Below are 57,116 nucleotides of genomic sequence, written 5' to 3' on the forward strand. Positions count from 1 at the left end.
GTGTTGCGCGCCGTCCTCTTGTTTGGGGGGTTTTGTGTACGCCCACTAGGCCCCACGCAACGGCACCTGAACAGCGGGACCGCCAGGGCCGCGAACTCGAGCGCGCCAGCGCTCCAACAACCCTGAACAAAACTTCATCCTGCCCACGATGGTGTGCGAACCTCTCCGTCGCAGTTCTGCGATCGGCTACGTTGTCGATTGCTTCACCCGAGGCTCTGCGCGTTATACAGGAGAGTTGAGTCAATGGCGACCATCGAACATCTGCGGACCGACCCGGACTTGCCTCCGGTCGGTGTCGTCGATCGCACGCCGATCACCCCAGCCAAGAAGGCCGTGTTCGCGGGGATCGCCGTGCTCGGCGCCGTCGCGTGGACGATCATCGCGTTCGTTCGCGGCGAGTCCGTGAACGCGGTGTGGATCGTGATCGCGGCGGTCTGCACCTACATCATCGCCTACCGCTTCTACGCGCGGTTCATCGAGTGGAAGATCACCAAGCCGCGCGACGACGTGGCCACACCCGCCGAAATCTATGACAACGGCAAGGATTTCATGCCGATGGACCGGCGGGTGCTCTACGGGCACCACTTCGCCGCCATCGCGGGCGCCGGTCCGTTGGTCGGGCCGGTGCTGGCCGCGCAGATGGGTTATCTGCCCGGCACCATCTGGATCATCGTCGGCGTGGTGTTCGCCGGCGCGGTGCAGGACTACCTGGTGTTGTGGGCCTCGACCCGTCGACGCGGCCGCAGCCTCGGCCAGATGGCGCGCGACGAGCTCGGCGTCGTCGGTGGTGTCGCGGCGATCGTGGCGATCCTGGTGATCATGACGATCTTGCTCGCGGTGCTGGCGTTGGTCGTGGTGAATGCGCTCGGCGAGAGCCCGTGGGGCGTGTTCTCCATCGCGATGACCGTCCCGATCGCGCTGTTCATGGGTGTTTACCTACGGTATCTGCGTCCGGGCGCGGTCGGTGAGGTGTCCGCGATCGGCATCGTGTTGCTGCTGGCCGCCATCATCGGCGGCGGTTGGGTGTCCGAAACCGAGTGGGGCGCGGACTGGTTCACGCTCTCGCGCACCACCATCGCGTGGTGCCTGATCGCCTACGGCTTCATCGCCTCGGTGCTGCCGGTGTGGCTGCTACTGGCCCCGCGTGACTACCTGTCGACGTTCATGAAGGTCGGCACGATCGTGCTGCTCGCGGTCGGCATCCTGATCACCATGCCGGTACTGAAGGCTCCCGCTGTCTCGGAATTCGCGCACACCGGTGCCGGTCCCGCCTTCGCGGGCAGCCTGTTCCCGTTCCTCTTCATCACCATCGCCTGCGGTGCGCTCTCGGGTTTCCACGCGCTGGTCTCCTCGGGCACCACGCCGAAACTGCTGGCCAAGGAATCCAATGCCCGCATGATCGGCTACGGCGGCATGCTGATGGAGTCGTTCGTCGCGGTGATGGCGATCATCACCGCCTCGATCATCGACCAGCACCTGTACTTCGGCATGAACGCTTCGGCGGGCCTCACCGGTGGTACGCCGGAAGGCGCCGCGAACTTCACGAACTCGCTCGGCCTGTCCGGTCCGCCCGCGACGCCGGAACTGTTCGCCGACGCGGCCTCGGATGTGGGCGAGAATTCCATCGTCTCGCGGACCGGTGGCGCCCCGACGCTGGCGGTCGGCATCTCGGAGGTGTTCTCCAACTTCCTCGGCGGCTCGTCGATGAAGGCGTTCTGGTACCACTTCGCGATCATGTTCGAGGCGCTGTTCATCCTCACCACCATCGACGCGGGCACCCGCGTCGCCCGCTTCCTGGTCTCCGACGCGCTGGGCAACTTCGGCGGCGGGTTCAAGAAGTTCCGTGATCCGTCGTGGCGGATCGGCGCCTGGCTGTGCTCGCTGATCGTGGTCGCGGGCTGGGGCGGCGTGCTGCTGATGGGCGTCAACGATCCGTTCGGCGGCATCAACGCGCTGTATCCGCTGTTCGGCATCGCCAACCAGCTGCTCGCCGCGATCGCGCTGACCGTGGTACTCACCATCATCGTCAAGCGTGGGCAGTGGAAGTGGGCGTGGATTCCCGGCATTCCGCTGGCCTGGGACCTGGTGGTCACGATGACCGCGTCGTGGCAGAAGATCTTCTCCGACGATCCCAAGCTCGGTTACTGGACCCAGCACAGCCTGTGCCAGGCCGCCAAGGACGCGGGCAAGGCCTGCCTGACGGCGAAGACACCCGAGCAGGTCGACATCGCGATCCGCAACACCTTCATCCAGGGCACACTGTCGATCGTGTTCGCGGTGCTGGTGCTGATCGTCACCGTCGTCGGTGTGCTGGTGTGTGTGAAGGCGATCCGCACGGGCACGGTGACCAGCACCGAATCCGAGGAGCAGCCGTCGAAGATCTTCTCCCCCAGCGGTTTCCTCGCGACTTCCGCGGAGAAGGACGTGCAGAAGGAATGGGACGTGTTGATCGCTGAGGGCAAGGTGAGTGCGCCCGGATCGGTGCACGCCTCTTGAGCGTGCGTGTGGTGCGGGACGCGGTCGGCCGGTTCAGATCGGCCGTCCGCGCCCCGGTGACCGTGGTCGGCCCGCTCGGCGCCGCCGCACCCGTCGACTCGGCGCGACCGCGAGCGATCTTCGGTCGGGTCCTGGCCGCGATGCGCGGTGTTGCCCGCTGGTACAGCGCGATCAACGGCGGCCAGGACTACCAGCGCTACGTCGAGCACGTGCGCCGCAATCATCCGGGCGAGCCGGTGCCCTCCGTGCGCGAGTACTGGCGCGAACGCTATGCCGAAGCCGAGCGGAATCCGACCAATCGCTGCTGCTGATCCGGGTGCGCACCACTCAGGGATCGATGGCTGATTTCCGCTAGCACCCCGCCGTGGCCGGTGCCATTGTGGAACTCGTGACGATCACCGCTTTGGACTTCGAAGGCTGCTACCGGGCGGTCTCCACCCGCGACTCCCGCTTCGACGGGCAGTTCTTCACCGCGGTGCGCACGACCGGCATCTACTGCCGGCCGTCGTGCCCGGCGATCACGCCCAAGCGGGCCAATGTGTCGTTCCTGCCCACCGCGGCGGCCGCGCAGCAGGCCGGTTATCGCGCCTGCCGACGCTGCCTGCCCGACGCCGCGCCCGGTTCACCGCTGTGGAATGTGCGCGCCGACCTGGCCGCGCGCGCCATGCGGTTGATCGGCGACGGGGTGATCGAGCGCGGTGGGGTGACCGGGCTGGCCGCCACCCTGGGCTACTCGCAGCGTCAGCTCACCCGGGTGCTCACCACCGAACTCGGAGCCGGGCCGCTCGCGCTGGCCAGGGCGCATCGCGCGCATACCGCGCGACTGCTCATCCAGACCACCGAGATGCCGATGTCGGATATCGCCTTCGCTGCCGGGTTCGCCAGCATTCGGCAGTTCAACGAGACCGTGCGCGAGGTGTTCGCGGTGAGTCCGACGACGATGCGAACCGAGTTGCGCCGATCGCCGCGCGCCGATGTCGTCGTGCCCGGCACACCCGGTCTGCTCACCTTGCGGCTGCCGTATCGGGAGCCCCTCGATACCGGCTGGCTGACCTGGTTCCTCTCGGCGCACGCGGTGCCGGGGATGCAACTGTGGGAGGACGGCGTCTACACGCGCAGCCTACGAACTCCGCACGGCCACGCCACGATTCGGCTGTCGTTCCAGCCGGGGCACGTGCGGGCCGAGTTGGCGTTGCGGGATATGCGTGATCTCGCTCCGACCGTCGCACGAGTGCGCCACCTGCTCGATCTGGACGCCGATCCATTGGGGATCGATGTCGCGTTGGGCATCGGCGAATCCGCTATTCCTACTACAGATTCGGGCGCCGCTCAGATGAGCGCGGGCCACGGATTCACGCCGGGAATCCGGGTGCCGGGGTGCCTCGACGGACCGGAGTTGTTGCTGTGCACCATGATCGGGCAGCAGATCTCGGTGCGGGCGGCGGGCACGCATGTCGCACGGCTGGTCGATGCGCTCGGCGAACGCATCGACGGACCGGTGACGCGGCTGTTTCCGACCGCCGCGGCGGTGGCCGAGCACGGCGCCGAGGTATTGACAGGGCCCGCGCGCAGGGTGGCGGCCATCGTGTCGGCGGCGCGGGCGATCGCCGACGGCGAACTGGTGCTGCATTCCGGCCGCACTGCCGCCGACCTGCGGCGTGACCTGCTCGCACTCGACGGGGTCGGGCCGTGGACCGCCGACTACGTCACCATGCGATCCCTGGCCGATCCCGACATTCTGCTCGACACCGACCTCGTGGTTCGCCAGGGTGCGGCGCGCGCGGAAATCGACCTCGCCGACACCGCTCGCTGGGCGCCGTGGCGCTCCTATCTGTCCATGCACTTGTGGAAGACCGCGCTCGAACATCGTGGCGCGCTCGTCCGTGAACCTTCTCTCCAGGAAGCGAAAACCCATGACTGACACTGCTCTTCGTCGCGCCGATGTCGCGACCGTCACCACACCGATCGGCCCGTTCACCACCGTCGTCGATACCGACGGTGCCGTGCTGGCCTCGGGCTGGACCGGCGACGCGGCCACCCTGACCGGACTGATCCACGCCACCTTGCGCCCCACCGAACTGCGGCAACGGGATTCGCTCGGTGCGGTCACCCAGGCCGTCCTGGCCTATCACGCGGGCGACCTGACCGCGATCGACGTGATTCCCGTTCGTCAACGCTCGGGCGAATTTCTGATCCATGCGTGGGAAGTCCTGCGCAAGGTGCCCGCGGGCGAGCCGGTGACCTACACCGAGTTCGCCGGACTTTCCGGACGCCCCGCGGCCACACGGGCGGCGGCCAACGCCTGCGCGCGCAATTCCGCCGCACTGTTCGTGCCGTGCCATCGCGTGCTGCGGATCGGTGGAGCGCTCGGCGGATTCCGCTGGGGGCTGGAAGCCAAGGCCTGGTTGCTCGCCCACGAGGGGTGAGCATTTCGTCAGAGCGCACCGCCTTATAGCTGGCCACCGTATCCGTTATTTGATCAGGACATCTGTCACCGAGACGCGCGGTATGCGGCAATTGAGTGCGTTTGCTTGTTGGTGGCCGACAGCCGTAATACTGGTCGGATGAGGTGGATTCGCGACTTCTACGCAGATGAGGGCATTTGGCTCCTGATCGAACTTGGTGACGATGGCTGGCCGAACCGGCACGTCGATCTGCGAGGTGCTGACGGTGAGCCGGTCACGGCCGCGTCGCTGGCGGAGGTGACATATGCACGAAACCACGGGGGACTCGCTGCGGTTCAGGTGTACGAGCGCAAATACGGTGTGCTCGCGGAGGGTAGCGCAGCAGATTGGGATGTCGAGGCCAGTGCCCTCGAGCAAATAACGGCCGAGGAATTCGAAATGGCCTGGATGATGGCTCGTCAAGCGATCGAGCACCGATTTCCTGCAGATAGCTGAGCGGATCCCCTGGCGACAACCCGCTCGGTCATCGGCAGATGCGGACGTTCGTGACCACGCTCCCGGCAGCATGAGCGGGTGGTGGCGGATCAAGCATCGGCATAGGCTGCCTGACAATGGCTCGGGAACCACCCGCGCATCCCGGGGAGGTGATCGAAATGCGCGATAGGGAGCGCATCGTGGGCGAGCTGCAAGCGCGGGCTCAGCGGGGAGAAACGCCCGCTGAAGTGGGCGCCTGGTTGGTGCAGGAGCTTGGGGCGGTCCAGGAGATACAGCTCGTCAGCTACATGTTTCAGGCCTTCGAGATCTCCCTGAAGGCGCTGAAAGGTGCGTATGACTGGGTGGGCCTCGGCCATGGCGGCGCGATGACCGATGATGAACTGAACCAGCTGATAGGTCCCCTGGTAGTCCGTTCTGGCGACCGCGAGTTGGTCCAGCATCCGGATGGTTCCAGGACTGCGTGACAGACCTCGAAACAGCCCCGTAAGCGGCATGAGAGTGCGTCGGGTCGCTAGCATCACGAGCGTGGGCGACCGGGACCGGCCGAGCGAGCGGGTTGTTGAGCAGCGACTGCGAAACCGCGCGATAGAGGCACTGCAGACACTCGCCGAGGGGGACGAGGGTGTTCGTACATGGGGGTACGGGGAATACATCAACGAGTTCTTCGACGCCATTGACGACGACAGTGCGTGGCTATGGCGCGAATGGTCGACGTTCACACCGGCAGAGGTGACCGCGCTCGACAAGGTGCAGCGAGCACTCCTTGATGCCTGTGCTGCGACACCTCGGATCTCGTCCGATGAGGAGTTCGTCGATTCGGGGTGGCCTAGGCGTATAAAGCCGGTCGCGGCTGCGGCGCTCGAACTGATGCAGTCGAGAGGTCGTTTTCGAGAGGATAGCGAGGAAGATGCGCCTTCGCGTACGAACTGAAACCCACACCACCGATCGCGCGGGAATCGGCATGAGCGGACGTTCCAAAGCGGGCAATTCGCGGCGGAGTCACCGAACTGTGCGGTCGGTGACAGCAGTGATGAAAATCTGGTGACAGGATCAGCGCGCCGCGTCTCGGGCGTCACGAGTGGTGACAGATGCGGTGGTCGGCCACACGCCTACCACCCGGCGCGGGCGCTCACGGTCCTCTGCCGACAAGGCCTGGAAGCCTGGCGCTCAGCTGGCATGACGATCAAATGTCACCCGTCAAGTAATCAGTCCAGCTAACTCAGATTGGATCTTTTATTCAGGTCCAGTAGACCGGATTCTGTTACCCATGCTCACTCGTCGCTTGATCGCGCTGTACCTCGGTCTGTGGTTGTACGGCACCTCGATGGCGGTGATGATCCGAGCCGGGCTCGGGCTCGACCCGTGGGATGTGTTCCATCAGGGGGTCGCCGAGCATGTGCCGTTGAGTTTCGGCATGGTGACCGCGCTGACCGGGGTTGCCGTGCTGCTCGCCTGGATTCCGCTACGGCAGCGGCCGGGCCTCGGGACCGTCAGCAACGTGGTGGTGATCGCGATCGCGGTCGATGCCGGACTGTGGTTGATCCCGGCCGTGGACGGACTGTGGTGGCGAGTACTGGCCATGATCACCGCGGTGGTGGTGAACGCCGCGGCCACGGTGCTCTACATCGGCGCGGGCATGGGCCCGGGGCCACGCGATGGACTGATGACTGGACTGGTTGCCCGGACCGGTTGGCCGGTCTGGACTGTTCGCACGAGCATCGAGGTCTCGGTGCTGGCCACCGGCTGGTTCCTCGGCGGCAGCGTGGGCATCGGCACGCTGGTCTACGCGTTCGGCATCGGCCCGCTGGTCCAGCTGATGATCCCGCTCGTCGACGGCCGACTGCCCGGCTTCACCTCCATGTCGCGGCCGGTACCCCTGCTGGAGAAGGATCAGGCGGCAGTACCGGCCGACTAGGCGACGGTGGTCTCCAGGTGGGAGCCGGTGCGGCCGCGCAGGACATGGAGGCGACTGGGGATGCGTTGGCGCATCTCGTCGACGTGGCTGACGACGCCGACCACTCGACCGCCTGCGCGGAGTTCGTCGAGAACGCCCATGACGGCGTCGAGGGTGTCGGCGTCGAGGCTGCCGAAACCTTCGTCGATGAACAGCGTGTCCAGGACGAGGCCGCCGGATTCGGCGGCGACAACATCGGCGAGGCCGAGCGCCAAAGCCAGTGAGGCCATGAAGGTTTCGCCACCGGAGAGGGTTTTCGCCGAACGGATGGCGCCGGTGTAGTCGTCGCGGACGTCGAGCCCGAGGCCGCCGCGTCTGCCCCGGGGGCCCGCCTTGTCCGAGTGGACGAATTCGTAACGGCTGCCCGACATTCGACGCAGGCGCAGCGATCCCGCGACCGCGACTTCTTCGAGCCGAGCGGCAAGAACATACGAGCGCAACGACATTCGCCTGTTGTTCTCGCCACGACCGGCGACCACTTCCGCCAGCGCCGCCAGCTCGTCGAAATCACGCTGCTTGGGCGCGATTCGCTCGACTTCTGCCCACAGCTGCGTTCCCAGCTGTTCGAGCTGGGCAACCCGCTCGGTGGCCGCCGACTGGGCCGCCACCGCCGCGGTGAGCGCGCTCTGAGCTTCGGTGAAGCGCCGCTCGAGCGCGTGGAGGTCGCCCGGGGTCTGCTCGGCGACGGCACGGATCTGCGGTTCGGCGAGCACCGCCTCGGCATGGGCGCGAGCCCGGTCCGCGGCGGTGAGTTCGGCTTCGATGGCGGCCTGCTGTTGGGCGGTCCGCGCGACGGCGTTCACGACCTGGGCGTAGGCGGTCAGGAGGGCGATGTCGTCGCGAGGCGGTCCAGGCTCGACCACCGAGATCTCGGGGGGCTCCTCGTCGACGGGGTCTTCCTCGATGAAGTCGAACAGGCTGGGCATGTCGGGTTCGGCACGGACCGCGCGCACGGGCTCCGGATTCGCCTTCACACCATTGCCGAGCCCAGCGTCGGCGGCAACCTCGACGTCGGGATCGGCATCGCACGAAACACCATGGGCCGCAGTTCGACTGGAGTCGGTAGGCGGTGCCTCGTACCCCTCTGGGACGAGACCAGCTGTGCGGGAGAGGCTTTCCACACGGGTCGCGATGGTGCGGACGGCGTCGCGTGCGGTGGTCTCCTCGGCGCGGGCGGTGCGCAGGGCGGTGGCGGTGGCGATGAGGGATTCGAGGCGGGTGGCGCGAGCGTCGACGGTGCCGTCGGCGCCCGCGGCGGTGCGCAGGCGGGCGGTGAGTTCGTCGAGCCGGGTGCGGGTGGCGCAGATGTTGGCGGTGACGGTGCCGAGCCGTGCGTCGAGGTCGCGAGATCGGTCGTGCAGGGCAGTTTCCTCGGTGCGCAGGGCCTCGAGTCTGGTGGTCAGGGCGGGAGCGCGATCGGCGGCTTCGGCGGTGTCGTCGAAGCGGTGGGTGGCGGTGCGGACGGCGTCGGCGAGCGTGACGGGGTCGGCGTCGCCACCGCGCGCGATCAGTGCCTCGATCTCGCGCTCGATGACACCGATGCGTTCGGCGATGCGATCCCGGGCGGCCTCCGCGGCCTGTTCGGCCGCATGGGCGGCGTCCTCGGCGTCTTTGGAGACCGCGTCATCGGTGGGCTGCGCGGGCTCGGGGTGCTCGGCGGAGCCGCAAACTTTGCACGGCGCGCCCTCGACGAGGGCGCCCGCGAGTTCGGCGGCCATACCCGCGAGGCGGCGGGTGCGCAGGTCGAGGACGCGCTCCTTGGCTTCGAGGTGCGTGCGCCAGGCACTGTCGTGCTCACCCCGAGCCTTGTCCAGAGCCGGTCGGCGCCGGGTGATTTCGACGGCGGCCGCGGCCGAGTCCTGCCACTTGGTCAGCTCGTTGCGCACCCCGGGCAGCGCGGCGGCCGCGTCGGTGGCCTCGCGCAGCTGTTGCTGAGCGGAACCGATCGCCGTCGGCAGTTCGACCCGCCGCCGGGCCAACTCGGCCGCGCGCTGGGTGAGCCGGGCGGCTTCGCTCTCGTGCGCGGCGAGATCGCCGGCGAGCCCACGGGCGGTCACCGCATCCGCGCGCACCTCACCGAGGACACCGAGCAGCGCGTTCCACTGGCTGATCGCCGCGTCGAGATCACCGTCGACATCCACCGGACCCGCGCCCGAAGACGTACCACGCTCCGGCGCGGCGACGCCGTCTCGGCCGCCGTCATTCGGGCCCGTCGGATCGTTCGTCACGACAGCCAGCAGGTCTACGCCCGCGATGTCGGCGGCCGCGGGGTCGTTCAGCCGGCCGACCAATTCAGCGGCGGCGCTTCGGGTGGCGCCTTCCGCGCGACGCACACCGCGCACAGCGGAGCGGGCTTCGTCGATGGCTTGCACGACCGGCGCGGCGCGGCGGGCCGTGGCGAGTTCGTGTTCGAGTTCGGCACGGCGAGACGCGGAGCCGGTGTAGTCGGCCAGTTCGCTGCGCGCTGCCGCCATCCGCGTGTGCAGCTCGACGACACGGCGTTGCTCCTCGGCTTCGGTGCGGGCTTCGGCCGACTCCTTCTGGCGCAGTTCGGCATTCGCGGTGGCCTCGGCGAGGGCGGCGCGGGCGGTCGCCAGCAGCTCCTGGGACCAGGTCACCGAGTCGAGGACGCCGACCGATTCCGCGCCGCCGTAGCCGCCTGCCATGCCGACCTTGGTGATCAGGCGGTCTATGCCCTGCTTGCGGGAGTCCAGGTCGGCGGCGGCGGCGCGGCGGCGATCGGACAGCCACTGCTCGGCGGTACCGAAACGTTGGGTGTCGAAGAGCTTTTCGAGCAGTTTCTCGCGGTCCTCGTTCTCGGCTCGCAGGAACTTGGCGAAATCGCCCTGCGGGAGCAGCACCACCTGGAAGAACTGGTCGGCGCTCATGCCGAGCAAGCGCAGGACCTCGTCACCGATGTCGGTCAGGCGCGAGAGGTTCTCGCCGCTGCCGTCGAGCCAGGTGAGAGTGGCTTGGGGTTGCAGGAGCCTGGTTCCGGTGCCGTTCTTCTTCGGGCGCTCGAATTCGGGCGACCGGGTCAGGCGCACGAGGCGACCGCCGAGGGTGGCCTCCAGCACGACGCTCGGCGGTGTCTGCGGATCGGCGTGGTCGGAGTGCAGGCGCTTGCTCTCGCCGCGCGCACCGGGCACCTTGCCGTAGAGGGCGAAGGCGATGGCGTCGAGGATGGTCGTCTTGCCCGCACCGGTGTGCCCGTGGAGCAGGAACAGCCCGTCGGCGCCGAGCGCGTCGAAATCGACGACGGTGGTCTCGGCGAACGGGCCGAACGCGGTGAGTTCGAGTCGGTGCAGTCTCACGCGACGCCACCGGCGAGCGTCACCGTCACGGCCCCTGCGCGGCGGTTCACGCGGTCAGCTCCGAGGCAACCGGCTCCTGGCCGGATTCGACAAGGACCGAGTCGTTTTCGCGCACCGCGGCGGCGAGCGCACGCTCCACCCACGCCATCTCCGCCTTGCTCGGGGTGCCACGCACGTCGGTCAGGAAGCTCGCCGCGACCTCCGTGTCGCGACGACCGTGTACCCGCTCGCGGTAGTGCAGCTCCGGATTGCCCTGCGGGCGTTCCCATTCCACGTGCACCGCGTGGGGGAACCGCTCGCGCAGCTTGCGCATCGGGTCCACCGGACGGGTGGTGTCGGTGAGTGTGGCCGACACGTAATGCTTTTCGGCCGCGGCGTATTCGACATCGGTGAGCAGGGCTTCGATGGTGCCGGTGAGCCTGCTGAGCCCGCGGACCAGCGGCAGATCGTGGCGATGCACCGCGGCGAGCCCCCGCGCATCGAGGTCGACGATCCAGACCGCCTTGCGATGGGAACTCTCACCGAACGAATACGGCAGCGGAGATCCGCTGTAGCGCACCGACTCAGCGAGGGTCTGCGGCGAATGCAGATGGCCGAGAGCCACATAGTCGATGCCGTCGAAAGCCGACATCGACACCGTTTCCACGCCACCCACCGAGATGGACCGCTCCGAGCCCGTCGCCTCCCCGCCGACCACGAACGCGTGCGCCAGCACGACCGTGCGGGTGGCGCCCCTGGCCGCGATGTCGGCACGGATCCGCGCCATCGCGGCATCGAGGATCTCCGCGTGCGAATGCGCCTGCGGCACGCCCAGTTCGGTGCGGGTGATCTCCGGTTCCAGATACGGGATGCCGTAGAACGCCACCTCACCGTCGCCGTCGGGGACCACGATCGGCCGGTCCGCGTCGGCGACCCTCGTGCACAGGTGCAGGCCACCGGCCGCGGCGAAGCTGGCGCCCGCACCGAGCCGGGCCGGCGAATCGTGATTGCCCGAGGTGGCGACGATCGTCGCGCCCGCCGCCCGGATCGCCTCGAATCCGCGATTGCAGACCCCGATGGCGTCGGCGTTGGGGATCGAGCGGTCGTAGATGTCGCCGGGCACCACCACCACGTCGACGGATTCGGTCGCGACCAGGTCCGCGACGGCCGTCAGCACCCGCGCCTGATCGGCCAGCAGGTCGACACCGTGAAAGGTGCGCCCGATGTGCCAGTCGGAGGTGTGCAGGATCCGCATGTCGCGAACCGTAGGGCACGCCCCCGACAGAATTCAATCGACGCACCACACGCGTGTAATTCACCGGCGTGGCGAACAGCGCGGTACATACACCGCCGCCGCCGGGGAAACCGCGAACTCGTCGGTGGCACGGCCGCCGCCATGCCCGATTTGCCGGGGAATTGCGAACTTGTCGGTGCCCTCGGGCAGTATCGCCTCCCATGACCGCTTCGATGCTCGTCGCGCTCGTCTTGGTATTCGCCGCAGGCTTCGGTCTCGGCTGGTTGGGCCATGCCGCCCGTGGTGGGCAACGCGCCGCCACCGCGGAGGCCCGGCTCGCCGCGGCCGGGGACAATCAACGGTTGCTGCAGCAGTCGCTGCACTCGGCCAATGAGGATGCCGCGCGCAGACATTCGGCCGCGATCGGCGCGATGGTCGATCCGCTCCGCGACGCGGTCGGAGCGTTGGAACAGCAGATCCGGCAGGTCGAGCACCATCGGATCGACGCGTATTCGGGGTTGCGCGAACAGGTCGCCGGTATGCAACGCACCTCCCATCGGCTCTCCGATCAGACCGGCCAGTTGGTGGCCGCGCTGCGCGCCCCACAGGTGCGTGGGCGGTGGGGCGAGATCCAGCTGGAACGAGTCGTCGAACTCGCCGGGATGACCCGGCACTGTGATTTCGACACGCAGGTGAGTCGGCCCGGTGGCGACGATCGCGGCGTGGTCCGTCCCGACATGGTGGTGCGCCTGGCCGGTGGCCGACACATCGTCGTCGACGCGAAGGTCCCGTTCTCGGCCTATCTGGACGCGGCGACCACCGACGATCCCAGCGCACGCGCCCAATTACTGGCCCGCCACGCCAAGCACCTGCGCGCCCACGTCGACCAACTGGCCGACAAGGCGTACTGGGCGGCCTTCGATCCGGCACCGGAATTCGTCGTGCTGTTCGTACCGGGCGATCCGTTCCTCGACGCCGCGCTCACCACCGACGCCGACCTGCTGGAGTACGCGTTCGGCCGGAACGTGATTCTGGCAACCCCCACTACCTTGATCGCGCTACTCCGCACGGTGGCGTTCAGTTGGCGACAGGAAGCGCTCTCGCGGGATATGGCAACGGTGCAGCAACTGGGCAAGGAGCTCTACACCCGGGTGGGCAAGGTCGCCGAACATCTGGACAATCTGGGCGTGAATCTCGGTAAGGCCGTAGCCGCTTTCAACGCGACGGTGGGCTCGGTGGAGTCGCGGGTGATGGTCACCGCGCGCCGGATGCACGATCTCGGCATCGCCGATCAGGAGCTCCCGGCAATCCGCCTCACCGAGACCCGACCACGCGTCGTCGCGTTCGCCGACGCCGAGGATCGCGTCTGAGATCCCCGTGCCGTAGCGCCCACAGGGCCGATGTGCAGTTAGTGTCATAGTGTGGCTGCTTCCCAACGTGCGCGACCCCGGGTGCCCGCGCCGCAACGTTCGATCGTGCCCTCGGTACCCGGCATCCCCGCCTGGGCCGCGATTCTGCTCGCCTCGGGTGCGACGGGTCTCGGGTTCCTGATCGACGCACTCGGCGGAGAGACCTACCCGACCGGCACATTCTCGACCCTGTACGTACTCGGCTGCGTGCTCGCCGTCTGTGCCGTGCGCTTGCGCGGTCTGTTCGCCACGATGGTGATGCCGCCACTGTTGTTGTTCGTCGCGGTGCCGGTGGCCTGCCAGCTGCTGGGTGGGCGTGCCACCACCTCCATCAAAGACCTCCTGATGAACCTGATCATCCCGCTGGTGGAGCGTTTCCCCACGATGGCGCTGGCGACCGTGCTGGTGCTGGCGATCGGCGGTGCCAGAATCGCGCTCGCCAAGCGGATGCCCAACACGGCTCGTCCCACGCCGGAACGCAAGACCGAGCGCAAGCCGGCCAAGCGCCGTCGCCCCGAACCCACCCCCGACCTCGCCACCGCCGCCCGCAAGCGGCCGCGCCGTGGCACCGCGGTGATGGACGAGCCCGACACCGAGGTCGATATGGCGAGCCCGGCTCGCCGACCGGCCCGGCCGAGCGACCCGAAACGCGCGCCCGCCGCCAGGCCTCGTGAACCCCGCGCCGCCCGCACCCCCGCCGCGCCCCGCGAGTCCGACCCGCGCGCCCGGGCCGCCGCACCCCGCGACCCTGAACCGGCTCGCGTACCGCGCCGCCGCGGCGAGGCACCCCCGCACCCGCAGCCGAACGTGCGCTACCGCGACCGTGCCGACTCCGCCCGTACCGAACGCCGCCGCCCGGACGCCCCGTGACCTCAGGCCTGCTTGGCTTGATCCTTGCGCGCGGCGCGAAGTTCGCGGGGTAGCGAGAAGACCAGCGTCTCGTTGGCCGTGGTCACCGGCTGCACCTCGCCGAAGCCGTGCTCGGCCAGCAGATCGAGTACTCCGGTCACCAGGATCTCCGGCACCGAGGCGCCGGAGGTGATGCCGATGGTCTGCACGCCGTCGAGCCAGGCCGGATCGACCTCGCGGGCGTAGTCGACCAGATACGACGCCTTCGCACCCGCGCCGAGGGCCACCTCGACCAGTCGCACCGAGTTCGACGAGTTGCGCGAACCGACCACGATCACCAGATCGCATTCGGGCGCCATCGCCTTCACCGCGGTCTGGCGGTTGGAGGTGGCGTAGCAGATGTCGTCGCTGGGCGGATCCTGCAGTGTCGGAAAACGCTGGCGCAGCCGCTCGACGGTCTCCATGGTCTCGTCGACCGAGAGCGTGGTCTGCGACAGCCAGATCACCTTCGACGGGTCGCGCACCGTCACCTTGTCCACCGAGTCGGGGCCGTCGACCAGTTGCACGTGTTGGGGCGCCTCGCCGGCGGTGCCTTCGACTTCCTCATGGCCTTCGTGGCCGATCAGCAGGATGTCGTAGTCGTCGCGGGCGAAACGCTTGGCTTCCTGGTGCACCTTGGTGACCAGCGGACAGGTGGCGTCGATGGTGCGCAGGTTCCGTTCGGCGGCGGTCTCGTGCACGATCGGCGCGACGCCGTGCGCGGAGAACACGACCAGCGCGCCCTCGGGCACCTCATCGGTCTCGTCGACGAAGATCACGCCCCGCTCACGTAGCGTTTCCACCACGTGCCGGTTGTGCACGATCTCCTTGCGGACATAGATCGGGGCGCCGTGCTTCTCGAGAGCCTTCTCCACGGTCTCGACGGCACGGTCGACGCCTGCGCAGTAGCCGCGCGGCTCGGCCAGCAGCACGCGCTTGCCACCGGCAGTGGGCGCGCCGGCGGAGCGCGTGATACCGACGTTCAAGGGGATTGCCGAGGTCATATCCCACAGCTTACGTGCGTGCGACGGGCCCGATCAGGTCGGATCAAGGGGCGAAAGTCACATAACAGGGGCCTGGACCTTTGCATCACACCCGGTTTGCGGCAGGCTGGGGGCATGTTTCGACCTCCGTTCCTGGCCAGGGTGGCCGCCGGCGCCGCCGTATACGCCTTAGAAGAGACCCGGCGACTCCCCGTCGCCGCGGTCAATCTACCGATCACCGCGCTCAGTCGCGTGCTGCAGACCACCATGCATGTGCAGCAGTTCGTCACCAGCCTCGCGCTCAAGGGCGATGGCGTGTTCGAGCGGCTGGGTTCGGCTCCTGCCGAGCAGCCCGAGTGGGCCACCTTCGACGAGGACATCGAGCCCCCGGCGACCGTCAACGGCCACACCAGCCGCTTCGATCTGTTCGAGGACGCCGACCCCGCGCAGACCAACGGCAAGGTCGTGCCCGCGTCGCTGCTGCTGCTCGAGACCGAGGAAGAGGTCATCGAGCCGGCCGAGGAGCCCGCCGCGGAGGAGGTCGTCGCCCCCGAGGTCGCGATCCGCTACGACTACCCCGCGATGACGCTGGCCCAGCTGCGTGCCCGGCTGCGGATGCTCTCCGTCGAGGAGCTGGCCCAGCTGCTGGACTTCGAACAGCAGACCCGCGCCCGCGCCCCCTTCGTCACGATGCTCACCAACCGCATCGCCACCGTCCAAGCGCAATAAGAAACTCTCGCCGAGGCGGCCGTGACCCCTCGAGGGGTGCGGCCGCCTTCTCGTGTGGCAGCGCATCGCGTAGAACTGACCTATGACTCAGGACGGCGTCGCGCAAGCAGGCGCTCCGGCGAATTCGGCGGAGCAGCCGTATCCGGTGCGTTCGGTCGCGGTGAAGGTCGCCCAGTGGATCGAGCGGCTCGGCAGCATCTGGGTGGAGGGGCAGCTCACCCAGATCAATTCGCGTCCCGGCACCCGCACCGCGTTTCTGGTACTTCGCGATGCCTCGGTCGACATGTCGCTGTCGCTGACCTGCGATCCCGACCTGCTGCGCAGGCTGCCGGTGCCGTTGACCGAGGGCAGCCGGGTGGTCGTCTACGGCAAACTGCACTTCTTCACCGGCCGCGGCACGGTCTCGTTGCGGGTCACCGAGATTCGCGCGGTCGGTATCGGTGAGCTGTTGGCGCGGATCGAACGATTGAAAGCCCTGTTGACGGCCGAGGGGCTCTTCGATGCCCGGCTCAAGCGGGGGTTGCCGTTCCTGCCCGCGACCGTGGGGTTGATCACCGGACGGGCGAGCGCGGCCGAACGCGACGTCTTGTCGGTGGCCCAGAATCGTTGGCCCGCAGTGCGTTTCGTGATCCGCAATACCGCGGTGCAAGGTCCTACCGCGGTGCCGCAGATGCTCGAAGCCCTGGCCGAACTGGATCGCGACCCCGAAGTCGAAGTGATCGTGCTCGCCCGTGGCGGTGGCAGCGTCGAGGATCTGCTGGCCTTTTCCGACGAGGCCCTGTGTCGGGCCGTCGCCGCCGCCCGCACCCCGATCGTCAGCGCCATCGGCCACGAACCCGACAACCCCCTGCTCGACCTGGTGGCCGACGTGCGCGCGGCCACCCCCACCGACGCCGCCAAACGCATCGTCCCCGACGCCGCCGCCGAACTGGCCGGGGTCCGCGAGATGCGCGCCCGCTCGGCGGCGGCGCTGCGCGGCTGGGTCCAGCGCGAAACGCACACCCTCACCCAATTGCGCTCGCGCCCAGTCCTGGCCGACCCCCTGCGCGAACTGACCCACCGCCACGACGAGCTGGAACGCCTACGCACCGCCGCGCGACGCAATGTCGAACAACTTCTGCGCGGCGAGTCGACGACCACCCTGCACCTGCGCGAGAAACTCACCGCGGTGGGTCCGGCCGCCACCCTGGCCCGTGGCTACGCTGTCGTGCAGCGCGTCGCCGGTCCCGAGCGACACGTCGTGCGTTCGATCGACGACTCCCCCGCGGGCAGCCAGCTGCGCATCAGGGTCGCCGACGGCGCCGTCACCGCCGCGGCGCTGGGCACCCAGCGACTGACGCCAGAGACCACCGACGAGAAGAGGAAGTGACCGTGGCCGACGCCGGTTCCGAGAACACCGACACCCTGGCCGAGATCGCGACCTTCGGCTACGAACGCGCCCGCGACGAGCTCATCAACGTGGTGAAGATGCTCGAACAGGGCGGCCTCGACCTGGACGACTCGCTGGTGCTGTGGGAGCGCGGCGAAGCCTTGGCCACCCGCTGCGAACAACATCTCGCCGGCGCCCGGCGTCGCGTGGAGGACGCCCTGTCGCGCGCGGATCTGGACGCTACCGACTGAGCAGTCGTCCGACTTCGCCGTTGCTCACTTCGACAGCGGTTGAGCGGATGTGATCGCCTGGGCCAAAGTGGTGAAGGCAGCCTCGTTGCCCGCGCCGGTGATCAGGACGCGCACCCCGCCCAGGTCCGTGATCCACCCCGTTTCCTCGGTCGGCTCGGTGTAGACGACCCACTTCTGCCCGGCCACGTCTTGCATTCCGGTCGGGTAGCGCGAGCCGAGAACATGCCGCGACAACGCCTCCTCGGAGGCGTCGGTCTGCGAATACCGCATGTAGGTGCCCTGCGGGGTGATGTAGCCGACCGTGCTCACCACGCCGCCGCCGGCGGTGGCGATGGTGTCGCGGCTACCCGAGTTCGATACCCAGTCGTGCGGCAACGCCGGATTGCGGATCGGGAACGACAGCGATTTCGCGTCGGAGGTCAGCGCGGCGTCGGCGTCGAAATGCGGGATCTGGCCCTGCGTGGGGCCGTTCGTCGCCACCGTGCACTGGCTCGCCACCCCCGCCAGTACCACCGCGGCCAGCACCAACGGGATCAACGACCAGAACAGATCGCGGTAGTCGTTGAAAATGCGGTGCTTGGTCTGTGCCACGGCTACCAGTATCCACTCGAGTGCCGACCAGGCCACCGAGGGGTCATCGCGGAGGTCGTGCACGAGCGTGCCGTTTCGAAATGCGACAATGCCCCCGTATCACCAACGCCAAGGAGGCACTCCGCAATGACGGCATCACCGCCCGCCCCCAGCCGCCGCGAGGCACCCGATCGCAACCTCGCACTGGAGCTGGTCCGCGTCACCGAGGCAGGCGCGATGGCGAGTGGCCGTTGGGTCGGCCGTGGCGACAAGGAAGGTGGCGACGGCGCGGCCGTCGACGCCATGCGTCAACTCGTGAGCTCGGTGTCGATGAAGGGCATCGTCGTCATCGGCGAAGGCGAGAAGGACGAAGCGCCGATGCTCTACAACGGTGAGCTCGTCGGCGACGGCACCGGCCCCGAGGTCGACTTCGCGGTCGACCCGGTCGACGGCACCACCCTGATGTCGAAGGGCTCCCCCGGCGCCATCTCCGTGCTCGCGGTCGCCGAGCGCGGCGCCATGTTCGACCCGTCCGCGGTGTTCTACATGCACAAGATCGCCGTCGGCCCCGACGCCGCGGGCTCGATCGACATCACCGCCCCGATCGGCGAGAACATCCGCCGCGTGGCCAAGGCCAAACACCTGTCGGTGTCCGATCTGACCGTCTGCATCCTGGACCGTCCCCGTCACGAGGACACCATCCAGCAGGCGCGCGACGCGGGCGCCCGCATCCGCCTCATCTCCGACGGTGACGTCGCGGGCGCCATCGCCGCCGCGCGTCCCGAGTCCGGCGTCGACATCCTGGTCGGCATCGGCGGCACCCCCGAGGGCATCATCGCCGCCGCCGCGCTGCGCTGCCTCGGCGGCGAGCTGCAGGGCATGCTCGCCCCGAAGGACGACGAGGAGCGCCAGAAGGCGATCGACGCGGGCCACGATCTGGACCGCGTGCTCTCGACCACCGACCTGGTCTCCGGCGACAACGTCTTCTTCTGCGCCACCGGCGTCACCGACGGCGACCTGCTGCGCGGCGTGCGCTACTACGCGGGCGGCGCGTCGACCCAGTCGATCGTGATGCGTTCCAAGTCGGGCACCGTTCGCATGATCGATGCCTACCACCGCCTGACGAAGCTGCGCGAGTACTCCTCGGTCGACTTCGACGGCGACGACAGCGCGACACCGCCCCTGCCGTGATCCGGGGCTGGGCGCCGCGTGGTCGTACCACGGCGGCGCCCAGCACCGCACCGGTCGTCGGCACCGGTGGTGTCGCGAGTATTCCTGTCGCGGATGTGGGATTTCGCGCTGGAGTGTGGCCACCATTCGCGGTGTTCTGGTCCTAGGGTCGAACTATGGCTGACGACGACGGGCAGTACCGGATCGAACACGACACCATGGGGGAGGTTCGCGTCCCGGTCGACGCCCTGTGGCGGGCGCAGACGCAACGGGCCGTCGAGAACTTCCCGATCAGCGGACGGGGGCTGGAGCGAGCCCAGATCCGCGCGCTCGGGCTGTTGAAGGCCGCTTGCGCGCAGGTGAACAAGGACCTGGGCCTGCTCGATCCGACCAAGGCCGACGCGATCATCGCCGCGGCGGGCGAGATCGCGAACGGCGAGCACGACGACCAGTTCCCGATCGATGTGTTCCAGACCGGTTCGGGTACCAGTTCGAACATGAACGCCAACGAGGTGATCGCCTCGATCGCCGCGCGCAACGGTGTGACCGTGCACCCCAACGACGACGTGAACATGTCGCAGTCCTCCAACGACACCTTCCCGACCGCGACGCACCTGGCCGCCACCGAGGCTGTGATCACCGAACTCGTTCCCGCGCTGGAACATCTGCGCCTGGCCCTGCTGGACAAGTCGCAGCAGTGGCGCACCGTGGTGAAATCGGGACGCACTCACCTCATGGACGCGGTACCGGTGACACTCGGCCAGGAGTTCGGCGGCTACACCCGCCAGATCGCCGCGGGCATCGAGCGCGCGATGGCCACCCTGCCGCGCCTGGGCGAGCTGCCGATCGGCGGCACCGCGGTCGGCACCGGCCTCAACGCCCCCACCGGATTCGGCACGAAAGTCGTCGCGGAACTGCGGCGCACCACCGGAATCGACGCCCTCCGCGAAGCCGAGGATCACTTCGAAGCCCAGGCCGCGCGCGACGGACTGGTCGAGGCCTCCGGCGCGCTGCGCACCATCGCGGTGAGCCTGACCAAGATCGCCAACGATATCCGCTGGATGGGTTCGGGCCCGCTGACCGGACTCGGCGAATTGCAGCTGCCGGACCTGCAGCCGGGGAGTTCGATCATGCCCGGCAAGGTGAATCCCGTTCTGCCCGAGGCGGTTACGCAGGTGGCGGTGCAGGTGGTCGGCAACGACGCGGCGATCGCGTTCGGCGGGGCCAGCGGGGCGTTCGAGCTCAATGTCTACATTCCGGTGATGGCCCGCAACCTGCTGGAGTCGATTCGCCTGCTGGCCAACGTCTCTCGACTGTTCGCCGACAGGTGCGTGAGCGGACTGGTCGCCAACGAGGAACATCTGCGCACCCTCGCCGAATCGTCGCCGTCGATCGTCACCCCGCTCAACTCCGCCATCGGCTACGAGGAAGCGGCCGCGGTCGCCAAACAGGCGCTGCGCGAGAAGAAGACGATCCGCCAGACCGTCATCGACCGTGGGCTCGTGCCGGACAAGCTCTCGATGGAAGAGCTCGATCGCAAGCTCGACGTGCTCGCGATGGCCGACGTCGACCGCTGAGACCCGGCCCGGCCGGGCACGCCAGATGCCGAACGGCCGCCACCCCGCAGAGGTGGCGGCCGTTCGCGGCCGACGATCAGGCCAGGTGCGCGAGTTCCGCGCGAGCCTTGTCGCCCGCTTCGCTGAAATCGTTGCGGGAGAAGATGTTCCAGCGACGCAGCAGCGGCTTGAACACCAGTTCGGCCTCGTTCGCGCGGTCGTAGATGCCCGCCTCGGCCAGGGCCTCGTCACTGGATCCGCCACCGGGCAGATCCACGTGCGGCACCCGGAAGTCGGCGACCCGATCGGCGATCGCGCGCACCCCCTGGTCGGGGACCAGGTCGAGGGCGGCGGCGACGAGCGCGGCGAAGAACTCGGCCTGCAACTCGTCGTCGGCGGCCAGCTTCTCGGCCATCGCGGTGACGATCGGGTTCTCACCCAGCGCGGCGGTGTTGCGATGCCGAATCGCGGCAGCGGCCTCCTCGAACGCGCAGGTGGCCAGCACGTCGATCAGGTGCATGGGGGGGCGATTGAACCCGTCGGTCATGTGCTGCATGCGGGCCCGCTCGAGCGCGACCGGATCCACCGCACGCGTGAGCATGAGGTAGTTGCGGATCATGATCTCGTGGCGGTTCTCCTCCGCCGTCCACCGGCCGACCCAGCGCCACCAGGGGCCGGTGCGCAGGTGCTTGCCGAGCTCACGGTGGTAGGACGGCAGATTGTCGGCGACCAGGACGCTCACGGTCAGCGCGAGCCTGGCGGTGTCGCTGAGCTCGGACTGTTCCGGGGTCCAGTCGGTGCCGCCGAGGAAGGCGAAATTGCGCCCGTCCGACCACGGAACCTGCTCGTGCGGCTGCCAGCCGTCGGCCACCTCGATATGGCGACGCAGGTTCGTTTCCACCTCGTCCGCGAGCGAATCCAGCAGCTCGCGGTCGGTCAAAGTTTTCTGCACCCCGACAACCTAGTCCCAAATGAGCGCGGGCGCGAAGCGTTGCTCGGTCTCGTGCGCAAGCGCGGGGACCTACGGGGGTGAACCCGGGTCCCCGCGCTGGTGCGAAACGCGACTGCTACTTCGGCGTCACCGTGGTCTCGCCGTCGACCCAGGTGATGGTGCCACCGGTGAAGTCGCTCTGCTTGCCTCCGGGGATGTCCTTCTCGTCGCTGGTCGGGTAGCCCAGCGTGCCGTTGGCGCCGCCGTTCTCCTCCCACGCCTCGCGAATATCGCCCCACACGATGTGGGCGCCGGAATCCTTGCTCCAGTAGATGGTGCCACCGGTGAAGTCCTGGTACTCGCCGCCGTCGGGGCCGGATTCCTGGGCTTCCTCCGGTGCGCCGAGCGGGCTGCCCGCGGCGCCGACCGCCATGTACTTCTTGTACACCTCGCCGGAGATGGTGATGTCACCGTTCGGGGTGGAGACGGTGGTCGACTCTCCGGCCGCCTCGCCTGTCGCCGAGCCCGACGTGGTCTCGGACCCGGAGGTCGTTTCCGAACCGGGCGTGGTGGTCATCCCGCCCATCCCCGGCTCAGTGGTGGCGCTGTCCCCCGGGGCTCCGACGGCGGAGGTCACCGAGGCAACGGTGTCCTTGGCCTTGTCCGTGTCGTCGTCGCTGCAGCCGGCGGCGAGCAGCAGACCAGCCGCGGCCAGGACCGCGGCGCTTCCGGCAGCAGTACGTCGAGCGAAGTGGTTCATATCCATCCTCTCGCGAGTGGCTCCCCCGAGGGGCACGCCCTCGGATTGGAGCCTGGCCGACATCCGCAACGGCCCGGCGGAACAGTGTTCGCCGAGCCGTTGCTGGATTGGTGTCGGAGCGGATATTACCCACTGTTTGCGGTAATCAAACGGATTCGCACCGCGACGCGGCCCGATTGCCGAGGATTACGCGTTCGGCCCGTATTCCTCGAGCATCTCGGTCACCAGCGCCGCGATCGGCGAGCGCTCGCTGCGAGTGAGCGTGATGTGCGCGAAAAGTGGGTGGCCCTTGAGCTTTTCGATCACCGCCGCCACACCGTCGTGCCTGCCGACCCGCAGATTGTCGCGCTGGGCGACATCGTGGGTGAGCACCACCCGCGACCCCGTGCCGAGGCGGCTCAGCACCGTCAGCAGCACATTGCGCTCGAGCGACTGCGCCTCGTCGACGATCACGAACGAATCGTGCAGCGAACGACCCCGGATGTGGGTCAACGGCAGCACTTCGAGCATGTCGCGACTGAGCACCTCCTCCAGCACCTCGCGGCTGGCCAGCCCGTCGAGCGTGTCGAAGACGGCCTGTGCCCACGGGCCCATCTTCTCGCTCTCCGAGCCCGGCAGATAGCCCAGTTCCTGCCCACCCACCGCGTACAGCGGCCGGAACACCACCACCTTGCGCTGGGTCCGACGCTCGAGCACCGCCTCGAGCCCGGCGGTCAACGCCAGCGCCGACTTACCGGTGCCCGCGCGCCCGCCCATCGACACGATGCCGATGCTCTCGTCGAGCAGCAGATCGAGTGCGATGCGCTGTTCGGCCGAACGCCCGTGCAGGCCGAAAGCCTCGCGCTCCCTGACCAGCTGTATCCGCTTGTCGGCGGTGACCCGGCCCAGCGCGCTGGAACTGCTGCCCAGCAATCGAACACCGGTGTGGCACGGCAACTCTCGCGCATCGTCGAGGTCGATCACCGCATCGGCGTAGAGCTGATCTATCTGCGAGCCCGCGACGTCGAGTTCCACCATCCCGCTCCAGCCGGAGGTCACCACGTCCTGCGCGTGGTACTCGTCGGCCGACAATCCGACCGCGCTCGCCTTGACGCGCAGCGGGATGTCCTTGGACACCAGCACCACGTCCTCGCCCTCGGCCGAGAAGTTCAGCGCGCAGGCCAGGATGCGGGAATCGTTGGTGTCGGAGCGGAACCCGGCGGGCAGCACCGACGAATCGGTGTGGTTGAGCTCCACCTGCAGGGTGCCGCCGTCGGTGCCGATGGGCAGCGCCTGGTCGAGCCTGCCGTGCTGGACCCGCAGGTCGTCGAGCATGCGCAGCGCTTCGCGGGCGAACCAGCCGAGCTCGTGGTGGTGCCGTTTCGCCTCCAACTCACTGATCACGACCAGGGGTAGGACCACACTGTGTTCCCCGAACCGGGTGACGGCCCAGGGATCCGACAGGAGTACGGAGGTGTCGACGACAAAAGTCTTGCGACCGGAACGTGAGGGGCGAGCCCCTTTCTTCGAGGCCGAGGCCGAGGCCGTGTGCTTCGCGGAAGCGGAAACGGAGCGTGCAGCAGTCACGGTGGGCTCCTTATGTGTTCGCACGGCACCCGCGCGAACGATCTCGCTGGACCGGTCCGTCCTTGTGGGCGTTCGACGCTGAGTCAACCGCCCCGAGGGCCAGGTGCCGGCCCTCTCGCACTGAGTAGCTCAGTCACGGTCAGGACCTCCCGTACGAATCACACCGACGCGACTCGCATCACCGACGCTACCGCCGAATGAGTGGCCGCGCTGCTGGACCGGCGCACGTGTCCGTGAATTTGTCGTTAACCGGCACTGTCGCGGGCGGATCCGGCACGTGTGCCACGCCGAGGGCTAGAGTCGATGACATGTCCGATGATCAGGATCTGGAGAAGCTGTCGTCGAAGGAACTGCACGATCGCGCGGTGAAGACCGCCGTGCGACACGGCGACGTGAAGTTCCTGTGGGAACTGCTCAAGTCGATTCCGGCCGCTCAGGCCGAGGCGGGCGAGCTCGGCGAGAGCTCGGCCGACATCAAGTACGTACTGCCGATGATCGACGACTACTTCCACGCGGGCGACGGAAAGCTCGCCGACGTGCTACGTCCGACCTACCTGAACTATCTGCGCAAGCACGAGTAGCTCAGCGGCCGGTGATCGCCTTCACCACGCCGACGACGGTGCCGCGCAGGACGTTGCCCTTGCTGAAGTGGTCGTCCCACAACACGATCCGGCCGTCGCGCAGTTCGAAGGTGCCACTCACCCAGAAGCCGATCCGCACCGGGCCGACGTGCAGGTAGTCGGTGCGGTCGGTGAGCACGATGTCGCCGTCGGCGGCGATGTGGTGCATGTCCGCGGAGAACCCGAGCTTCGGACGATCAAGGCCGCGCAACAGCCCCGCGACCCGCTTCTTGCCGCGCACACTCGGCAGCGAGGCGTTCTTCCAGACGATCTCGGGATGAAGCAGTTCCAGCGCCTCGTCGATCGCGCTGAGTTCGAGCGCACGGAAGAACTCGCGGACGACAGTGACAGCGGTCTCCGGCATGTCCGGCTCGTCGGTCATGGTGTGAGCCTAGGGTGCCGATCGCGCCGGGGCCAGGGGTCTGCTCAGGTTCGCTGATCGATAGGGTCCACACCACGTCAGCGATCCTCGATTGGGCGCGGCCGAGGAATTACCTGTCCGATCCACTGACCGACCTCGTCCTGTCGGTCTACCGATCACACACGCGCGGGTATGACCGCCCTCCGCTGAACCTTCGACCGGCAGCCTTGACTTGGAGTGCACTCCAAGTCCTAAGGTCGCCGTATGAGCATTCGCCTCGGTTATCAGATGCCCAATTTCAGCAACTCGTCGTCGGTGCGTGAACTGTTTCCGGCGGTGATCGCGCAGGCCAGGGAGGCCGAAGCGGCGGGATTCGACGCGGCCTTCGTGATGGATCACTTCTATCAGTTGCCGTTGATCGGCGGGCCAGAGGAGCCGATGCTCGAGGCCTATTCGGCGCTGTCGGGACTGGCCACCGCGACCGAGACCATCCAGTTGTCGGCCCTGGTCACCGGCAACACCTACCGGAATCCGGCGCTGCTCGCCAAGACCGTCACCACCCTTGATGTGGTGAGCGGCGGTCGGGCGGTGCTCGGGATCGGGGCGGGGTGGTTCGAGTTGGAGCACCAGCAGTACGGGTTCGAATTCGGCACGTTCACCGAGCGATTCGAGCGGCTCGACGAAGCGCTGCAGATCATCACGCCGATGCTGCGCGGACAGCGATCCAGCTTCGACGGCAAGTGGTATCACACCGAGCACGCGATGAACGAGCCGCGCATCCGCGACGACCTGCCGATTCTGCTCGGCGGTGGGGGCGAGAAGAAGACCTTCGGCATGGCCGCGCGCTTCGCCGACCACCTCAACATCATCTGCAACGCGTCCGAACTGCCCCGCAAGCTCGACGCACTGCACCAGCGTTGCGACGAAGCGGGCCGCGACCCCGCCACCCTCGAGACCAGCTTCCTCGCCATGGCCATCGTCGACGACGACGGCGATCGCGCCCGCAAGATCCAGGCCGACTCGCTGTCGCGCCTCGGCCTCGACCTGTCCACCATGACCGAAGCCGAACGCCGCGCCAGCGTCGCCGACCGCCAGTTCGCCGGCACCCCGGACGAAGTCGCCGAACAGATCCGCACCCGCGTCCTCGACCACGGCATCGACGGCCTCATCGTCAACCTGATCGCCAACGGCCACGAACCCGGCGTCATCGACCAGGTCGGGCGCACCTTGCGCCCCCTGGTGAGCTGAGCGCACGACCGGACGAGCTTCGGCCCGGGCCGATCACTCGACCAGCCGGCGCGACCCTCGAAAACGGCAGCGCGACAGCGACTCACCACGACGCGAAGTGATCTTCTCCTCGTTGACGGATCTGTTGGCGGCGGCGGAAGAAGACTTCTTCGGGGGTGACTGTGGTGAGGGCGTCGGTGATGCGGCTCAGGCGGGTGTCGTAGCGGTTTTCGTGGATGTGGCGTTCGATGCTCGATTGCAATTCATGGGGAAGGCGTGACCAGATCGCGGCGACTCGCGATTGGGCGGCGGGTTCGGATTCGGCGAGGAGTTGGAGCAGGGCGGGCCAGTAGGTGGCGTCGGTCGCGTGGGCGGGGAGGGCGGCGACCGAGGTTTCGTCCAGTTCGGCCAGGGTTGCGGCGATGTGGCGGCGGGCCGGTTCGCTCAGGCGGGCCGAGAGTGCGAACAGGCCGCGCCACGGGTCGGCCTCGTCCTTGCCGTCCAGCGAGCGGACCAGGGCCCCGAGCACATCGGTGTCGGCGAGCTGCGGATTCGTCGACAGTGCCCACAGGGCAACAGGATTGAGCCGACCGATGACGGTGAGCAGGGCGGGCGAGGCGTTTCGGTTCACCGCGGTGAGCAGGAACCGACCGACCTCGTGGGTGGTGCCGCGACCGAAGAAGATGTCGCCGAGGGTGCCCGCGATATCGGGGGCGACCTTGCAGAACAGGGCGAGCATCGCGTGATGCAGGGCAGGCGGACCCGCCAGGACGGTGTGGAGCATGCCCGGAATCCGTCCGCGCGGACCCGCGAGCAATTGCCGGACGATCCGGCTCAGCGTGTGCGCCGGGTAGGCGTAGGCGGCGGTGAAGATCAGGCCCGCGTCGTCGAGGACGCTCTGCTCCAAGGCCGCGATCAGCGGTTCGTCCACCACCGAGAGGAACCGCGCCGCCGTCACGTAGTCGCGACGCCGCAGCAACTCGTTGATGATGAGGGTGATCGGCTCCGGCCTGCCGTATCGCATCAGCTGCTCGAAGACGTTCGGGTCGAGGAACGGTGCGCCGTCGGCCGCGTACACGGCATCGACGGTGCACAGCGCCTGCGCGCACTTCTGGGGGTGCTTGACGCCGACCGCGCCGAGGAACCTGGCCGCGAGCACCGGCGGCACCACCCGCTCGAACAGCGCGACGCCGAGACCGATGGGAAAGATCGGCACGACCGGGCTGATCCGCCGGAACATGTCCGCGTGTTCGGCGTGCAACGCGCGCAGGATCTGCTGCTGCATCGCCGAAAGGTGCACCGCACCGAGCCGAGCCAGCGGCGCGAGGTGCTGCGGCGGCACCTGCAGCGTGCGCGCGAGCACCACGAGTTGGGTCTGGGCTTCCAGTTCGGTCTCGATCATCGGTTCATCTACCGAAAATGATCTTGCGCGTCACCTTGCGCAGCGGAGTCGGCATCGCGGTGAGCGCGGCATCGATGGCTCGACGCAGTGCCCGCACCTCGTTGGCCCGCGCGGCCCGGAACAGGTCGATCAGCTCCTTGGCTTCGGCCTCGGAGAGCAACTCGAACGCATGCACCTCCCCGCCGACCTCACGAGCAAGCTCACCTCGATATCCCATGCAGACTGACCATGCCGTACTTCATTCACCCCGTGCGCGATTCACCAGAACTTTGTGCATTCCGACAACCACACTCCGCACACCCTGTCGGCTCGACGCAACGCCCAGCGTCGATATTCCGCCCGGCGGGACTCCAGGACGGATGAAAAACGATGGCCCCGCCGGTTCGGAAACCGGCGGGGCCATCGGGTACGGGGTGTCGGCTCAGCCGAGCAGGCGCCAGTCTTCGAGGCCCTGATACAGCGGGACGCTCTGGGCCAGGCGGGAGACTCGGCCACGCAGGGTGTCGACGTCGGAGGTGCCCGCCAGGGCGGCGGCGATGATGTCGGCCACCTCGGTGAACTCGGTGTCGCCGAAACCACGGGTGGCCAGGGCCGCCGTGCCGATGCGCAGGCCCGAGGTGACCATCGGGGGACGCGGGTCGAAGGGGACCGCGTTGCGGTTGACGGTGATGCCGACCTCGTGGAGCACGTCCTCGGCCTGCTGGCCGTCGAGTTCGGAATTGCGCAGGTCGACCAGGACCAGGTGCACGTCGGTGCCACCGGTGAGGACGGACACGCCCTTGTCCTGCACGTCGGCGCCGGTGAGGCGCTCGGCGAGGATGCGGGCACCCGACAGGGTGCGGACCTGACGGTCGGCGAACTCCTCGGTGGCGGCGATCTTGAACGCGGCGGCCTTGGCGGCGATCACGTGCATGAGCGGGCCGCCCTGCTGGCCGGGGAACACCGCGGAGTTGAGCTTCTTGGCGAACTCCTGCTTGGCCAGGATCAGGCCGGAGCGGGGGCCGCCGAGCGTCTTGTGCACGGTGGAGGACACGACGTCGGCGTACGGCACGGGCGAGGGGTGCAGACCGGCTGCGACCAGACCGGCGAAGTGCGCCATGTCGACCCACAGGTAGGCACCGACCTCGTCGGCGATCTCGCGGAAGCGAGCGAAGTCCTGGTGACGCGGGTAGGCCGACCACCCGGCGACGATCACCTTCGGCTTGGCCTTCAGTGCGATGTCACGCACTTCGTCCATGTCGATGCGGTGGTCTTCCTTGCTCACGCCGTAGGAGTGCACGTCGTAGAGCTTGCCCGAGAAGTTCAGGCGCATGCCGTGGGTGAGGTGACCACCGTGCGCGAGGTCGAGGCCGAGCAGGGTCTCGCCCGGGTTCATCAGCGCCATCAGCACCGCGGCGTTGGCCTGCGCGCCCGAATGGGGCTGCACGTTGGCGAACTCGGCGCCGAACAGCTCCTTGGCCCGGTCGCGGGCCAGGGTCTCCACCACGTCGACGGCCTCGCAACCACCGTAGTAGCGGCGGCCCGGGTATCCCTCGGCGTACTTGTTCGTGAGTACGGAGCCCTGCGCCTGCAGGACCGCGCGCGGCACGAAGTTCTCCGAGGCGATCATCTCGAGGGTGTCGCGTTCGCGGGCGAGCTCGCCCGCCATCGCGGCGGCCAACTCGGGATCGAGCTCACCGAGAGACTGGGTATTCACCGAAGCGGTCGTCTGCGTCACGCCGACGAGTCTATTGCCGACCGTGTGCGCGCCGAGCACGGGGATACCGCAACACCGTCGGAGCCGCTACCCGGGAGACGCTGCTCACAGCCACGGGCTCGAGCGTCTGACCAGGTTCGATCACCGCTCCACCCGGGCGGTGCGATCATCCGGCAGTCGCGCTCATCCGCCGGATCGCCCCCGGTGTCAGCGGCTCGTCGAGCAGGCGGCCGAACCGCTCGACCCGATCCTGGGCGTCGGCCGCACCGTCGAGCCACCCACCGAGCAGTCGGTAGCCCTCGACATAGGTACTGATGTAGGCCCGCCACAGCGGCGAGGACAGAAACCGCAGCGACTGCCGCGCCCGTTCCGGCGTCGCCAGAATCCACCGCTGCAGGAACTGGGCCACCTCGTCTTCGCCGCGATGCTGGTCGTGCAGCAGTAGTGCGGCGTCCTGGCGCACGTTCAGCAATTTCGCCGACGCGGTCGAGAACCGCTCGGCTCGTTCGCCGTCGAAACGAAGTCCCAGGTCGGCGTAGATCTCCTGGGCCCACACACCCCAGCCGGGTCCGACGATCGACTGCAGGGCCAGGTCGGCCAGGCCCTCGGCCATCAGGCACTGCGGGGTGTTCACCAGGAACAGCGTCTGCTCGTCCTCGCCCGCCGCGACCAGTCCGGCTTCCTTGCGGCAGTGCTCGGTGTGGTGGCCGGGGTAGGCCTCGTGCGCGATCAGCGCGGGCAGGTTGCCCATGTGCTGTTTGAGGTCGGAGTTGATCGCGACCGTCGAGGCGAAATTGCCCAGGTAGTAGTTGAAGCCGGACCACGGCTTGTCGCCGACGACCTCGTAGGTGACGTGCTCGTGGTCGGGCAGCGGGTATCGGTCGCGCACCCGCTCGCGCAGCGCGCTGGAGAACGCTTCGACGCAGACAGCGAGCTTTTCCGGGGGGATCTCGTCACCGCGACGGTAGGCCGCGGCGCGTTCGGCCAGCGGGCCCTCGCCGCCGAGCACCTCGTCCATCTGCCGGTGCGCTTCGCGGTAGTCGTCGGGGTCGCCGGGTGCGATGTCGACGTCGAAGTAGGCGCGGACCTCGTCGACGAACCCGATCCGCTCGCCGGCGAACTTGCGGGCCGAGCATTCCATGGCCACCAGGTGGGCATCGAGGAATTCGGTGCGCTGGGCCGAGAGCCCGGCGTCGGGCAGGGCGGCACGCAGGTCCACGGCGCGCCGGGCCAGGTCGGCAGGCGCGGGGACGGCGGCGTTCTCGACGTCGCGACGCAGCTGCGGGTCGCCGGTGTAGGCGTCGACGAACCCCTCTTCGAGACGGTCGAAAGCCAGACCGAGGCTCAGGTATTCAGTGACGAGTGGATGCACGCTCCGACATTAGCGGCTGGCGCCGCAGGTTTTCGGCTCCCGATTGCCTCGATTCGGCCCTCCTCCGTCCAGCCGCTGCGCTTCTTCGGTCCGTGGGGCCAGAATCGAGGCGGGCCGAAAACCACCCACCTACCTCGCAGTTGGTTCTAGTTACCGACCGGTAGCCAAACCCCCTGTTGCGCGCGGTCGGCGCGCACGGAGCACAATCTCGCTATGCGGTCAGAGTTATCCCGGATCTCACCAGACGGGCAGCCAAGCTGTGCGGATGCGGCTGGACGGAGGGTCGGGTAGGTGGCACGGATGAGTGAACCGAGCCCCTATGTGGAGTTCGATCGAAGCCAGTGGCGCACCCTGCGCAAGTCGACTCCGCTGGTACTGACCGAAGACGAACTGACCGGCCTGCGCGGTCTCGGCGAGCAGATCGACCTCGAGGAAGTCGCCGAGGTCTACCTGCCGCTGGCCAGGTTGATCCACCTGCAGGTCGCGGCGCGGCAGCGGTTGTTCGCCGCCACCGCCACCTTCCTCGGGGAGAAGCACCCCGACAAGCAGGTGCCGTTCGTGATCGGGGTGGCGGGCAGTGTCGCGGTCGGCAAGTCGACCACCGCGCGCGTGCTGCAGGCACTCCTGGCGCGCTGGGATCACCACCCGCGGGTCGACCTGGTGACCACCGACGGATTCCTCTATCCCACAGCCGAACTCACCCGACGCGGCATCATGCACCGCAAGGGTTTCCCGGAGAGCTACGACCGGCGCAAGCTGTTGCGATTCGTCACCGAGGTGAAGTCCGGCGCGGAAGAGGTGTGCGCGCCGGTGTATTCGCACAAGTCCTACGACATCGTGCCCGACGAGAAGCACTGCGTGCATCAGCCCGACATCCTGATCGTCGAGGGCCTGAACGTCTTGCAGACCGGTCCTCGGCTGATGGTGTCGGACCTGTTCGACTTCTCCATCTATGTCGACGCGCGCATCGAGGACATCGAAAACTGGTATGTGCAGCGCTTTCTCGCCTTGCGCAAAACCGGCTTCGCCGACCCCGAGGCGCACTTCCACCACTACGCGGCGTTCAGCGACGAGCAGGCCACCGCGGCCGCGCGCGATATCTGGCACTCCACCAACCGGCCCAATCTGGTGGAGAACATCCTGCCGACACGTCCGCGCGCGACCCTGGTGCTGCGCAAGGACTCCGACCACACGATCAACAGGTTGCGGCTGCGCAAGCTCTGATCGGCCCGGTCGACACCGGGTTCGGCTCAGCCGGTCGTGGTCGTCGGCGCACCCAGCGATACGACCTGCTTCGCCAATTCCTCACTGGCACCGCCCTTGTGCACGATCAAGACGCCATGGGGAGTGCCGCGCGCGTCGGTGGGCTCACCGGCGACCACTTCGATCACCGACTCCTGCGCCCCCGGGAGCATGTCGACGACCGGATGTTCCCCGACCGGCGCCCATCCCTGTGCCGCCGATTGCAGCCGGTCGACCGCGCTCGGCGCGCCCACGGCATCGGCCCACTTGCGGGTGGCGATCGTGATCGAGCCGTCGGCGCTCCAGCGCGGGCTGTAGGCCGCCGAGCACTCACCCGGCAGGGTCGGCAGCGCCCGGACACCGTTGGTGGCGGCGTCGATGGTCGCCACATTGCCGCTGCCGCAGGTCGCGCTGCGCGCCGTCGCCCCGGCCAGCACGAAGGTGTGCCCATCGGGTCCGGCGGCGGCCGAGAGTCCGGAGTCGATGCCGGGCACGCGACCCAGCGGCAGGATGGCGTCGGCGCCGATGGCGTAGAGGTGGCTCTTCTCCCACCACAAGCCGCGCGATTCGACCCGTGCCAGCAGCAGGAATTCGTCGGTGGCCGCCACCAGCTTGGCGCCGTCCCACCCACCACCGGTCAGTGGGCTCGGCGAATCCGGCAGGACGATCTCCCGCTCGGGTGCGGCGGGCTCGGAACCGGCCAGGTCCATGCTCATGATCTGGCCCGGCTCCTCCCACCAGCCGACCACCGACCCGCGCAACGCCACCGCGTCGGTGCACTCGCACGGGATCCGCGTCACCGACCGGTCCCGCACACCCAACGCGACCAGGGTCTTACTGCTCGTCTCCACCGCGAACGCGTAGTTCCCGTCCCTGGTGAACGTGACCGCGGCCGATGAATAGCCGAAACTGCCCGGCGCCCGGACGGTTTCGCCGCCGCGCACCACCGCGAGTTCGGCGTCGGTGCGATAGGCGAACACCGAGCCCGGCGCGGCCTGCTCCTCGGCGGGCGTCAGTCGTGGCAGCGCGGGCTGGTCGACCCCACCGCAGCCCGCGACGACCGCCACAGCAGCGCACACCGCACCGAGCACCGCGGTCCGCGCACGCCATCCGCTCGCCTTCCTCGCAACTCCCACAGCTCACCCCTGCAATGTGTCGTCGGGCCCGGTCTCGCGCAGCAGCCTAGCCGGGGTGCGCTGCGGATCGGGGCTTACTCCGCTACAACTGCCAGGCCGCGTCGAGCCTGGTCGCCACGTCGATATTGCGGACGGCGGCGATCTCGGGCTTGCGGATCTCCTGGGCGACGTACCGGGCGACGAACCGGCGGATCTCGTGATCGACACTGGCCAGTACCCGCAGCAACTCGCCGCGCTTGGTACTGCTGGCGACGTTGACCCGCACATCGCCGGGACGCGGCTCGGCGATATCGATGACCACCCGCAACGGGTCCGCGGTCCGCGCGGTGAGATGCAGATGCACGGTGCCGTCGACCCGGAAACGCGACCGGTCGACCGCCAGATCCAGGACCAGGTCCACGTGCAGCGGGATGGTCAGTTCGAAGGAGATGAAGGCATCGACGAACCGCAGAATCCGTGGCTGCCCCAGCTCGACCTGCGCGGTGACCTTCGCCAGACGGCCGGGCCCCACCCCGATCGGCCCGAAATCGAAAGCGGCCCCGGTGAGTTGGCCGAACGCGTCGGCGATGCGCTGCTCGGAGACGGCGTATTCCAGGAAACGCCTGCCGAATTCCTCATAGCTGATGTAAGAAGGCTGTTCGGGTTCCACTGACCGCAGAGTACGCGAGGCGCTGCGACATCACACGCCGAAACGGCGGTGCCGCGCGGCGTATTCCCGTAGTGCGCGCAGGAAGTCGACGCGCCGGAACTCCGGCCAGTACGCCTCGGTGAACCAGATCTCCGAATAGGCGCTCTGCCACAACAGGAATCCCGAAAGCCGCTGCTCACCAGAGGTTCTGATCACCAGGTCCGGATCGGGCTGGCCGGAGGTGTAGAGGTGCTGGCCGATCGCGTCGACCGTAATCGACTGCACCAGATCCTCGCCCGACTCCCCCGAGGCGATCTCCTGGCGCACCAGCGAACGCACCGCGTCGGTGATCTCCTGGCGTCCGCCGTAACCCACCGCGACGTTCACGTGCACGCCGTCGCGACCGCTCGTGCGCTCGGCGGCCACTCGCAGCCGCTTGGCGATCAGCTCGGGGAAACCCGCGAGCGACCCGACGATCCGCACGCTCCAGTTCTGCTCCGGGGCCGACAGCTCCTCGACGACATCGGTGATGACCTCGAACAGGGTCTCCAGCTCTTCGGGCTCACGGCGCAGGTTCTCGGTGGAGAGCAGATAGACGGTGACCATCTCGATGCCCTGGTCGGAACACCAGCCGACGAGCTCGGCGATCTTCAGCGCGCCGACGCGGTGGCCGTGGCTGACATCGGTGAATCCGTTCTCGCGCGCCCAGCGACGGTTGCCGTCGCACATGACGGCGACGTGTCGAGGGTGCTGCTTGTCTGCCAGCTGCTGCGACAGCCTGGCTTCGTAGATGCGGTACGGCAATCCACGCACCCGACCGAGAAACGACTCCACAGCCGCACCATACGCCTGGCCCGCCTTCCCGAGTATTTCGCCGGTCGCGGGTGGGGGTGCGTTCCACGCCGGACCCCCGGTCGCGAACGGGGTCGCGATCTCGGGTCGGCCACGGCGTTGTCCCTGCACCCCCGTGCTCCGCGAGTTCGATTCCGGTGTGGCGCAGTGTGTGGTCGCGAGCACGTTTGTGTAGTTGAGGTGGGGGTTTGCCGTACGGTGGTGGTAACTTACGGTACCGTAGGTTTGGTCCTGGGAGGTTTCGTGGAAGCGGTTCCGACTGAGGTCGGTGGGACAGGTGTGCTCGAGAAGCCGCGGTTCCGGGGGTGGATTCACACCTGGGCCGTGGGGGTCGCCGCGGTAGCGGTGACGGTGCTCGTGGTGTTCGGATTTCTCACGTCGTCGACCGCGGGCTGGTCGACGCTGCTCTACGGGGTCTCGGTGTGCGCGCTGTTCGGCGTGAGCGCGGTGTATCACCGGATCACCTGGGCGAGCGTGCGTACCCGGGTGCGGATGAAGCGAGCCGATCACTCGATGATCTTTCTGTTCATCGCCGGCAGCTACACGCCGTTCGCGCTGCTCGGGTTGCCCGGCCGGACCGGGCAGATCCTGCTGGTCGTGGTGTGGGCGGGGGCCATCGCCGGGGTCGCGTTGAAGTTGTTGTGGCCCACCGCGCCCGTGTGGGTGGGGGTGCCGCTCTACCTGTTGCTGGGGTGGGCGATCGTGCCGGTTGTCGGTGAACTGCTGCACAACGTGGGGGTGGCGCCGCTGGTGCTGCTGGCCGTGGGCGGGGTGATCTACAGCGTGGGCGCCGTTCTCTACGCGACCAAGTGGCCCAACCCCTGGCCCGACTTCGGACATCACGAGTTCTTCCACGCGGCGACGGTGGTCGCGGCACTGTGTCACTACGTCGCCATCTGGCTGGTCGTGCTCGGCTGAACGGCGCGTGCGCGCGGCGTGGACCCGCACGCCTTCTATGCTCGGTAGTTGTGTCACCCGTCAGCGCAGCTCGTGATGCCCGGGCGTCCTCGGGCGCCGGGCTGGGGCGTGCGCGATGAACCGGCTGGTCCGGTGGGCGTTGCAGTCCTATTGGGGGCTGGCGCTGGTGGTGATCTCCGCCAATCTGGTCGGGGTCACGGCCATCTTCCTGGTCAGCTGGGCAGGCGGGGTGTTCACCCGGATCGGCACCGACTGGAGTGACGCGGCGGCGCTGATCCTGATCTATCCGGTGGTCGCCTTCATCGCAGGCATCGGGATCGCGCTCTACGACCGGCGCCGGTACATGCGCTGGCTCGACGACAGCCGCAAACCGACGCCCGAGGAAGCCCGGGTCCTGATCCGGCTGCCCGCCGCCATCACGTTGCGCGCGATGGTGCTGTGGACACCGGGCGTCGTGTTGACCGTGTGGCTGGTCGACCGGTTCACCGACTATCACAACGTACCCGTCCTGCTGGCCGGATTCGCCCTCGGCGGGCTCGAGGCGGCGGGCGCGACCTATCTGATCCTGGACCGGCTGATCCGACCGGCCGTGCCCATTGTCGCCGCGGTGCTCGGGCCGACCGTGCATCCCAGCTCGACCGTGCTGGTCCGAGTACTCGTCACCTGGGCGGTATCCAGCGCGCTGCCGGGGCTGATCATCATCGTCGTGCTGAGCGACTCCACCACCTCCGCGTCGGACCGGGTGCGCGCCGCCTGGCTGTTCTCGATCCTCGCGCTCGGCGTCGGTGCGTTCGCGACCGCGCTGCTCGCACGCTCGGTGGCCACGCCGATGCGCACGATGTACCGGGCGCTGGACCGGATCACCCGCGGCGAGCTCGATGTGCGGGTGCCGGTCGGCAGCGCGAGTGAGATCGGGCGACTCGAGCACTCGGTCAACGAACTCGCCGCCACCCTGCGCGACCAGATGCACACCGAGGACGTCTTCGGCAGGCACGTCGGTTCCACCGTGGCCGAACGCGCGCTCTCGGGCGGCACCGACCTCACCGGCGACGTGCGCATCGTCTCGGCACTGTTCGTCGACGTCACCGGCTCGGTACAACTGTCCGCCGAAATGGCGCCGGAAGACTTCGTGCACAAGCTCAACCGGCTGCTCGCCACCGTCGTCGCGGCCACCGAGGACAACGGTGGCCTGGTGAACAAATTCGCGGGCGACGCAGCCCTGTGCATCTTCGGCGCCCCCTCCGCGCTGAAGGACAACGCCACCCCCGCCCTCCGCGCCGCCCGCCGCATCCGCGACGAGGTGGTCGCCACCGGCGAACTCGACGTCGGCATCGGCGTGGCCCGCGGCCAGGTGTTCGCCGGCGACGTGGGCGCCGACACCCGCCTCGAGTTCACGGTCATCGGCGACGCGGTCAACGAGGCCGCCCGGCTCACGGCCGTCGCGAAGCAAGCACCGCGACGGGTGCTGGTGAGCGATTCGATTTGGCAGGCCGCGACACCGGCCGAGCGGTCGAAGTGGAAGCGCTACAAGGACCTGCGCCTGCGCGGTATCCCCGGCCGGACCCGGACCTGGACGGACCTCCCACCCGGTAAGTGAGCCGCCGCACGCATCGACACGGCGTGCCTCCTCGGAACGCAGCGCGATCGAACGCCGCGCGGTGTCGGCACAAGAGCCGCCACGAACGCGCAGGCATCGACGGCTACCGGCTTCCGACCCGACGTTCACGCCGCGTCGGTCGGCCGAAGCAGGCGTGCCGCACGGTTTCGCTCACCGCCGCAGCGATGCCGCCAGGTCGGCCGGATCGGTGACCGGGAGGTCGCAGACCGAGCCTCGGCAGAGGTAGGCCGCGGGGGCACCATCGACGAGGGGGCGATCGGTTAGGAGCGGGGCCGTGTTCGGTGGCGCCACGAGAACGATCGAACCACCGGGCGCATCGGCGCGGGCAGCGGCGAGGAGTTCCATTGCCGCGGAGGACTTCTCGGTGGCCGCGATGGCCACCTGGTAGGGGCCGCGCACCGAGGCTTCGGCGACCGAGAGCCAGTTGCCCCCGGTGCGAGGCGCGCGGGCCAACAGGATCGCGCCACGGGTGAGGGTGTGATCGGCGAGTTCGCGGTAGCGGATGGCGCGGTCGGGCTCGGCGACCGCCGAGGCGGTCAACAGGGCCTCGGCCAGAGCGGAGGCACCGGAGGGAGTGGCGCCGTCGACGGGGTCGCGTGGGCGCGCGACCAGGGTTTCGGCATCGTCGGCGGTGTCGAACCAACTGCCGGAGTTCTCCGGGTCGGCGAAATGCTCGATCGTGTTGTCCAACAACAGTTGCGCGGCCGCGAGCCAGTCCGGTTCGCCGGTGGCCTGGTAGAGGGCGAGCAGGCCGGTGACGAACCAGGCGTAGTCCTCGAGGACGCCGGGCGGGGCGCCCGCGACACCGTCGAGGGAGGCGCGGCGCAGTCTGCCGTCGACGAGATGGACGTCGAGCAGGTAGCGGGCACAGCGCACCGCGGCGGCGATCCACGACGGTTCCTCCAGCGCCGCACCGGATTCCGCGAGTGCGGTGATGGCCATCCCGTTCCAGACGGTGACCACCTTGTCATCGCGAGCGGGCTGTGGGCGCCGACCGCGGGCCGCGAACAGCTGGGCGCGCAGACGATCGAAGCGCGACGCCTGTTCGGCGTCGACGGGATCGCTGTGGCGGGTGAGCACCGAGGTGCCCTGCTCGAAATTTCCCGCGGTGGTGACACCGAAAGCGTCCGCGGCCCACATGCCGTCGAGCGAGCCGAGTTCACCGATCAGCTCGGCGGGGGTCCACACATAGGTGGCGCCCTCGACGCCGGGACCGCCCGGTTCGAGGTGGGTGTCGGCATCGAGAGCCGACGCGAAACCGCCGTGCGCGGTGCCGAGATCACCCAGCAGGAATTCGACCGTCTCACGAGTCACCCTGTGCGGCAACGACTCCAGTGGGGTCTCGGGTGCGCGGCGCGCGAGATGGGCGTAGGCGCGCAGCAGCAGGGCGTTGTCGTAGAGCATCTTCTCGAAGTGCGGCACGAGCCAGCCCGCATCGACCGAGTAGCGCGCGAAACCACCACGCAGCTGGTCATAGATCCCACCGCGCGCCATCGCCTCGGCGGTGCGCTCGACCAGGTCGTACACCGACTGGTCGCCGGTTCGCTCCCAGTGCCGCAGCAGTCCTTCCAGCAGCGCCGACGGCGGGAACTTCGGCGCCCCACCGAATCCGCCGTGCGTCGAGTCCTCGTCGGCGGCGATCGCCCGCACCGCGGTGTCGAGAAGCTCGGGGACAACAGTGAATTCGGCGTCGGGAAGGCCCGATGCCTGCGCCCGCAGGGCGTCGGTCACCTGGCGCGCGGCCTTGTCCACGTCATCGCGCCGGTTGCCCCACGTATCGGTCACCGCGCTGAGCAGTTGGGTGAACGACGGCATCCCGCCGCGCGGCTGCTTGGGGTAGTAGGTGCCGCAGTAGAACGGCGCACCGTCGGGCGTCAGGAAGCACGTCATCGGCCAGCCGCCCTGCCCGGTCATCGCCACGGTGGCATTCATGTACACCGCGTCCAGGTCGGGACGCTCCTCCCGATCCACCTTCACACAGACGAAATCGGCGTTCATCTGCTCGGCTGTCGCGAGGTCCTCGAACGACTCGTGGGCCATCACATGGCACCAGTGGCAGCTCGCGTACCCGATCGAGAGCAGGATCGGCACATTTCGCTCGGCCGCCTCGGCCAGGGCGTCGGCATCCCACTCCCGCCAGTGGACGGGGTTGTCGGCGTGTTGACGCAGATAGGGCGAGGTCGCACCGGCCAATCGGTTCACGAGTTCCACCCTGCCATACGCGCCGAACCTCAGCCGCGCCCCGTGTGTTGAACACACCCTTCGTTCGTCGCGCTCGATCGAGCAATTTCCGCGCATATAGGGGGTGCATTGTCCGCGCAAGCGGAACCGGCGAATCCCGGCATTCGCGGCGCTGTCAATGTGGCTGTCGTAGCGAAGGAATGACCGGAATCGCCGGTAACCAGTTCGCAATTATCCGTAGGCAATGGCAACTGAGCAATACATCTCGGGACAGTACCGCGCACGGATTGGTCGACATCATCACCGAAGATATGCGCGACGGAACAGTCCATTCTCGCGACGGTCGAACGATCGTGAATTTCTCGTCCTGTTTCCCGCCTGCGAATCCGGCTCAGCCCGCTGATGTGGTCGCAGCGCACCCGGCGACACGTCGATACCCTGGGACGGGTGAGCATCGATACCCGTTCGAAGATCCGCGGTTGCGCGCGGATGCCGACCGCGTGGGCGCGGCCGGGCCACATCGGGTACGTCGGGCCGGATCTGCGGCCCGACATGCACTCGCCGCCGGTCGCGATGCTCACCGTGGGCCTGGACGGACCGCTGATCGTGCACACCGCCCGCGGTCTGATTCGCACGGGCAGCTCCTTCGCGCCTGCCCGCACCGCCCACCGCGTCGTTGCCACGCAGGGGTGGATTCTGGTGTTGTTCATCGACCCGTCGAGTGCGCCCGCGACCATGATCGCAGACGAGATGACGGCTGCGGCAGGCACTTTCGGCCTCGCTCACCGACGCGAGCGCGAGCTCGTCGAGCTGTGCGCCGAACCCGTCGTCGACCCGGATCTCCTCTACCACCGCGCGATCGCGGGCCCGAACCTCGGCACCGACGCGCGCATCGCCAGGCTCGCCGCGGCGATCCGCGACCAGCCCGCCAACGCGCTGCGCGCCGACCAGATCGCCGCGAACCTCGGCCTGTCCACCGGCCATTTCCTGCACCTGTTCACCCAGCACTGCGGCACCACCTTCCGTGGCTATCAACGCTGGAACCGCATGGTCACCGCGATCACCAACGCCGTCAACGGCCACGACCTCACCCGCTCCGCCATCGACGCGGGCTTCGCCACCCCCTCCCATTTCAGCGAATCCTTCCGCGCCATGATCGGCCTCCCCGCCACCACGATGCTCGGAGCCGGCATCCACTTCGACCTCGGCACCCGGGCCGCCCAGCACCGGTGAACAGATCCATCGACCGGCGGGCGTGGGTCGCGCTCGGTCGTCGAGGCGACCAGGGTTCCGTATCGCGTCGCAGTCGCCTCGTCGAACGGATCGCGGTGATCTCCAGTGTTTCGGGCAAGTCCAGCGAGTCGAGCACACCGAGATAGAGAAGGGTTCGCGCAGGCTGATCGCCTCAGGAACCGAATGCAGCCCCGCGTGCTACACCGGGCTACGACTCGCGGTCAGCGGGGATCGCGAGCGGAGCCCCGCCGACCGCTCGGATCGGTGCCGGTGGCGTCCTGCTCGGGCTGACGAAAGGGCTGTTCAGCGAGCGGAGGTGGGGCATGATGGGATGAAATCCTCGTTTCGATCGAATAGGAAGTCTCGTCGATGGTCCAGCTCACGCTTTCCGCGCAGCGGGCTGCGCTGGAGCGGGAGTGGGCGATGTGGGTGCCGGGCGGGGTGGGGGTTTCGGGAGCGGGAGTGCGCACCGAGGTGGCGCAGTCCTGGTCGCGCTCGTTGCGGACCGTGGACCCGGGGCGCGATCACGCGCCGGTCAGTGAGACCGATATCGGGCCCCGGTGGGCGGATTCGCCGTTGCGGCGGCCGGTGATCGAGCTGAAAGAGCAGTTGCACAGTGTCGCCGACGACGCGGGCTACGTCGCGGCGGTCACCGACGCTTCGGGGACGATCCTGTGGACCTATGGCGGGCTCGTCATGCGCAGGCGGGCCGAGCAGGTGAACTTCGCGCCGGGTGGCCGGTGGGACGAGGCGCACATGGGGACCAACGCACTGTCGTTGGCGTTGCGCACCGACCAACCGCACACCGTGTTCTCGGCCGAGCATCTCGTCGCGGCCCTGCACGGCTGGGTCTGTTATTGCGCGCCGATCCGCGCCGCCGACGGGACCCTGCTCGGCGTGCTGGACCTGTCGACCACCTGGAAGCGGTCGCATCCGCTGGCCATGGCCACGGTGCGCACCATGACCAGCGCCATCGAGTCCAAACTGCACGCCGCCGCGCCCGCGCCCGCCGGGATGCGGCTGACCTGTCTCGGAACCGGCCGGTTGATGCGCGACGGTCAGCAGATCCGCTTGCGGCCACGCCACCTCGAGATCCTGACCCTGCTCGCCCTCGACGACGACGGCTACAACCACGAGCGCCTGCACTACGCCGTCTACGGTGATCGCGCGGTCGGTGCCAGCACGCTGAAATCGGAGATGTCGTACCTGCGCCGCGCCACCGGCGCCGACATCACCAGTCGCGTCTACCGCCTCACCACTCCCCTGTCGTGCGACGCCGTCGACGTGTTGCGCGCCATCGAGCGAGGCGATCTCGACACCGCCGTTCGCCTGTATCACGGTCCACTGCTTCCTGATTCGGACACACCGGGCATCAGCGAATGGCGCGACTACCTCGAAGTCGCGATGCGCAACGCGGTGTTGTCCAGCGTCGACGCCGACCACGCCCTGGCCTACGGCGAAGCGGCTCCCGACGACATCGCCGTCCACGAACACGCCCTCGCCCTGCTTCCCACCTGGGACGCTCGCCGTGCGGTCGTCGCGGCCCGGCTGCACAACGCACTGCGCGCGTAACGCGGCCGACCGCAGACGATCCAGCCTGATCGGTCAGGCCTCAACTTTTCATCAACCCTCGGGGTGGATAGTGATCGGTGTCACGATTCATCGGAATCAGCGAGGAGCTACCGCACATGATCTACGCCAAGCCGGGTACCGAAGGCAGCATCGTCAGCTACGCGCCGCGATACGACAATTTCATCGACGGCAAGTGGGTTCCGCCCGTGGAAGGCCGCTACTTCGAGAACACCTCCCCGGTGGACGGGCAGCCGTTCTGCGAGATCGCCCGGTCGAGCGCGGCCGATGTGGAGCTGGCCCTCGACGCCGCCCACCGCGCCGCCCCCGCCTGGGGCGAGACCTCGCCCGCCGAGCGCGCCAACATCTTGAACAAGGTCGCCGACCGGATCGAGGCCAATCTCGAAGCCCTCGCCGTCGCCGAAACCTGGGACAACGGCAAGCCGGTCCGCGAAACCCTGGCCGCCGACCTGCCGCTGGCGGTCGACCATTTCCGCTACTTCGCCGGTGTGCTGCGCGCGCAGGAAGGCGGCATCAGCGAGGTCGACAAAGACACCATCGCCTACCACTTCCACGAGCCGCTCGGCGTTGTCGCCCAGATCATTCCGTGGAACTTCCCGATCCTGATGGCCACCTGGAAGCTGGCGCCGGCGCTCGCCGCGGGCAACGCGGTGGTGCTCAAGCCCGCCGAACAGACACCGGCCTCGATCATGAAGGTCGTCGAGCTCGTCGCGGATCTGTTGCCGCCGGGAGTTCTCAACGTGGTCAACGGTTTCGGTGTCGAGGCGGGCAAGCCGCTGGCCTCGAGCCCGCGCGTGGCCAAGGTCGCGTTCACCGGTGAGACCACCACCGGTCGGCTGATCATGCAGTACGCGAGCGAGAACATCATCCCGGTCACCCTCGAACTGGGCGGCAAGAGCCCCAACATCTTCCTGCCCGATGTGATGGCCGCCGACGACGACTACCTGGACAAGGCGGTCGAGGGGTTCGTGATGTTCGCGCTCAACCAGGGCGAGGTGTGCACCTGTCCCTCGCGCGCGCTGATCGCCTCGTCGATCTACGACGAGTTCATGGCCCGCTGCGTCGAGCGCACCGAGGCCATCGTCAGCGGCAACCCGCTCGACGAGGCCACCATGATCGGCGCGCAGGCCAGCAACGATCAGTTCGAGAAGATCCTGTCCTACATCGACATCGGCAAGAAGGAAGGCGCCGAGGTACTCACCGGCGGTGCGAAGCGTCAGATCGACGGCCTCGACGGCGGCTTCTACATCGAGCCGACGATCTTCAAGGGCACCAACGACATGCGCGTGTTCCAGGAGGAGATCTTCGGACCCGTCGTCGCCGTCACCACTTTCGACTCCACCGAGGAAGCGCTGACGCTGGCCAACGACACCCTCTACGGTCTCGGCGCCGGTGTGTGGACCCGCGACATGAACACCGCCTACCGCCTCGGCCGCGGCATCAAGGCGGGCCGGGTGTGGACCAACTGCTACCACGCCTACCCCGCGCACGCGGCCTTCGGCGGCTACAAGAAGTCCGGCATCGGGCGCGAGAACCACAAGATGATGCTCGATCACTACCAGCAGACCAAGAACCTGCTGGTGAGCTACTCGGCCACCAAGCTCGGCTTCTTCTGATGCCGCAGCGCGTCGACCTCACCGAGCGGGCGGCCGCGCTGCTGCGGGAACTGACCGGGCAACACGGCCCGGTCATGTTCCATCAGTCCGGTGGCTGCTGCGACGGCAGCTCACCGATGTGCTACCCACGCGGCGAATTCCGGGTGGGCGCCTCGGACGTGCTGCTCGGCTACCTGTCCGGCGACACTCCGTTCTGGATGAGCGCCGACCAGTACGAGTACTGGAAGCACACCCATCTCACCGTCGACGTGGTGCCGGGCCGCGGCGGTGGGTTCTCCCTGGAGGCTCCCGAGGGTGTGCGGTTCCTGATTCGCTCACGACTGCTCACCGACGCGGAATCGGCGGCGCTGGAAGCGACCCCGCCACCCACCGGAGACACTGTCCAGCAGTGATGTGAAACACGCGTGAACACTACTGTTCTCGCAGGTCAGCGGCGCTCGATACGCGCCGCTGACCTCGGCGTACCACCGCCGTAACAGTCGTCAACCATTCTTCAACCCTGGCCGATCACTGTTGCCGCCGATCGCGCTTTTTCGATGAGGAGCTACCACCATGAGTACCGACGCAATTCCCGCCACCGGCGGGGCGCCCGCCGACGACTATCTCGCCAAACGGACCCTGCGCTCAGGCTCGGCCGGGTGGGTGCTGCTGGCCGGTCTCGGCGTGAGCTATGTGATCTCCGGCGACTACTCCGGCTGGAACTTCGGGCTGGCCGAAGGCGGCTTCGGTGGTCTGCTGATCGCCGCGATCGTGATCGCCGCGATGTATCTGGCCATGGTGCTCGGCATGGCCGAGCTGTCCTCGGCACTGCCCGCGGCGGGTGGCGGCTATACCTTCGCTCGGCGCGCGCTCGGCCCATGGGGCGGCTTCGCCACCGGCACCGCGGTGCTCATCGAGTACGCGATCGCGCCCGCCGCCATCGCCACCTTCATCGGCGCCTACGTGGAGTCGCTGAACCTGTTCGGGATCACCGACGGCTGGTGGGTGTACCTGGCGGTGTACGCGCTGTTCATCAGCGTGCACCTGGCCGGTGCGGGTGAGGCGCTCAAGGCGATGTTCGTGATCACCGCGATCGCGCTGGTCGGACTCGTCGTGTTCGCGGTCGCCGCGCTCGGCAAGTTCGACGTCGCCAACCTCACCAACATCGCACCCGACCCCGAGGCTACCGGCGCCTCGTCGTTCCTGCCGTTCGGCTACCTCGGCATCTGGGCGGCCATCCCGTTCGCCATCTGGTTCTTCCTCGCCGTCGAAGGCGTGCCGCTGGCCGCCGAGGAGGCCAGCGAGCCGGAGAAGAACGTGCCCAAGGGCATCATCGTGGCGATGCTGCTGCTGATCGTCACCGGCGCGGTGGTGCTGTTGCTGGTCACCGGCGCACTGGGCGCCCAGGACGCGTCCGCCTCGGGCAACCCGCTGGTCCAGGCGCTCGGCGACAGCCCAGCCGCCAAGGCGGTCAACTACATCGGCCTGGCCGGCCTGGTGGCCAGCTTCTTCTCCATCGTCTACGCCTACTCGCGCCAGACCTTCGCGCTCTCCCGCGCCGGCTATCTGCCCACCAGCCTGTCGGTGACCAACTCGCGCAAGGCGCCCGTGCTGGCACTGATCGTGCCCGGTCTCATCGGTTTCGCCCTCTCGCTGACCGGCGAGGGCGCGATGCTGCTGAACATGGCTGTGTTCGGCGCCGCGGTGAGCTACGTGCTGATGATGGTGAGCCACATCGTGTTGCGGGTTCGCGAGCCGAACATGCCCCGGCCCTACCGCACGCCCGGCGGCATCGTCACCACCGCGTTCGCCCTGGTGATCGCGGCGGCCTCGGTGGCGGCGACCTTCCTGGTCGATCCGAAGGCAGCCCTGTTCACCCTCGGCGTGTTCTGCGCCTTCATGGCCTACTTCGGCCTCTACAGTCGCAAGCACCTGGTCGCCAGCTCGCCCGACGAGGAGTTCGCTGCCCTGGCGAAGGCTGAACAGGAGCTCGAATGACGGTGTACCGCAGCAACAACGGCGTCAGTACATACACCTTCGACGGCCTGATCGAGCTGCTCGCCAAGGCCACTCCGCTGCGCAGCGGCGATGAGCTCGCCGGCTGCGCGGCCCACACCGACGCCGAGCGCGCCGCCGCCCAGTGGGCGCTCGCCGAAGTCCCGCTGACGACATTCCTCACCGACGTCGTGGTGCCGTACGAGACCGACGAGGTGACCCGGCTGATCATCGACAGCCACGACCGGATCGCCTTCGCCACGATCGCGCACCTGACCGTCGGCGGGTTGCGCGACTGGCTGCTCGCGGTCGCCGCGACCGAGGACGCCGCGGCGACGCTGGCCGCGGTGTCGCCGGGGCTCACCCCGGAGATGGTGGCCGCGGTCAGCAAGATCATGCGCAACCAGGACCTGATCGCGGTCGCCAAGGCCACCGTGGTGACCGCGGGCTTCCGCACCACCATCGGCCTGCCCGGTCGACTCAGCACCCGGCTGCAACCGAACCATCCCACCGACGATCCACGCGGCATCGCCGCCGCCACTCTCGACGGGTTGCTGCTCGGCTGTGGCGACGCGGTGATCGGCATCAACCCGGCCACCGATTCCCCGCGGGCCACCTCGGACCTGTTGTCGCTGCTCGACGACGTTCGCCAACGCTTCGACATTCCGACCCAGTCGTGCGTGCTCTCCCACGTCACCACCACCATCGGACTGATCGAGGCGGGGGCGCCGGTGGACCTGGTGTTCCAGTCGGTGGCGGGCACCGAAGGCGCCAATGCCGGTTTCGGCGTGAACATCTCGCTGTTGCGCGAGGGCAACGAGGCGGGCCGTTCGCTCGGGCGCGGCACCGTCGGCGACAACGTGATGTATCTCGAAACCGGGCAGGGTTCGGCGCTGAGCGCGAACGCGCACCTGGGCGTCGACGACCGACCGGTGGACCAGCAGACCTTGGAGACGCGCGCCTACGCCGTCGCCCGGGATCTGCGACCGCTGCTGGTGAACACCGTGGTCGGCTTCATCGGTCCGGAGTACCTCTACGACGGCAAGCAGATCATCCGGGCCGGGCTCGAGGATCACTTCTGCGGCAAACTGCTCGGCCTGCCGATGGGCGTGGACGTCTGCTATACCAACCACGCCGAGGCCGACCAGGACGACATGGACACGCTGCTCACGCTGCTCGGCGCGGCGGGCTGCGCGTTCGTCATCGCGGTGCCGGGCGCCGACGACGTGATGCTCGGCTACCAGAGTCTGAGTTTCCACGATGCCCTCTACGCGCGAAAGGTGCTGGGCCTGCGCCCCGCACCGGAATTCGAGGCCTGGCTGTCGGGCCTCGGCATGATCGACGCGAACGGCCGGGTGCGACAAGTGGCGCCGCTGTCGTCTCCGCTGCGCGCACTGGCGGGTACCCGATGAGCACGCCCCCGCCCGAGTCGCCGCTCTCGCCACACCGCACCGCCGAGCGAGCTGGTACGCCGGAACCGATCGGGGCGAACATCGGCGGCGAAGCACCGACACCGGCGCCGCCCAGCGCTACCGAACCCGATGCCGCCCAGGACTTCTGGCGCGAACTGCGGGGCTCCACGCAGGCCAGGATCGGGCTCGGGCGCGCCGGCGACGCCCTGCCCACCACCGATGTCCTCGCGCTGCGGGCCGCCCACGCCGCCGCCCGCGACGCCGTCCATCTCCCGCTCGACACCGCGGCGTTGACTGAACAGCTCGACGTTGTCGGTCTCGGCACCGCGACCACCGTCGCCAGCCGAGCGAGCACCCGCGCCGAATACCTGCGCCGTCCCGATCTGGGCCGGTTGCCCGCCGACCTGTCCGGAGTCGAAAAGGGCTCGGCCGACATCGGTTTCGTTCTCGCCGACGGCCTGTCCCCTCGGGCGTTGGCCGAGCACGGCCCCGGCCTGCTCGCCGCACTCGCCGAGACCCTTCGCGAGCGCTACACCCTCGCCCCGCCGGTGATCGCCACCCAGGCCAGGGTCGCTCTCGGTGATCACATCGCCGAGGCCATGGGCGTGCGCACGGTGCTGGTGATCATCGGCGAGCGCCCCGGCCTGTCGGTCGCCGACAGCCTCGGCATCTACCTCACCCATCTCCCCCGGCCCGGTCGCGCCGACGCCGACCGCAACTGCATCTCCAACATTCATCCACCCGACGGCCTCACCTACGTCGATGCCGCCCGCGTGGTCGCCGGACTGGTCGCCGGAGCGCTCGCGCTCGGCCGCTCCGGCGTCGACCTCAAAGACACCTCACGCGCCGAAAGTCTCAGCGCCACAGACACCTCGACCATCGCCGCGGCGACGGAGAACAGGGACCACTGACATGACGAAGATCTCCGCCCTCGCGGCGGTGGCGATGACGGCTGCCCTGATGAGCTCGGCCGCTTGCGGCACCGACGATTCCACCATCGCCTCGCAGCAGTGCTCGACCCTCGACGCGGGCCAGATCTGGTACGGCGACAACAAGGAGCGCATCGCACGGTTCATCAGCGAGACCGGGCGTTGCGGCGCGGCCGGTTCCGGCGCTGCGCCGCTGGCACTGTTCGACTGGGACAACACCGTCGTGAAGAACGATGTCGGGGTAGCCACCTTCTACTGGATGCTGGCCAACGACAAGGTCTTACAGCCCGTCGACCGCGACTGGACCACCGTCGGAGTCCACCTCACCCCCGAGGCCGCCGCCGCGCTCGCCGCCGCCTGCGGCGATGCCGCACCGAACACCGCACTGCTCACCTCCACGAACACCGCCTGCGCCGACGAATTGGTCTCGGTCGCCGACAACGGCGAGACGAAAGCCGGTCGGGTCGCCTTCGACGAGTACGACCACCGGCGCACCGCACCCGGCTACGCGTTCGTGGTCCAGCTGATGCGCGGCTACACCGAAGCTCAGGTCACCGACTTCGCCCGCAGCGCCCGTCGACAGAACCTCGCCGCCGCCGAGGGCAGCAAGCAGACCATCGGCACGACCGAGGTCGACGGCTATGTGCGGTACTACAGTCAGATCAAGGACCTGGCAAAGGTCTTGCAGGACAACGGGTTCGATGTGCGTATCGTCTCCGCGTCGGCGGAGCCGGTGGTCCGGGTCTGGGCCGAGGAGCTGGCCGTTCCCGGTGACAAGGTGATGGGTGTGCCGCTGCTGGCCGACAACGGTGTCTACACCGGACACCTCCCCGGCTGCGGTGACACCGGCGTCGACGAGGTGATCACCTACATCGACGGCAAGCGGTGCCGGATCAACGAGGAGGTCTTCGGGATCACGGGCGCCGCCGCCTTCCAGCAAGCGCAGGCCGACAAGCGCGCGACCTTCGCCGCCGGTGACTCCGACACCGACGTGGTGTTCGTCGGCGACGCGACCGGCCTGCGACTCGTGATCAACCGCAACAAGACCGAACTGATGTGCAACGCCTACGGCGCCGACGACGGAAAGTGGGTGGTGAACCCGATGTTCATCGCCCCGAAGTCGCGCAAGTCCGAGCCGTACCCGTGCGCGTCCACCGGCTTCACCACCTCCGACGGAACCGGCGAGCCGCTGCATCGACCCGACGGCACCGTGGTCCCCGATCAGCAGGACCGCGTCTACTAGCGATCACATCCGAGTCTGTCGTTCACCTGACAGCTTCGTTCGCGTCACCCCGCCTGCCTAACGTCGCCCACCTATCGCGCGCAACGCGGATATCCACCACTGCCCATAACAGTGTTATACGCACAGGAAGTTCGGTATGGACCGTCGAAAGTTTCTGACCTCCGCAGCCACCGTCGGTGGGGCTGCCGCCGCGTTCTCCCTGCTACCCCCGAGCCTCATGCGCGCACTGGCCGCGCCCGCGCCCACCGGCGGCCTGGAGGTCGTGGAGCACGTGGTGATCTTCATGCAGGAGAACCGCTCCTTCGATCACTACTTCGGCTCGGCGAAGGGCGTGCGCGGGTTCGCCGACCCGAACGCCGTGCAGCTGCGGGCCAACGGGAAATCCGTGTTCCACCAACCCGACGGATCCGGCGGTTACGTGCTGCCCTACAAGACCGACAGCCACAAACTCGCAGGCACTCCGCACTATTGGAACGACGGCCATCAAGCCTGGAACAAGGGCAAATGGGACAACTGGGTCCCGGCCAAGGGCGCCCACACCATGTGCCACTACAACCGCAACGACATTCCGTTCTACTACCAGCTCGCCGATGCCTTCACCGTCTGCGATGCCTACCACAGCTCGGTGATCGGCTCCACCGCACCGAACCGCAGCTACCACATCAGCGGAATGATCGGCAACGAACCGGACGGTTCCCGGGCCATCGGCAACGCCGCATACTCCGAGGACAGCCACACCGGCTACACCTGGAGGACCTACCCCGAACGACTGCAATCGGCCGGAGTTTCCTGGCAGGTCTTCCAGGAGTGGGACAACTTCCAGAACAACAACGTCGAGTTCTTCACCACCTTCAAAGCCGTGGCGCGCAAGGTCGTGGCACCGCTCGGCTACCAGAGCATGAATTCCTTCTACGGCAAGGTGCGCGCCGCCGCGAGCGCGGAACGCACCACCCTGCTCAACGCTATGAGAGCGGAGGCGAACAAACTCTCCCCCGCTGATCGCGCCCTGTTCGACCGCGGCCTGAACCGGGTGGACACCGGGCAGGTCGCCGCCAGTTTCCGGACCGCGGTCACGACAGGCAAGCTACCCACGGTGTCGTGGATCCTGGCTCCGACCAACCAGTGCGAGCACCCGGCCTCCGACGGACCCAGCACCGGTTCGGAACTGGTCTGGCAGGTACTCGATGCCCTCGCGGCCAACGAATCCGTCTGGAACAAAACAGTATTCCTGCTCAACTACGACGAGAACGACGGCTACTTCGACCACGTTCCGCCGCCGATCCCACCGGCTTCGGAAACCAGCGAGTACGTCAACGGCGTGCCGATCGGACTCGGCGCACGGGTTCCGATGACCGTCGTCTCGCCGTGGAGTCGCGGCGGCAACGTGTGTTCACAACTGTTCGACCACACCTCGGTCCTGCAGTTCCTGGAACGGGTCACCGGCGTCGAGGAAACCAACATCAGCAACTGGCGGCGATCGGTGTGTGGCGACCTCACCGCCACGCTCGACACGACGACCTCCAACCCCTATCCCTCGTTCGCCCGGCCCACGCCGACCGCGGGCAGCGGACCCACCAAACCCACACCCCCGCAACCACAGTTGCTGCCGCCTCAGGAGTCGGGCACCAAACCCGCACGGCCGCTGCCCTACCAGGCCGACGCCGACGCCACCCAGCACAAGGACATCGGCAAGGTCCGATTCACGATGCGCAACGGGGGCACGAAGACAACGCACTACGCCGTGTTCGTCAATGCCGAACGCACCGACGGGCCATGGCATTTCGACGTCGCGCCCGGCCGAACGGTCACCGACGACTTCGACGTGATCACCTACGGCGCCGGACGATACGACCTCACCTGCTACGGCCCCAACGGTTTCGCCCGCCGAGCCGCCGGCACGCTCACCGGGCCCGCCGCCACTGTCGACGTCACCTCGCAGGTGGCTACGGACGAGGACGGTGTCATCTGGCTGACCCTCACCAACAAGGGAACCAGCGCCGTCACCTTCACCGTCAAGCCCAACCGCTACCGCACGGATGGCCCGTGGACGTACAAGGTGGAACCGGGCGCCCAGACCCGCGACATCTTCCACGCCGCCTGGTACGGCAAACGCTGGTACGACCTGACGGCGACGGTGAGCAGCGACCCCAGCTTCGTGCGAGTGTTCCGGGGCTACATCGAAAACGGGAAGACCGGCATCACTGGTTAGCGACATTGCCCACGTTCGGTTCGAGGTGAGCCGGAGCCGTTCGCTCAATAGAGTGATTCCCATGATCCGCACCGCCGCCCTCGCCCATGTCCGCGACCGCAGGCTGATCCAGACACGTCCCGAAGGCAAGGATGTCTTCTACATGGCGGGCGGCAAGATCGACCCCGGCGAGACCCCTTTACAGGCGCTCCATCGCGAGATCGAGGAAGAACTCGGCGTCGGCCTCGACGCCGTCGCCGAGTTCGGCGTCTTCGAAGCGGAGGCGTTCGGGCACCGGAGGAACACCGGCCTACACATGACCTGTTTCCGCGCCGAACTCACCGGAGAACCACACGCCACCGGCGAAATCGCCGAATTCCGGTACTTCACCGTCAGTGAATACGCCGCGATGGAACACGTCGCGCCCGGCTCGATGATGGTGTTCCGGCGCCTGCACGAGCTCGACCTCATCGACTGGTAGTCCGCTACTGCGTCGATTCGATGTCGGCAGAAACGAACCGACGCGGCCCGACGATCCCATACCTGTGAAGAGCACCCCGAAGACCATGCCCGCCCAGATGACCGTGTCCGAACGCCGCGCGGCTCTGCGCCGGCTCGTCGTGGTGTTCGGTCTCATGAACACCTTGATCGAACTGAGCGCGAACGGCGCGCCGCGATCGCTGGCCGAGCACGCCACGACCGCGCGTGATCTTGTGGGCGAGCTCGTCACCGATCTCGCCCAAGCAGGCTAACCGCTCGGCTTCGGCGGGTCGGCGGCTTCTTCGTCGACGGTGATCACGCCGGGCTCGGTGCCGTCGTCGGCCTTCTGATCCGGTTCCGGATGCTCGGGCTCGAACGTTTCGGGCAGGCCCTTGAGATGCTTGTTCATCGAGCGGACCAGCAGCACCGTGCCTGCCAGCAGGATCAAGATGACCAGCAGGCCGAGCGGGGACGCCTTGCCGAACTCGGGTCCGGTGGGTTGCTGTGCGAGGTAGACCAACATCACCGGTCGGTGTCCTCGATGCCGGCGAACAGGTCGGTCTCCGGGATAGCGGTGGACACTCTCGTCTTGGCCAATTCGAACTCCTCAGTCGGCCAGAGCCGCTGCTGCATCTCCAACGGAATCGCGAAGAACGCGCCGTTGGGATCGATCTGGGTGGCGTGAGCGCGCAGGGCGTCATCGCGCTGGGGGAAGTATTTCGAGCATTCGATCTGGGTGGTGACCCGGCCCATGATGTCGCCGCGCGCCTGCATGTGCTGCCGCATTCGGTCCAGCCATTCCTGGAGCGGAAACGGTTCGCCGACGCGCTCGTACTCCGCGGCGAAGGTCTCCAGGCGTTTCATGCTGAAACCGTGGTCGTAGTACAGCTTGAGCGGCGTCCACGGCTCGCCCGCGTCGGGGAACTTCGTCGGATCGCCCGCCGTCTCGTAGGCGGCCATCGACACCTCGTGGCAGCGGATGTGGTCCGGGTGCGGGTAGCCACCGTTCTCGTCGTAGGTGGTGATCACCTGCGGCTTGAACTCGCGGATCACGCGCACCAGCGCCTCGGTGGACTCCTCCAGGGGCACCAGCGCGAAGCAGCCCTCGGGCAGCGGCGGCAGCGGGTCGCCCTCGGGCAGGCCCGAGTCGACGAAGCCCAGCCAGTGCTGACGCACACCGAGCGCGTGGGCGGCCGCGGCCATCTCCTCGCGCCGGACCTCGTTGATCCGGTCCAGCACCCCGGGGGTGTCCATGGCCGGGTTCAGGATGCTGCCGCGCTCGCCGCCGGTCAATGTCACGACGAGCACCTCGACGCCCTCGGCGGCATACCTGGCGGTCGTCGCGGCGCCCTTGCTCGATTCGTCGTCGGGGTGGGCGTGCACTGCCATGAGGCGAAGGCCACTCACTTCTCGTTCACCGTCGCTCTCGCTCGCGGGTGTCAGATGTCGTTACCTATAGTTCCATCCGACCCCCTGTTTGTTCCGACCACCCCCGGGAGCGCGAAACCGATGACCGAGCCCGCACCGGACTCCGCCGCGACCTCGGCCGCCGCAGCAGCGCGACACGCCGATCGATACGGCACGAAACGACCTGCGCGTCGCCTTTGGCTGATGGTTGTGCTCGGTGTCGGCGTCGTTGTCGCGGGCTTGGCGGTGGCCTATCTCGGCTTCCAGCAGTACGGCCCGAATGCGGTCGAGACCGAACAGCTGGGCTACGTGGTCGTCGACGACGCCACCCTGGAAATGCGGATCAAGGTGACCCGCGACGACCCGCAGCAGGCCGTGGTCTGCTTCGTGCGGGCAATGGATCGAGACCTCGTCGAGGTGGGACGGCGCGAAGTACTCGTCCCCGGCTCGGATTCGACCAGCGTGCTGGTGAGCACTACGGTCAAGTCATCGGCACGCGCTTCGGCGGGCGACATTTATGGTTGCAGCGACCAGATTCCTGGGTACCTGCGCCCCAGCGCCGGGTAGGCAAGCGCACCGGCGCCGGGTGGGCAAGCGCACCAGCGCCGGGTAGGCAAGCGCACCAGCGCCGGGTGGGCAAGCATCGAATTGCCCGCCTGACTAGCCTGACCTGCATTTTTGTGAGACATGCTAAAATGGTCTGATACACGGTTCCGGGGTTCGGAGCCGTGTTTGCTGCATTGGCGGCCAGCGGTGTTTGTGGGTATCGGGTTCACCCCAGGATCGCTCCAGCCGTCGGGCTGGTGCATGTCCTCCTTCGGGAGGAGTCGCGCCGGTTTCAGGGAATCCCGGTGCGCCGGGAACAACTACTAGGGAGTGATCGAGATGACCGAGAATGTGACCTGGCTTACCCAGGAGTCGCACGACAGGCTCAAGGGCGAGTTGGACTCGCTCATCGCCAATCGTCCGGTCATTGCCGCCGAGATCAACGAGCGCCGCGAAGAGGGCGACCTCAAGGAGAACGGTGGCTACCACGCCGCGCGTGAAGAGCAGGGTCAGCAGGAGGCGCGGATCCGCCAGCTGCAGGAACTGCTGAACAACGCCAAGGTCGGCGTCGCCCCCACCAAATCCGGTGTGGCCCTGCCGGGTTCGGTCGTCACGGTCTACTACGACGGCGACGACGGCGATACCGAGACCTTCCTGATCGCGACCCGCGAGGAAGGACTCGGCGCCACCGGCCTCGAGGCCTACTCGCCGAACTCGCCGCTGGGCGGCGCGCTGATCGACGCCAAGGTGGGCGAGACCCGCGAGTACACACTCCCCAACGGCAACACCATGAAGGTGACGCTGGTCAGCGCGGAGCCGTACCACAGCTGAACCCGTAGTTCGAGAACCCGAACGCAAGCGGCCGCATCCGGAATCCGGATGCGGCCGCTTCGTCATCTGTGGGTGTTCCCGCTCAGCTCGGGCCCGCTCAGCTCAACGCCTGCTCGACGTCTGCCAGGAGATCACTGATGTCCTCGATGCCGACCGAGAGCCGGACCAGGTCGGCGGGCACTTCCAGGGCCGAACCCTCGGTGCTCGCGTGGGTCATCGCGCCGGGGTGTTCGATCAGCGATTCCACCCCGCCCAGCGATTCGGCCAGCGTGAAGATCTCGGTCCGCGAGCAGAACTTCAGCGCCGCTTCCCGGCCGCCGGCCAAGCGCACCGAGATCATGCCACCGCTGCGACGCATCTGCTTCTGCGCGATCTCGTAGCCGGGGTGCGTGGGCAAACCGGGGTAGATGACCTGCGAGATGGCCGGATGGTTGGTCAGGAACGCCGCGATCACCTCGGCGTTGTCACAGTGCTTCTCCATCCGCACGGCCAAGGTCTTGATGCCACGCATCGTGAGGAAGGCGTCGAACGGACCGGGGACCGCGCCCGCGCCGTTCTGCAGGAAGGCGAAGTCCTTGTCGAGGTCGGCGCTGTCGGTGATCAGCGCACCGCCGACGACATCGGAGTGACCGCCGATGTACTTGGTGGTCGAGTGCAGGACCACGTCGGCGCCGAGCAGCAGAGGCTGCTGCAGGTACGGGGTGGCGAAGGTGTTGTCCACGACCAGCTTCGCATCGGCCTCGTGGGCGATGTCGGCGAGCGCGGGGATGTCACCGATGCTCAGCAGCGGGTTGGTCGGTGTCTCGATCCACACCAGCTTGGTGTTGGGCCGGATGGCCGCGCGCACCGCGTCGAGGTCGGCGATGTGGGCGGGCGAGTGCTCGATGCCCCACTGGCTGAAAACCTTGTCGATGAGCCGGAAGGTGCCGCCGTAGGCATCGTCGGGGATGACGATGTGGTCGCCGGGGCGCAGCATGGCGCGCAGCGCGCAATCGGTGGCGGCCATGCCCGAGGCGAAGGCGCGCCCGTAGCTGCCCGATTCGAGCGCCGCGAGATTGGCTTCGAGTGCGGTGCGCGTGGGGTTGCCGGTGCGCGCGTACTCGTAACCCCCGCGCATCCCGCCGACACCGTCCTGGGCGAAGGTCGAGCTCGCGTAGATGGGCACGTTGACCGCACCGGTCTGAGGATCGGGTTCGTATCCGGCGTGCACGGCCCTGGTGGAGAATCCCAGCTCACTCATTGCCCCAGACTAGTTGGCCGGTTCGGGTTGCGTTCGCAGGGGTTCTCGACATGGTCGAACTGTCGGTTTCGGGTCTGGTACTGCGGTTAAGCTCACGCCATGGTCACCGTCGAAGAGTTGTTCGCCATCGATCCGTTGCTGTCGCAGGAGGAGCGCGAAATCCGCGACACGGTGGCGCGATTCGGGGAACGCAGGCTGCGACCGCACCTCGCGGACTGGTTCGAGGAAGGCACGTTCCCGGTCCGCGAGATCGCACCGGAGCTGGGCAAGCTCGGATTGCTCGGCATGCACCTCGAGGGTTACGGCTGCGCGGGCGCATCGGCGACCGCGTACGGCCTGGCCTGCCAGGAATTGGAAGCCATCGACTCCGGGGTGCGCAGCATGGTGTCGGTGCAGGGCTCCCTGGCCATGGCGGCCGTTCATTTCTTCGGGTCCGAGCAGCAGAAGCAGCAGTACCTACCCGCGATGGCGGCCGGTGAGGTGATCGGGTGCTTCGGGCTCACCGAACCCGACTTCGGGTCCAACCCCGGCGGGATGCGCACCCGCGCGCGCCGCGACGGTGACGACTGGATCCTGAACGGGTCCAAGATGTGGATCACCAACGGATCGGTGGCCGACATCGCCGTCGTCTGGGCCTACGCGGAGGAGCCCGGCGCGGACAAGCCACGGGTGCGTGGCTTCCTGGTGCCCTCGGGCACACCGGGTTTCACGACCCGCGAGATCCATCGCAAGCTGTCGCTGCGGGCATCGATCACCGCCGCACTGGACTTCGACGACGTCCGCCTGCCCGCCGATGCCGTGCTGCCCGAATCGCGCGGGCTCGGTTCACCGCTGGCCTGTTTGAGCGAGGCGCGCTTCGGCATCATCTTCGGTGCGCTCGGCGCCGCGCGCGACTGCCTCAGCGCGGCGATCGACTACGCCCGTACCCGTGAGGTGTTCGACAAGCCGCTCGCGGGTTACCAGCTCACCCAGGCCAAGCTGGCCGATATGGCGCTCGAACTCGGCAAGGGCCAGTTGCTCGCACTGCACCTGGGGCGGTTGAAGGACCGGCACGAGATCACCGGCGAACAGATCAGCGCGGGCAAGCTGAACAGCACCCGCGAGGCCATCAAGAT

The 57,116-nt window shown here is 68.0% G+C and carries 53 protein-coding genes (1 of these 53 running past the window's edge); 34 read left to right on the forward strand and 19 right to left on the reverse strand.

All coding sequences use genetic code 11. The annotated features are described in order from the left end of the window. Positions 1 to 243 precede the first annotated feature (243 nt). From ACFWUR_RS18195 to ACFWUR_RS18230, 8 genes are all read left to right on the forward strand, one after another. A complete protein-coding gene (locus ACFWUR_RS18195; protein WP_378908274.1) occupies positions 244 to 2,496 on the forward strand; it encodes a carbon starvation CstA family protein in 2,253 nt (750 codons plus the stop codon). Positions 2,497 to 2,498: 2 nt separating this feature from the next. Continuing rightward, positions 2,499 to 2,807, forward strand: coding sequence for a YbdD/YjiX family protein (locus tag ACFWUR_RS18200; RefSeq protein WP_378908531.1), 309 nt, complete (start codon positions 2,499 to 2,501; stop codon positions 2,805 to 2,807). A gap of 68 nt (positions 2,808 to 2,875) precedes the next feature. Continuing rightward, complete coding sequence (locus ACFWUR_RS18205; protein ID WP_378908532.1) at positions 2,876 to 4,417, forward strand: Ada metal-binding domain-containing protein; 1,542 nt, start codon at positions 2,876 to 2,878, stop codon at positions 4,415 to 4,417. Beyond that, a complete protein-coding gene (locus tag ACFWUR_RS18210; protein ID WP_378908275.1) occupies positions 4,410 to 4,922 on the forward strand; it encodes a methylated-DNA--[protein]-cysteine S-methyltransferase in 513 nt (170 codons plus the stop codon). The genes ACFWUR_RS18205 and ACFWUR_RS18210 overlap by 8 nt, the downstream gene beginning before the upstream one ends. A gap of 138 nt (positions 4,923 to 5,060) precedes the next feature. Continuing rightward, a complete protein-coding gene (locus ACFWUR_RS18215) occupies positions 5,061 to 5,396 on the forward strand; it encodes a hypothetical protein (protein WP_378908277.1) in 336 nt (111 codons plus the stop codon). Positions 5,397 to 5,575: 179 nt separating this feature from the next. Next, positions 5,576 to 5,860: a hypothetical protein gene (locus ACFWUR_RS18220; protein WP_378908278.1), complete on the forward strand. Its 285-nt coding sequence runs from the start codon at positions 5,576 to 5,578 to the stop codon at positions 5,858 to 5,860. Positions 5,861 to 5,921: 61 nt separating this feature from the next. Beyond that, positions 5,922 to 6,326, forward strand: coding sequence for a hypothetical protein (locus ACFWUR_RS18225; protein ID WP_378908280.1), 405 nt, complete (start codon positions 5,922 to 5,924; stop codon positions 6,324 to 6,326). A 337-nt stretch (positions 6,327 to 6,663) separates the two neighbouring features. Continuing rightward, entirely contained in the window at positions 6,664 to 7,311 is a 648-nt protein-coding gene (locus ACFWUR_RS18230; RefSeq protein ID WP_378908281.1) for a YitT family protein, read from the forward strand. Here the strand turns inward: ACFWUR_RS18230 and ACFWUR_RS18235 are convergent. Then, complete coding sequence (locus ACFWUR_RS18235) at positions 7,308 to 10,664, reverse strand: AAA family ATPase (RefSeq protein WP_378908283.1); 3,357 nt, start codon at positions 10,662 to 10,664, stop codon at positions 7,308 to 7,310. The genes ACFWUR_RS18230 and ACFWUR_RS18235 overlap by 4 nt on opposite strands. 46 nt (positions 10,665 to 10,710) lie before the next feature. Beyond that, the gene (locus ACFWUR_RS18240) at positions 10,711 to 11,898 is read right to left on the reverse strand and encodes an exonuclease SbcCD subunit D (RefSeq protein WP_378908284.1); all 1,188 of its coding nucleotides are present in this window, start codon (positions 11,896 to 11,898) and stop codon (positions 10,711 to 10,713) included. Positions 11,899 to 12,098: 200 nt separating this feature from the next. On the opposite strand from ACFWUR_RS18240, the gene ACFWUR_RS18245 reads away from it, so the two are divergent. Together ACFWUR_RS18245 and ACFWUR_RS18250 are read left to right on the forward strand one after the other, a co-directional pair. Beyond that, positions 12,099 to 13,247, forward strand: a complete 1,149-nt coding sequence (locus ACFWUR_RS18245) for a DNA recombination protein RmuC (protein WP_378908286.1) — start codon at positions 12,099 to 12,101, stop codon at positions 13,245 to 13,247. 51 nt (positions 13,248 to 13,298) lie between these two features. Further along, entirely contained in the window at positions 13,299 to 14,156 is an 858-nt protein-coding gene (locus tag ACFWUR_RS18250) for a DUF6542 domain-containing protein (RefSeq protein WP_378908287.1), read from the forward strand. A 2-nt stretch (positions 14,157 to 14,158) separates the two neighbouring features. Here ACFWUR_RS18250 and ACFWUR_RS18255 read toward each other — a convergent pair whose 3' ends face one another. Then, complete coding sequence (locus tag ACFWUR_RS18255; RefSeq protein WP_378908289.1) at positions 14,159 to 15,178, reverse strand: 4-hydroxy-3-methylbut-2-enyl diphosphate reductase; 1,020 nt, start codon at positions 15,176 to 15,178, stop codon at positions 14,159 to 14,161. A 114-nt stretch (positions 15,179 to 15,292) separates the two neighbouring features. On the opposite strand from ACFWUR_RS18255, the gene ACFWUR_RS18260 reads away from it, so the two are divergent. The 3 genes from ACFWUR_RS18260 (at position 15,293) to ACFWUR_RS18270 (ending at position 17,506) form a co-directional block, all read left to right on the forward strand. Continuing rightward, positions 15,293 to 15,886, forward strand: coding sequence for a lipid droplet-associated protein (locus ACFWUR_RS18260; protein ID WP_378908291.1), 594 nt, complete (start codon positions 15,293 to 15,295; stop codon positions 15,884 to 15,886). A gap of 82 nt (positions 15,887 to 15,968) precedes the next feature. Further along, positions 15,969 to 17,255: an exodeoxyribonuclease VII large subunit gene (gene xseA / locus ACFWUR_RS18265; protein WP_378908293.1), complete on the forward strand. Its 1,287-nt coding sequence runs from the start codon at positions 15,969 to 15,971 to the stop codon at positions 17,253 to 17,255. Beyond that, positions 17,252 to 17,506, forward strand: coding sequence for an exodeoxyribonuclease VII small subunit (locus ACFWUR_RS18270; protein WP_378908294.1), 255 nt, complete (start codon positions 17,252 to 17,254; stop codon positions 17,504 to 17,506). The genes xseA and ACFWUR_RS18270 overlap by 4 nt, the downstream gene beginning before the upstream one ends. Positions 17,507 to 17,530: 24 nt before the next feature. Here ACFWUR_RS18270 and ACFWUR_RS18275 read toward each other — a convergent pair whose 3' ends face one another. Continuing rightward, positions 17,531 to 18,097 (reverse strand): DUF4245 domain-containing protein, encoded by a 567-nt coding sequence (locus ACFWUR_RS18275; RefSeq protein ID WP_378908296.1) that lies wholly within the window; start codon positions 18,095 to 18,097, stop codon positions 17,531 to 17,533. Positions 18,098 to 18,223: 126 nt separating this feature from the next. On the opposite strand from ACFWUR_RS18275, the gene glpX reads away from it, so the two are divergent. Further along, on the forward strand, positions 18,224 to 19,267 hold the full coding sequence (gene glpX / locus ACFWUR_RS18280; protein WP_378908297.1) for a class II fructose-bisphosphatase: 1,044 nt from the start codon (positions 18,224 to 18,226) through the stop codon (positions 19,265 to 19,267). A 155-nt stretch (positions 19,268 to 19,422) separates the two neighbouring features. Next, entirely contained in the window at positions 19,423 to 20,823 is a 1,401-nt protein-coding gene (locus ACFWUR_RS18285; protein WP_378908299.1) for a class II fumarate hydratase, read from the forward strand. Between the two features lie 76 nt (positions 20,824 to 20,899). Here ACFWUR_RS18285 and ACFWUR_RS18290 read toward each other — a convergent pair whose 3' ends face one another. The 3 genes from ACFWUR_RS18290 to ACFWUR_RS18300 form a co-directional block, all read right to left on the reverse strand. Beyond that, positions 20,900 to 21,754 (reverse strand): acyl-ACP desaturase, encoded by an 855-nt coding sequence (locus tag ACFWUR_RS18290; protein ID WP_378908300.1) that lies wholly within the window; start codon positions 21,752 to 21,754, stop codon positions 20,900 to 20,902. Between the two features lie 115 nt (positions 21,755 to 21,869). After that, the gene (locus ACFWUR_RS18295; protein ID WP_378908301.1) at positions 21,870 to 22,493 is read right to left on the reverse strand and encodes an LGFP repeat-containing protein; all 624 of its coding nucleotides are present in this window, start codon (positions 22,491 to 22,493) and stop codon (positions 21,870 to 21,872) included. Between the two features lie 186 nt (positions 22,494 to 22,679). Beyond that, entirely contained in the window at positions 22,680 to 24,059 is a 1,380-nt protein-coding gene (locus ACFWUR_RS18300; protein ID WP_378908303.1) for a PhoH family protein, read from the reverse strand. A gap of 308 nt (positions 24,060 to 24,367) precedes the next feature. Here ACFWUR_RS18300 and ACFWUR_RS18305 point away from each other — a divergent pair, with 308 nt between their 5' ends. Then, positions 24,368 to 24,640, forward strand: a complete 273-nt coding sequence (locus ACFWUR_RS18305; protein ID WP_378908304.1) for a hypothetical protein — start codon at positions 24,368 to 24,370, stop codon at positions 24,638 to 24,640. Between the two features lies 1 nt (position 24,641). On the opposite strand, the gene ACFWUR_RS18310 is transcribed toward ACFWUR_RS18305, so the two are convergent. Beyond that, positions 24,642 to 25,061, reverse strand: a complete 420-nt coding sequence (locus tag ACFWUR_RS18310) for a limonene-1,2-epoxide hydrolase family protein (RefSeq protein ID WP_378908305.1) — start codon at positions 25,059 to 25,061, stop codon at positions 24,642 to 24,644. A gap of 243 nt (positions 25,062 to 25,304) precedes the next feature. Here ACFWUR_RS18310 and ACFWUR_RS18315 point away from each other — a divergent pair, with 243 nt between their 5' ends. Beyond that, complete coding sequence (locus ACFWUR_RS18315; protein ID WP_378908306.1) at positions 25,305 to 26,288, forward strand: LLM class F420-dependent oxidoreductase; 984 nt, start codon at positions 25,305 to 25,307, stop codon at positions 26,286 to 26,288. Between the two features lie 82 nt (positions 26,289 to 26,370). Here ACFWUR_RS18315 and ACFWUR_RS18320 read toward each other — a convergent pair whose 3' ends face one another. The 4 genes from ACFWUR_RS18320 to ACFWUR_RS18335 all read right to left on the reverse strand — a co-directional run bounded on the left by ACFWUR_RS18320 (position 26,371) and on the right by ACFWUR_RS18335 (position 30,737). Further along, positions 26,371 to 27,669 carry a hypothetical protein gene (locus ACFWUR_RS18320; protein ID WP_378908307.1) on the reverse strand — a complete coding sequence of 433 codons (1,299 nt, stop codon included), beginning with the start codon at positions 27,667 to 27,669 and terminating at the stop codon, positions 26,371 to 26,373. Between the two features lie 4 nt (positions 27,670 to 27,673). Then, on the reverse strand, positions 27,674 to 27,886 hold the full coding sequence (locus tag ACFWUR_RS18325) for a hypothetical protein (protein WP_378908309.1): 213 nt from the start codon (positions 27,884 to 27,886) through the stop codon (positions 27,674 to 27,676). 204 nt (positions 27,887 to 28,090) lie between these two features. Beyond that, positions 28,091 to 29,386 (reverse strand): serine hydroxymethyltransferase, encoded by a 1,296-nt coding sequence (gene glyA / locus ACFWUR_RS18330; RefSeq protein ID WP_378908310.1) that lies wholly within the window; start codon positions 29,384 to 29,386, stop codon positions 28,091 to 28,093. A gap of 145 nt (positions 29,387 to 29,531) precedes the next feature. Continuing rightward, positions 29,532 to 30,737, reverse strand: coding sequence for a DUF885 domain-containing protein (locus ACFWUR_RS18335; protein ID WP_378908311.1), 1,206 nt, complete (start codon positions 30,735 to 30,737; stop codon positions 29,532 to 29,534). 291 nt (positions 30,738 to 31,028) lie between these two features. On the opposite strand from ACFWUR_RS18335, the gene coaA reads away from it, so the two are divergent. Beyond that, complete coding sequence (gene coaA / locus ACFWUR_RS18340) at positions 31,029 to 31,961, forward strand: type I pantothenate kinase (protein ID WP_378908312.1); 933 nt, start codon at positions 31,029 to 31,031, stop codon at positions 31,959 to 31,961. A gap of 26 nt (positions 31,962 to 31,987) precedes the next feature. On the opposite strand, the gene ACFWUR_RS18345 is transcribed toward coaA, so the two are convergent. From ACFWUR_RS18345 to ACFWUR_RS18355, 3 genes are all read right to left on the reverse strand, one after another. Further along, on the reverse strand, positions 31,988 to 33,115 hold the full coding sequence (locus ACFWUR_RS18345; protein WP_378908314.1) for a hypothetical protein: 1,128 nt from the start codon (positions 33,113 to 33,115) through the stop codon (positions 31,988 to 31,990). A gap of 82 nt (positions 33,116 to 33,197) precedes the next feature. Next, positions 33,198 to 33,764, reverse strand: a complete 567-nt coding sequence (locus ACFWUR_RS18350) for a hypothetical protein (RefSeq protein WP_378908315.1) — start codon at positions 33,762 to 33,764, stop codon at positions 33,198 to 33,200. A gap of 30 nt (positions 33,765 to 33,794) precedes the next feature. Then, entirely contained in the window at positions 33,795 to 34,577 is a 783-nt protein-coding gene (locus ACFWUR_RS18355) for an isoprenyl transferase (protein ID WP_378908316.1), read from the reverse strand. Positions 34,578 to 34,838: 261 nt separating this feature from the next. On the opposite strand from ACFWUR_RS18355, the gene ACFWUR_RS18360 reads away from it, so the two are divergent. Then, a complete protein-coding gene (locus tag ACFWUR_RS18360; protein WP_378908318.1) occupies positions 34,839 to 35,513 on the forward strand; it encodes a hemolysin III family protein in 675 nt (224 codons plus the stop codon). A gap of 115 nt (positions 35,514 to 35,628) precedes the next feature. Further along, positions 35,629 to 37,110 (forward strand): adenylate/guanylate cyclase domain-containing protein, encoded by a 1,482-nt coding sequence (locus ACFWUR_RS18365; protein WP_378908319.1) that lies wholly within the window; start codon positions 35,629 to 35,631, stop codon positions 37,108 to 37,110. A 171-nt stretch (positions 37,111 to 37,281) separates the two neighbouring features. Here the strand turns inward: ACFWUR_RS18365 and ACFWUR_RS18370 are convergent, their stop codons facing one another. Further along, the gene (locus ACFWUR_RS18370) at positions 37,282 to 39,333 is read right to left on the reverse strand and encodes a thioredoxin domain-containing protein (RefSeq protein WP_378908321.1); all 2,052 of its coding nucleotides are present in this window, start codon (positions 39,331 to 39,333) and stop codon (positions 37,282 to 37,284) included. 426 nt (positions 39,334 to 39,759) lie between these two features. On the opposite strand from ACFWUR_RS18370, the gene ACFWUR_RS18375 reads away from it, so the two are divergent. The 11 genes from ACFWUR_RS18375 to ACFWUR_RS18425 all read left to right on the forward strand — a co-directional run bounded on the left by ACFWUR_RS18375 (position 39,760) and on the right by ACFWUR_RS18425 (position 52,249). After that, complete coding sequence (locus ACFWUR_RS18375; protein ID WP_378908322.1) at positions 39,760 to 40,545, forward strand: helix-turn-helix domain-containing protein; 786 nt, start codon at positions 39,760 to 39,762, stop codon at positions 40,543 to 40,545. 369 nt (positions 40,546 to 40,914) lie between these two features. Further along, positions 40,915 to 42,117 carry a transcriptional regulator gene (locus ACFWUR_RS18380; protein WP_378908323.1) on the forward strand — a complete coding sequence of 401 codons (1,203 nt, stop codon included), beginning with the start codon at positions 40,915 to 40,917 and terminating at the stop codon, positions 42,115 to 42,117. A gap of 116 nt (positions 42,118 to 42,233) precedes the next feature. Then, the gene (gene adh, locus ACFWUR_RS18385) at positions 42,234 to 43,751 is read left to right on the forward strand and encodes an aldehyde dehydrogenase (protein WP_378908534.1); all 1,518 of its coding nucleotides are present in this window, start codon (positions 42,234 to 42,236) and stop codon (positions 43,749 to 43,751) included. After that, entirely contained in the window at positions 43,751 to 44,143 is a 393-nt protein-coding gene (locus ACFWUR_RS18390) for a DUF779 domain-containing protein (protein ID WP_378908325.1), read from the forward strand. Before adh ends, ACFWUR_RS18390 begins: the two co-directional genes overlap by 1 nt. A gap of 160 nt (positions 44,144 to 44,303) precedes the next feature. Continuing rightward, positions 44,304 to 45,728, forward strand: coding sequence for an ethanolamine permease (gene eat / locus ACFWUR_RS18395; protein ID WP_378908326.1), 1,425 nt, complete (start codon positions 44,304 to 44,306; stop codon positions 45,726 to 45,728). Then, complete coding sequence (locus ACFWUR_RS18400; RefSeq protein WP_378908327.1) at positions 45,725 to 47,137, forward strand: ethanolamine ammonia-lyase subunit EutB; 1,413 nt, start codon at positions 45,725 to 45,727, stop codon at positions 47,135 to 47,137. Before eat ends, ACFWUR_RS18400 begins: the two co-directional genes overlap by 4 nt. Further along, a complete protein-coding gene (eutC, locus tag ACFWUR_RS18405) occupies positions 47,134 to 48,048 on the forward strand; it encodes an ethanolamine ammonia-lyase subunit EutC (protein ID WP_378908329.1) in 915 nt (304 codons plus the stop codon). The genes ACFWUR_RS18400 and eutC overlap by 4 nt, the downstream gene beginning before the upstream one ends. Before the next feature lies 1 nt (position 48,049). Beyond that, complete coding sequence (locus tag ACFWUR_RS18410) at positions 48,050 to 49,309, forward strand: haloacid dehalogenase-like hydrolase (protein ID WP_378908330.1); 1,260 nt, start codon at positions 48,050 to 48,052, stop codon at positions 49,307 to 49,309. 136 nt (positions 49,310 to 49,445) lie between these two features. Further along, positions 49,446 to 51,518 (forward strand): phosphocholine-specific phospholipase C, encoded by a 2,073-nt coding sequence (locus ACFWUR_RS18415; protein WP_378908331.1) that lies wholly within the window; start codon positions 49,446 to 49,448, stop codon positions 51,516 to 51,518. Positions 51,519 to 51,579: 61 nt separating this feature from the next. Then, positions 51,580 to 51,978 (forward strand): NUDIX domain-containing protein, encoded by a 399-nt coding sequence (locus ACFWUR_RS18420; RefSeq protein ID WP_378908333.1) that lies wholly within the window; start codon positions 51,580 to 51,582, stop codon positions 51,976 to 51,978. A 64-nt stretch (positions 51,979 to 52,042) separates the two neighbouring features. Then, on the forward strand, positions 52,043 to 52,249 hold the full coding sequence (locus ACFWUR_RS18425) for a hypothetical protein (RefSeq protein ID WP_378908334.1): 207 nt from the start codon (positions 52,043 to 52,045) through the stop codon (positions 52,247 to 52,249). Here the strand turns inward: ACFWUR_RS18425 and ACFWUR_RS18430 are convergent. Together ACFWUR_RS18430 and mca are read right to left on the reverse strand one after the other, a co-directional pair. Beyond that, positions 52,246 to 52,500, reverse strand: coding sequence for a hypothetical protein (locus tag ACFWUR_RS18430; RefSeq protein ID WP_378908535.1), 255 nt, complete (start codon positions 52,498 to 52,500; stop codon positions 52,246 to 52,248). The genes ACFWUR_RS18425 and ACFWUR_RS18430 overlap by 4 nt on opposite strands. Next, complete coding sequence (mca, locus tag ACFWUR_RS18435) at positions 52,500 to 53,366, reverse strand: mycothiol conjugate amidase Mca (RefSeq protein WP_378908335.1); 867 nt, start codon at positions 53,364 to 53,366, stop codon at positions 52,500 to 52,502. Before mca ends, ACFWUR_RS18430 begins: the two co-directional genes overlap by 1 nt. Positions 53,367 to 53,486: 120 nt before the next feature. On the opposite strand from mca, the gene ACFWUR_RS18440 reads away from it, so the two are divergent. Together ACFWUR_RS18440 and greA are read left to right on the forward strand one after the other, a co-directional pair. Further along, positions 53,487 to 53,951 (forward strand): DUF4307 domain-containing protein, encoded by a 465-nt coding sequence (locus ACFWUR_RS18440; protein WP_378908337.1) that lies wholly within the window; start codon positions 53,487 to 53,489, stop codon positions 53,949 to 53,951. A 318-nt stretch (positions 53,952 to 54,269) separates the two neighbouring features. Next, positions 54,270 to 54,761 carry a transcription elongation factor GreA gene (gene greA, locus ACFWUR_RS18445; protein WP_378908338.1) on the forward strand — a complete coding sequence of 164 codons (492 nt, stop codon included), beginning with the start codon at positions 54,270 to 54,272 and terminating at the stop codon, positions 54,759 to 54,761. Positions 54,762 to 54,858: 97 nt separating this feature from the next. Here the strand turns inward: greA and ACFWUR_RS18450 are convergent, their stop codons facing one another. After that, a complete protein-coding gene (locus ACFWUR_RS18450) occupies positions 54,859 to 56,001 on the reverse strand; it encodes a cystathionine gamma-synthase (protein ID WP_378908339.1) in 1,143 nt (380 codons plus the stop codon). A gap of 99 nt (positions 56,002 to 56,100) precedes the next feature. Here ACFWUR_RS18450 and ACFWUR_RS18455 point away from each other — a divergent pair, with 99 nt between their 5' ends. Further along, positions 56,101 to 57,116: the 5' portion of an acyl-CoA dehydrogenase family protein gene (locus tag ACFWUR_RS18455; RefSeq protein ID WP_378908341.1), read on the forward strand. It continues 166 nt past the right edge of the window; 1,016 of the gene's 1,182 nt are visible here — the first part of the coding sequence; its start codon is at positions 56,101 to 56,103; its stop codon lies off the right edge, out of view.

This window comes from Nocardia sp. NPDC058633, from assembly GCF_042717045.1.
Classification (GTDB): Bacteria; Actinomycetota; Actinomycetes; order Mycobacteriales; family Mycobacteriaceae; genus Nocardia.

Excerpts from the sequence above, each read along its gene's own strand:
- ACFWUR_RS18195 (WP_378908274.1), top strand. The coding sequence starts at position 244 with ATGGCGACCATCGAACATCTGCGGACCGACCCGGACTTGCCTCCGGTC.
- ACFWUR_RS18210 (WP_378908275.1), top strand. The coding sequence starts at position 4,410 with ATGACTGACACTGCTCTTCGTCGCGCCGATGTCGCGACCGTCACCACA.
- ACFWUR_RS18215 (WP_378908277.1), top strand. The coding sequence starts at position 5,061 with ATGAGGTGGATTCGCGACTTCTACGCAGATGAGGGCATTTGGCTCCTG.
- ACFWUR_RS18230 (WP_378908281.1), top strand. The coding sequence starts at position 6,664 with ATGCTCACTCGTCGCTTGATCGCGCTGTACCTCGGTCTGTGGTTGTAC.
- ACFWUR_RS18240 (WP_378908284.1), bottom strand. The coding sequence starts at position 11,898 with ATGCGGATCCTGCACACCTCCGACTGGCACATCGGGCGCACCTTTCAC.
- ACFWUR_RS18245 (WP_378908286.1), top strand. The coding sequence starts at position 12,099 with ATGACCGCTTCGATGCTCGTCGCGCTCGTCTTGGTATTCGCCGCAGGC.
- ACFWUR_RS18255 (WP_378908289.1), bottom strand. The coding sequence starts at position 15,178 with ATGACCTCGGCAATCCCCTTGAACGTCGGTATCACGCGCTCCGCCGGC.
- ACFWUR_RS18260 (WP_378908291.1), top strand. The coding sequence starts at position 15,293 with ATGTTTCGACCTCCGTTCCTGGCCAGGGTGGCCGCCGGCGCCGCCGTA.
- xseA (WP_378908293.1), top strand. The coding sequence starts at position 15,969 with ATGACTCAGGACGGCGTCGCGCAAGCAGGCGCTCCGGCGAATTCGGCG.
- glpX (WP_378908297.1), top strand. The coding sequence starts at position 18,224 with ATGACGGCATCACCGCCCGCCCCCAGCCGCCGCGAGGCACCCGATCGC.
- ACFWUR_RS18285 (WP_378908299.1), top strand. The coding sequence starts at position 19,423 with ATGGCTGACGACGACGGGCAGTACCGGATCGAACACGACACCATGGGG.
- ACFWUR_RS18295 (WP_378908301.1), bottom strand. The coding sequence starts at position 22,493 with ATGAACCACTTCGCTCGACGTACTGCTGCCGGAAGCGCCGCGGTCCTG.
- ACFWUR_RS18305 (WP_378908304.1), top strand. The coding sequence starts at position 24,368 with ATGTCCGATGATCAGGATCTGGAGAAGCTGTCGTCGAAGGAACTGCAC.
- ACFWUR_RS18310 (WP_378908305.1), bottom strand. The coding sequence starts at position 25,061 with ATGACCGACGAGCCGGACATGCCGGAGACCGCTGTCACTGTCGTCCGC.
- ACFWUR_RS18315 (WP_378908306.1), top strand. The coding sequence starts at position 25,305 with ATGAGCATTCGCCTCGGTTATCAGATGCCCAATTTCAGCAACTCGTCG.
- ACFWUR_RS18320 (WP_378908307.1), bottom strand. The coding sequence starts at position 27,669 with ATGATCGAGACCGAACTGGAAGCCCAGACCCAACTCGTGGTGCTCGCG.
- ACFWUR_RS18325 (WP_378908309.1), bottom strand. The coding sequence starts at position 27,886 with ATGGGATATCGAGGTGAGCTTGCTCGTGAGGTCGGCGGGGAGGTGCAT.
- ACFWUR_RS18365 (WP_378908319.1), top strand. The coding sequence starts at position 35,629 with ATGAACCGGCTGGTCCGGTGGGCGTTGCAGTCCTATTGGGGGCTGGCG.
- ACFWUR_RS18380 (WP_378908323.1), top strand. The coding sequence starts at position 40,915 with ATGGTCCAGCTCACGCTTTCCGCGCAGCGGGCTGCGCTGGAGCGGGAG.
- adh (WP_378908534.1), top strand. The coding sequence starts at position 42,234 with ATGATCTACGCCAAGCCGGGTACCGAAGGCAGCATCGTCAGCTACGCG.
- ACFWUR_RS18390 (WP_378908325.1), top strand. The coding sequence starts at position 43,751 with ATGCCGCAGCGCGTCGACCTCACCGAGCGGGCGGCCGCGCTGCTGCGG.
- eat (WP_378908326.1), top strand. The coding sequence starts at position 44,304 with ATGAGTACCGACGCAATTCCCGCCACCGGCGGGGCGCCCGCCGACGAC.
- ACFWUR_RS18400 (WP_378908327.1), top strand. The coding sequence starts at position 45,725 with ATGACGGTGTACCGCAGCAACAACGGCGTCAGTACATACACCTTCGAC.
- eutC (WP_378908329.1), top strand. The coding sequence starts at position 47,134 with ATGAGCACGCCCCCGCCCGAGTCGCCGCTCTCGCCACACCGCACCGCC.
- ACFWUR_RS18410 (WP_378908330.1), top strand. The coding sequence starts at position 48,050 with ATGACGAAGATCTCCGCCCTCGCGGCGGTGGCGATGACGGCTGCCCTG.
- ACFWUR_RS18415 (WP_378908331.1), top strand. The coding sequence starts at position 49,446 with ATGGACCGTCGAAAGTTTCTGACCTCCGCAGCCACCGTCGGTGGGGCT.
- ACFWUR_RS18420 (WP_378908333.1), top strand. The coding sequence starts at position 51,580 with ATGATCCGCACCGCCGCCCTCGCCCATGTCCGCGACCGCAGGCTGATC.
- ACFWUR_RS18430 (WP_378908535.1), bottom strand. The coding sequence starts at position 52,500 with ATGTTGGTCTACCTCGCACAGCAACCCACCGGACCCGAGTTCGGCAAG.
- mca (WP_378908335.1), bottom strand. The coding sequence starts at position 53,366 with ATGGCAGTGCACGCCCACCCCGACGACGAATCGAGCAAGGGCGCCGCG.
- ACFWUR_RS18440 (WP_378908337.1), top strand. The coding sequence starts at position 53,487 with ATGACCGAGCCCGCACCGGACTCCGCCGCGACCTCGGCCGCCGCAGCA.
- greA (WP_378908338.1), top strand. The coding sequence starts at position 54,270 with ATGACCGAGAATGTGACCTGGCTTACCCAGGAGTCGCACGACAGGCTC.
- ACFWUR_RS18450 (WP_378908339.1), bottom strand. The coding sequence starts at position 56,001 with ATGAGTGAGCTGGGATTCTCCACCAGGGCCGTGCACGCCGGATACGAA.